The sequence below is a fragment of the Streptococcus sp. Marseille-P7375 genome (assembly GCF_902460365.1).
Classification (GTDB): Bacteria; Bacillota; Bacilli; order Lactobacillales; family Streptococcaceae; genus Streptococcus; species Streptococcus cristatus_I.
The window spans coordinates 229058-286728 of the sequence record NZ_CABPTR010000002.1; the positions used below are offsets into that span (position 1 = coordinate 229058).

General features: G+C 43.6%; 50 protein-coding genes and 1 tRNA gene (2 of these 51 running past the window's edge). 5 read left to right on the plus strand and 46 right to left on the minus strand.

Annotation, left to right across the window (positions count from 1 at the left end):
* The 17 genes from FZ954_RS06585 to rsgA form a co-directional block, all read right to left on the minus strand.
* Positions 1-3383, minus strand: the 5' portion of a protein-coding gene (locus FZ954_RS06585; RefSeq protein WP_148877805.1) for a phosphoribosylformylglycinamidine synthase. Its footprint begins 343 nt before the window's first position; only the first 3383 of its 3726 coding nucleotides appear in the window; its start codon is at positions 3381-3383; its stop codon lies off the left edge, out of view.
* Positions 3384-3447: 64 nt separating this feature from the next.
* Positions 3448-4155: a phosphoribosylaminoimidazolesuccinocarboxamide synthase gene (gene purC, locus FZ954_RS06590; RefSeq protein WP_148877806.1), complete on the minus strand. Its 708-nt coding sequence runs from the start codon at positions 4153-4155 to the stop codon at positions 3448-3450.
* A gap of 184 nt (positions 4156-4339) precedes the next feature.
* Positions 4340-5686, minus strand: coding sequence for a type I glutamate--ammonia ligase (glnA, locus tag FZ954_RS06595; protein WP_005591666.1), 1347 nt, complete (start codon positions 5684-5686; stop codon positions 4340-4342).
* A gap of 30 nt (positions 5687-5716) precedes the next feature.
* Positions 5717-6082 (minus strand): MerR family transcriptional regulator, encoded by a 366-nt coding sequence (locus FZ954_RS06600; protein WP_005591665.1) that lies wholly within the window; start codon positions 6080-6082, stop codon positions 5717-5719.
* Between the two features lie 76 nt (positions 6083-6158).
* On the minus strand, positions 6159-6683 hold the full coding sequence (locus tag FZ954_RS06605) for an aromatic acid exporter family protein (protein WP_148877807.1): 525 nt from the start codon (positions 6681-6683) through the stop codon (positions 6159-6161).
* Positions 6684-7113: 430 nt separating this feature from the next.
* Positions 7114-8313, minus strand: coding sequence for a phosphoglycerate kinase (locus tag FZ954_RS06610; RefSeq protein WP_125371180.1), 1200 nt, complete (start codon positions 8311-8313; stop codon positions 7114-7116).
* A gap of 245 nt (positions 8314-8558) precedes the next feature.
* Positions 8559-9569, minus strand: a complete 1011-nt coding sequence (gene gap, locus FZ954_RS06615) for a type I glyceraldehyde-3-phosphate dehydrogenase (RefSeq protein ID WP_000260673.1) — start codon at positions 9567-9569, stop codon at positions 8559-8561.
* A gap of 238 nt (positions 9570-9807) precedes the next feature.
* Positions 9808-11886: an elongation factor G gene (gene fusA / locus FZ954_RS06620; protein WP_048764138.1), complete on the minus strand. Its 2079-nt coding sequence runs from the start codon at positions 11884-11886 to the stop codon at positions 9808-9810.
* 278 nt (positions 11887-12164) lie between these two features.
* Positions 12165-12635 (minus strand): 30S ribosomal protein S7, encoded by a 471-nt coding sequence (gene rpsG / locus FZ954_RS06625; protein ID WP_005591659.1) that lies wholly within the window; start codon positions 12633-12635, stop codon positions 12165-12167.
* 19 nt (positions 12636-12654) lie between these two features.
* Positions 12655-13068 (minus strand): 30S ribosomal protein S12, encoded by a 414-nt coding sequence (gene rpsL / locus FZ954_RS06630; protein ID WP_005591658.1) that lies wholly within the window; start codon positions 13066-13068, stop codon positions 12655-12657.
* A gap of 333 nt (positions 13069-13401) precedes the next feature.
* Positions 13402-13947 (minus strand): hypothetical protein, encoded by a 546-nt coding sequence (locus FZ954_RS06640; RefSeq protein WP_148877808.1) that lies wholly within the window; start codon positions 13945-13947, stop codon positions 13402-13404.
* Between the two features lie 15 nt (positions 13948-13962).
* Entirely contained in the window at positions 13963-14778 is an 816-nt protein-coding gene (gene purR / locus FZ954_RS06645; protein WP_148877809.1) for a pur operon repressor, read from the minus strand.
* Between the two features lie 201 nt (positions 14779-14979).
* Positions 14980-15924 (minus strand): 3'-5' exoribonuclease YhaM family protein, encoded by a 945-nt coding sequence (locus FZ954_RS06650; protein ID WP_148877810.1) that lies wholly within the window; start codon positions 15922-15924, stop codon positions 14980-14982.
* The gene (locus tag FZ954_RS06655) at positions 15914-17170 is read right to left on the minus strand and encodes a DNA recombination protein RmuC (RefSeq protein ID WP_148877811.1); all 1257 of its coding nucleotides are present in this window, start codon (positions 17168-17170) and stop codon (positions 15914-15916) included. The genes FZ954_RS06650 and FZ954_RS06655 overlap by 11 nt, the downstream gene beginning before the upstream one ends.
* A gap of 1 nt (position 17171) precedes the next feature.
* Positions 17172-17804 carry a thiamine diphosphokinase gene (locus tag FZ954_RS06660; protein ID WP_148877812.1) on the minus strand — a complete coding sequence of 211 codons (633 nt, stop codon included), beginning with the start codon at positions 17802-17804 and terminating at the stop codon, positions 17172-17174.
* The gene (gene rpe, locus FZ954_RS06665; protein WP_148877813.1) at positions 17797-18456 is read right to left on the minus strand and encodes a ribulose-phosphate 3-epimerase; all 660 of its coding nucleotides are present in this window, start codon (positions 18454-18456) and stop codon (positions 17797-17799) included. Before rpe ends, FZ954_RS06660 begins: the two co-directional genes overlap by 8 nt.
* Positions 18457-18470: 14 nt before the next feature.
* On the minus strand, positions 18471-19349 hold the full coding sequence (rsgA, locus tag FZ954_RS06670; RefSeq protein ID WP_148877814.1) for a ribosome small subunit-dependent GTPase A: 879 nt from the start codon (positions 19347-19349) through the stop codon (positions 18471-18473).
* Between the two features lie 99 nt (positions 19350-19448).
* On the opposite strand from rsgA, the gene FZ954_RS06675 reads away from it, so the two are divergent.
* A tRNA-Leu gene (locus FZ954_RS06675) sits at positions 19449-19531 on the plus strand.
* A gap of 118 nt (positions 19532-19649) precedes the next feature.
* Here the strand turns inward: FZ954_RS06675 and rsmA are convergent.
* The 6 genes from rsmA to FZ954_RS06705 are packed head-to-tail and all read right to left on the minus strand — an operon-like array spanning position 19650 to position 24516.
* Positions 19650-20522, minus strand: a complete 873-nt coding sequence (gene rsmA, locus FZ954_RS06680; RefSeq protein WP_148877815.1) for a 16S rRNA (adenine(1518)-N(6)/adenine(1519)-N(6))-dimethyltransferase RsmA — start codon at positions 20520-20522, stop codon at positions 19650-19652.
* Positions 20519-20854 (minus strand): hypothetical protein, encoded by a 336-nt coding sequence (locus FZ954_RS06685; protein WP_148877816.1) that lies wholly within the window; start codon positions 20852-20854, stop codon positions 20519-20521. The genes rsmA and FZ954_RS06685 overlap by 4 nt, the downstream gene beginning before the upstream one ends.
* An 11-nt stretch (positions 20855-20865) precedes the next feature.
* Positions 20866-22281 (minus strand): SseB family protein, encoded by a 1416-nt coding sequence (locus FZ954_RS06690; protein ID WP_148877817.1) that lies wholly within the window; start codon positions 22279-22281, stop codon positions 20866-20868.
* 36 nt (positions 22282-22317) lie between these two features.
* The gene (locus tag FZ954_RS06695) at positions 22318-23172 is read right to left on the minus strand and encodes an SDR family NAD(P)-dependent oxidoreductase (protein ID WP_148877818.1); all 855 of its coding nucleotides are present in this window, start codon (positions 23170-23172) and stop codon (positions 22318-22320) included.
* 11 nt (positions 23173-23183) lie between these two features.
* On the minus strand, positions 23184-23780 hold the full coding sequence (gene rnmV / locus FZ954_RS06700) for a ribonuclease M5 (RefSeq protein ID WP_148877819.1): 597 nt from the start codon (positions 23778-23780) through the stop codon (positions 23184-23186).
* Positions 23746-24516 carry a TatD family hydrolase gene (locus tag FZ954_RS06705; RefSeq protein ID WP_148877820.1) on the minus strand — a complete coding sequence of 257 codons (771 nt, stop codon included), beginning with the start codon at positions 24514-24516 and terminating at the stop codon, positions 23746-23748. The genes rnmV and FZ954_RS06705 overlap by 35 nt, the downstream gene beginning before the upstream one ends.
* A 234-nt stretch (positions 24517-24750) precedes the next feature.
* On the opposite strand from FZ954_RS06705, the gene FZ954_RS06710 reads away from it, so the two are divergent.
* From FZ954_RS06710 to FZ954_RS06720, 3 genes are read left to right on the plus strand one after another with little or no spacing between them, the layout of a single operon-like run.
* Positions 24751-25227 carry a DUF2975 domain-containing protein gene (locus FZ954_RS06710; RefSeq protein ID WP_148877821.1) on the plus strand — a complete coding sequence of 159 codons (477 nt, stop codon included), beginning with the start codon at positions 24751-24753 and terminating at the stop codon, positions 25225-25227.
* 8 nt (positions 25228-25235) lie between these two features.
* Positions 25236-25454 (plus strand): helix-turn-helix transcriptional regulator, encoded by a 219-nt coding sequence (locus tag FZ954_RS06715; RefSeq protein WP_005591644.1) that lies wholly within the window; start codon positions 25236-25238, stop codon positions 25452-25454.
* Between the two features lie 2 nt (positions 25455-25456).
* Entirely contained in the window at positions 25457-26875 is a 1419-nt protein-coding gene (locus tag FZ954_RS06720; RefSeq protein WP_148877822.1) for a DUF4153 domain-containing protein, read from the plus strand.
* Positions 26876-27297: 422 nt separating this feature from the next.
* On the opposite strand, the gene rpmH is transcribed toward FZ954_RS06720, so the two are convergent.
* The 21 genes from rpmH to FZ954_RS06835 all read right to left on the minus strand — a co-directional run bounded on the left by rpmH (position 27298) and on the right by FZ954_RS06835 (position 53009).
* Positions 27298-27432 (minus strand): 50S ribosomal protein L34, encoded by a 135-nt coding sequence (gene rpmH / locus FZ954_RS06730; RefSeq protein ID WP_000831905.1) that lies wholly within the window; start codon positions 27430-27432, stop codon positions 27298-27300.
* Between the two features lie 139 nt (positions 27433-27571).
* Positions 27572-28204 carry a ribonuclease P gene (locus tag FZ954_RS06735; RefSeq protein ID WP_148877823.1) on the minus strand — a complete coding sequence of 211 codons (633 nt, stop codon included), beginning with the start codon at positions 28202-28204 and terminating at the stop codon, positions 27572-27574.
* A 51-nt stretch (positions 28205-28255) separates the two neighbouring features.
* Positions 28256-29266, minus strand: a complete 1011-nt coding sequence (gene jag, locus FZ954_RS06740; RefSeq protein WP_148877824.1) for an RNA-binding cell elongation regulator Jag/EloR — start codon at positions 29264-29266, stop codon at positions 28256-28258.
* Between the two features lie 18 nt (positions 29267-29284).
* Positions 29285-30100 (minus strand): YidC/Oxa1 family membrane protein insertase, encoded by an 816-nt coding sequence (locus tag FZ954_RS06745; protein ID WP_148877825.1) that lies wholly within the window; start codon positions 30098-30100, stop codon positions 29285-29287.
* Positions 30084-30443 (minus strand): ribonuclease P protein component, encoded by a 360-nt coding sequence (gene rnpA, locus FZ954_RS06750; protein WP_148877826.1) that lies wholly within the window; start codon positions 30441-30443, stop codon positions 30084-30086. The genes FZ954_RS06745 and rnpA overlap by 17 nt, the downstream gene beginning before the upstream one ends.
* A gap of 329 nt (positions 30444-30772) precedes the next feature.
* Positions 30773-31414: a DUF6287 domain-containing protein gene (locus FZ954_RS06760; protein ID WP_148877827.1), complete on the minus strand. Its 642-nt coding sequence runs from the start codon at positions 31412-31414 to the stop codon at positions 30773-30775.
* A 97-nt stretch (positions 31415-31511) separates the two neighbouring features.
* The gene (gene gltX / locus FZ954_RS06765) at positions 31512-32969 is read right to left on the minus strand and encodes a glutamate--tRNA ligase (RefSeq protein WP_148877828.1); all 1458 of its coding nucleotides are present in this window, start codon (positions 32967-32969) and stop codon (positions 31512-31514) included.
* A gap of 110 nt (positions 32970-33079) precedes the next feature.
* Positions 33080-33859, minus strand: a complete 780-nt coding sequence (locus FZ954_RS06770) for an alpha/beta hydrolase family protein (RefSeq protein WP_148877829.1) — start codon at positions 33857-33859, stop codon at positions 33080-33082.
* Positions 33860-34019: 160 nt separating this feature from the next.
* The gene (locus FZ954_RS06775; protein WP_148877830.1) at positions 34020-35687 is read right to left on the minus strand and encodes a ribonuclease J; all 1668 of its coding nucleotides are present in this window, start codon (positions 35685-35687) and stop codon (positions 34020-34022) included.
* 397 nt (positions 35688-36084) lie between these two features.
* The gene (locus FZ954_RS06780) at positions 36085-37467 is read right to left on the minus strand and encodes a glycoside hydrolase family 1 protein (RefSeq protein WP_148877831.1); all 1383 of its coding nucleotides are present in this window, start codon (positions 37465-37467) and stop codon (positions 36085-36087) included.
* Positions 37468-37642: 175 nt separating this feature from the next.
* A complete protein-coding gene (locus FZ954_RS06785) occupies positions 37643-38773 on the minus strand; it encodes an ABC transporter ATP-binding protein (protein WP_005591277.1) in 1131 nt (376 codons plus the stop codon).
* A gap of 156 nt (positions 38774-38929) precedes the next feature.
* Positions 38930-40213 (minus strand): response regulator transcription factor, encoded by a 1284-nt coding sequence (locus FZ954_RS06790; RefSeq protein WP_148877832.1) that lies wholly within the window; start codon positions 40211-40213, stop codon positions 38930-38932.
* 7 nt (positions 40214-40220) lie between these two features.
* Positions 40221-41864, minus strand: coding sequence for a sensor histidine kinase (locus tag FZ954_RS06795; protein ID WP_148877833.1), 1644 nt, complete (start codon positions 41862-41864; stop codon positions 40221-40223).
* Positions 41861-42481: a DUF624 domain-containing protein gene (locus FZ954_RS06800; protein WP_005592124.1), complete on the minus strand. Its 621-nt coding sequence runs from the start codon at positions 42479-42481 to the stop codon at positions 41861-41863. The genes FZ954_RS06795 and FZ954_RS06800 overlap by 4 nt, the downstream gene beginning before the upstream one ends.
* 135 nt (positions 42482-42616) lie before the next feature.
* Complete coding sequence (locus FZ954_RS06805) at positions 42617-44098, minus strand: ABC transporter substrate-binding protein (RefSeq protein ID WP_005591629.1); 1482 nt, start codon at positions 44096-44098, stop codon at positions 42617-42619.
* An 84-nt stretch (positions 44099-44182) separates the two neighbouring features.
* Positions 44183-45115 carry a carbohydrate ABC transporter permease gene (locus FZ954_RS06810; RefSeq protein WP_005591628.1) on the minus strand — a complete coding sequence of 311 codons (933 nt, stop codon included), beginning with the start codon at positions 45113-45115 and terminating at the stop codon, positions 44183-44185.
* 12 nt (positions 45116-45127) lie between these two features.
* Positions 45128-46048 (minus strand): sugar ABC transporter permease, encoded by a 921-nt coding sequence (locus tag FZ954_RS06815; RefSeq protein ID WP_045500458.1) that lies wholly within the window; start codon positions 46046-46048, stop codon positions 45128-45130.
* 167 nt (positions 46049-46215) lie between these two features.
* Positions 46216-48099, minus strand: a complete 1884-nt coding sequence (locus tag FZ954_RS06820; RefSeq protein ID WP_148877834.1) for a family 20 glycosylhydrolase — start codon at positions 48097-48099, stop codon at positions 46216-46218.
* Positions 48084-48962, minus strand: coding sequence for an ROK family protein (locus FZ954_RS06825; protein ID WP_148877835.1), 879 nt, complete (start codon positions 48960-48962; stop codon positions 48084-48086). The genes FZ954_RS06820 and FZ954_RS06825 overlap by 16 nt, the downstream gene beginning before the upstream one ends.
* Positions 48963-49056: 94 nt before the next feature.
* Entirely contained in the window at positions 49057-51696 is a 2640-nt protein-coding gene (locus tag FZ954_RS06830) for an alpha-mannosidase (RefSeq protein WP_148877836.1), read from the minus strand.
* Positions 51697-51719: 23 nt separating this feature from the next.
* Positions 51720-53009 (minus strand): glycoside hydrolase family 125 protein, encoded by a 1290-nt coding sequence (locus FZ954_RS06835; RefSeq protein WP_148877837.1) that lies wholly within the window; start codon positions 53007-53009, stop codon positions 51720-51722.
* Positions 53010-53178: 169 nt separating this feature from the next.
* On the opposite strand from FZ954_RS06835, the gene FZ954_RS06840 reads away from it, so the two are divergent.
* Positions 53179-55278, plus strand: a complete 2100-nt coding sequence (locus FZ954_RS06840) for a GH92 family glycosyl hydrolase (protein ID WP_148877838.1) — start codon at positions 53179-53181, stop codon at positions 55276-55278.
* Positions 55279-55474: 196 nt separating this feature from the next.
* Here FZ954_RS06840 and FZ954_RS06855 read toward each other — a convergent pair whose 3' ends face one another.
* Together FZ954_RS06855 and FZ954_RS06860 are read right to left on the minus strand one after the other, a co-directional pair.
* Complete coding sequence (locus tag FZ954_RS06855) at positions 55475-57178, minus strand: alpha-L-fucosidase (RefSeq protein ID WP_148877839.1); 1704 nt, start codon at positions 57176-57178, stop codon at positions 55475-55477.
* Positions 57179-57416: 238 nt separating this feature from the next.
* Positions 57417-57671: the final stretch of an alcohol dehydrogenase catalytic domain-containing protein gene (locus FZ954_RS06860; protein ID WP_148877840.1), read on the minus strand. It continues 783 nt past the right edge of the window; only the last 255 of its 1038 coding nucleotides appear in the window; the start codon falls outside the window, past its right edge; it ends in the stop codon at positions 57417-57419.

Genomic DNA, 57671 nt, shown 5'->3' on the forward strand with positions numbered 1-57671 from the left:
TTTGTATTAGCAATTCGAGTTTCTACCATCTTAGCCACGTGCTGGTTAGCATCATTGTAGAAGAGGGTTGGGCTAGTACTGCTGGCATCCTCAAAGTTCCCGTATGGAAGAAGACCTGATTTGACGAGGGCTTGGAATCCATTACAGATACCGATAATCAAGCCACCACGAGCGATAAAGCTATCAATGGCTGCACGCACTTTTTCATTGAGCAGGATATTGACGATAAACTTAGCTGATCCATCTGGCTCATCCGCAGCCGAGAAGCCACCTGCAAAGAAGAGGATATTAGCCTTGCCGATGTTGTCAACCATAGTTTCAACTGACTTGACAATAGCTTCTTCATTCAAGGTCACGAATGGCACCAAATTAACCTCTGCACCTTCTTTTTCGAAAGCCTTAGCTGAGTCATATTCTGAGTTGGTTCCTAGGAAGACTGGGATGTAAACCACAGGTTTTTCAACTCTTTCTTTGGCTTTGATGACTGCCTTAGAAGCGACAGCTGGCACTTCGTCCAATTCTTTCGCTTGGGCAAATTCAGTAGGATAGACTTCTTCCAATGTCCCTTGGAAAGCATTATCGAGTTTGTCTCCATCTAGCTTCACACCGTTGACAAGGAGAGCAAAGTCTGCGCTCGTTTGACCGATTTTTTCTACTCCAGATATTTCTTCAGGAGATGTGAAGATAAATCCGCCCAATTGAGCTGTCAAAGAACTTTCAAGTTCAGACAAGATAACCTCTGCACCAATATGGTTCCCAAAAGTAGCAAGAGCCAAGCTTTCAACGACACCACCGTATTTAACAGCTGAAGCCGCCGTCACCTTGTAAGCCTTTTGAATGGCTTCAAATTGAGCAAAATTTTTCTTAATCAAGTCAAAATCAATCTCTGCAGATAGGGCTTGACCTGGAATATAATAGATGTTTTCACCTGCAACTTTGAACTCAGGAGAAAGCACCTTCCGGCTATCTGCCGTCGTCACCCCAAAGGCAACCAAGGTTGGTGGTACGGTTAATTCTTCAAAGGTACCAGACATAGAGTCCTTACCACCGATAGATGGCAAGCCAAGTTGGATTTGTGCTTCGATAGAGCCTAGGAGAGCTGCTACCGGCTGACCAAAACGCTCTGCCTGTTTGTCCATACGCTCGAAATACTCTTGGTAAGAGAAACGAGCCTTGGACCAGTTGGCACCAGCAGCTACCAAACGAGCAGTCGCTTCGATAACCGCATAAGCAGCTCCATGATATGGAGACCATTCTGCTACATATGGATGGAATCCTTGAGCCATAACAGATGCAGTATGAGTCACACCATGCTGAACTGGCAATTTTTGCACAGATGCCTCAGTTGGCGTGAGTTGGTAGCGACCACCAAGTGGGTGATTGACCGTTGAACGACCGACCGAGCAGTCAAAGATAGTTTGTAAACCTTTTTGACTCGCATGGTTCAAATCAGATAGAACCGCAAGGGTATCAGCTTCAAGTGTTTCAGCAGATGTTTGACGTTCTTCTGGGAGTTTGACATCCTTGTCCACAACCTTGGCATCAACGACTACGCGCACACCATTGGTATCAAGGAAGCGGCGTTCCAAGTCGACAATTGTTTCACCATTCCAGTGCATGACAAGATTTGGTTTTTCAGTGACTGTCGCAACCACAACAGCATCAATATTTTCTTTGTTACATTCCGCAACGAAGGCATCTACGTCTTCAGGACGCACCACAACTGCCATCCGTTCTTGTGATTCAGAGATGGCAATTTCTGTCCCGTTCAAACCTTGGTATTTAAGAGGCACTTTGTTGAGGTCAATTTCAAGACCGTCTGCCAATTCACCGATGGCCACACAGACACCACCTGCACCAAAGTCGTTGGACTTCTTAATAAGACGAGTGACATCGCCATTACGGAAAAGACGTTGAATCTTGCGTTCTTCGATGGCATTCCCTTTTTGAACCTCAGCTCCAGCAGTCTCTACAGACTCAACTGTTTGAACCTTAGAAGATCCTGTCGCACCACCGACACCGTCACGTCCAGTCTTCCCACCAAGGAGGATAATGACATCGCCCGCTTCCGGTTTTTCACGAACAACATTACCCTTGGGAGCCGCTCCGATAACAGCACCTAGCTCCATGCGTTTAGCTACAAAGCCTGGGTGGAGATACTCACGAACGTATGTCGTCGCAAGACCAATCTGGTTCCCATAAGAAGAGTAACCGTGAGCCGCTGTTTTAGAAATGACTTGTTGTGGCAATTTCCCAGCACGTGTCTCAGAGATCGGTGCCGTAATATCACCAGCGCCTGAGATACGCATAGCTTGGTAAACGTAGGAGCGACCTGATAATGGGTCACGAATGGCACCACCGATACAGGTAGCCGCTCCACCAAATGGTTCAATTTCCGTTGGGTGGTTGTGGGTTTCGTTTTTGAACATGAGGAGCCAAGGTTCCTTGACACCATCAACGTCCACTTCGATTTCGACCGAACAGGCATTGATTTCATCAGACACTTCCATATCGTCCAAACGTCCATTAGCACGCTCATAACGACCGAAAATAGTCGCCATATCCATCAAGGTTTGTGGTTTCTCCGAACGCCCCAACTCCTCACGCATGGCAATATACTTGTCATAGGTCGCCTGCAATTGCTTTTGGAATTTTGAAGCTGAGAAGTCGATATTTTTCAACTCGGTCTCAAAAGTCGTGTGACGGCAGTGGTCAGACCAGTAAGTGTCCAAAACCTTGAGCTCTGTTTCCGTCGGCACGCGTCCGATTGACTTAAAATAGTCTTGGATAAAGAGCAAATCATCCACTTCCATGGCCATCCCTTGCTCGGCCTTGTAGCGGGCAAAATCTTCTGCCGTATAACTTTCAAAGAAAGTCAATTTAGGAATGGTCTTGTCTGACTCTGAAAATTCCTGCTTGGCAATCCCTGTCGTGATGTCCTTGAAACGAGAATCAACTGGGTTGAGCAAATAGTTCTTGACCGCTTCTAACTCAGTCGCATCAATATCTTTATTAACCAAGTACAGTTGGGCTGTGTTGACTGTCACATCGCTCGAACTTCCCAGCAAAAGCAAAGCTTCTTGCGAAGATGCTGCACGTTGGTCAAACTGCCCTGGCAGGCTTTCAATGGCAAAGAAAGCATAGTTGGCAAGATCCGCTTGCACAGCTGCTTCGTCCAAGACATGGTCTGTCACCTGCTCAGAGAAGATGTGCTTCTCTGCAGGTGCAAACAAGTCCTCAGCCAAATCAAAGACATCATAAACCTGTACAATGCGAATACTTTTCAAAGTTGACAATCCCAAGTTGTGCTGGAGTTCTCTTACCAAACTCTCTGATTTGACCTGAAAATCAGCCTTTTTTTCAACAAAAATACGTTTATCCATCAATTCTTATTCCTTTATTCCAGCTCTTACAATGTTCCCAAATTCCCAAACGACCTTTAGGTTATTATTTCAATTCTTGCAACTTTTCCCAGACAACCTCGTAAACGTCTGTCAATTCACCCAGTCCTCTACGGAAAACGTCCTTGTCCATGTGGTTGCCATCCGCATCCCACAAACGGCAGTTATCTGGTGAAAATTCGTCTGCCAGGATAATATTGCCATCTTTGTCAAAACCGAACTCTAACTTAAAGTCAATCAATTTGAGACCAATCTCAGCAAACCATACCTTCAAAAGTTCATTGATACGACGAGTTTCTTCCTTCAAGTAAGCAATCTGCTGGTCATCCGCAATCTTTAGGAATTTCACATGCTCATCATTGATAAAAGGATCATCCAAATCATCATTTTTATAGTAAAATTCGACAATCGGAGTCTCAAATGCGATGCCTTCTTCCACACCAAAGCGTTTTGAAAAGGAACCAGCTGTGTAGTTGCGGAGCACAACTTCCAAAGGAATAATGTCAACTTTTTTATTGAGCTGATCTGTATCTGAGATTTTCTCGATAAAATGCGTTGCTACACCGGCAGCATTCAACTTTTCAAAGATAAAGGCTGAAATCTGATTATTCAAAACTCCCTTACCTGCAATTTGCTCCTTTTTGACACCGTTAAAAGCAGTCGCCTGATCCTTGTAGCGGGACAAAATCACCTGCTCATCTTCTGTCGCAAAAATATCCTTTGCTTTTCCCGAATATAACAACTTGTTTGACATTTTATTATTCGCCTTTCGTGCTTTTATGATTTAAGTGTATCACTTTTAAATATATTTTACAAGCATTTCCCGTACATTATAGACGCAAAAACATGAAAAAGGTTGGAAATACAACAGTTAAAAACTGAAAATATCTTGTTTCCATACAAAAACAGGACTTTTTCAAGCCCTGTTCTAGAATTCATTAATATAAGTCCAAATAATTATCAATTTCCCATTGGGAAACGAAGGTCGCATAGCTAGCCCATTCAATCCGCTTGGCTTCAACAAAGCTAGTGTAAATATGGTTACCCAAAGCTGCCTTGACGACCTCATCTTCAGTTAAAGCCTTAAGGGCATTATGGAGGGTAGATGGCAGGTCAGTAATACCGGCTTCCTTGCGCTCCTCAGCTGTCATCACATAGATATTTTCCTCGATTGGAGCTGGCGCTTCGATTTTATTTTCCACTCCATGAAGTCCCACTTCTAAGAGCACTGCCATAGCAATATAAGGATTGGCCATCGGGTCTACTGAACGCAACTCCAAGCGAGTTCCCATGCCGCGCGATGCCGGTACTCGAACCAAAGGTGAGCGATTTTGGCCAGCCCAAGCGATGTAAACTGGTGCTTCAAAGCCAGGCACCAAACGTTTGTAAGAGTTAACAGTTGGATTCATGATAGCTGTATAGTTATAGGCATGCTTAATCAAACCACCCAAGAAATAATAGGCTGTCTCAGACAACTGCATTCCTTTTGGATCTTCTGGGTCATAAAACGCATTATTTCCATCTTGGTCAAAGAGGGACATATTGCAGTGCATACCAGAACCAGCAATACCAAACTTTGGCTTAGCCATGAAAGTCGCATAGAGACCGTGCTTACGAGCAATGGTTTTCACCACCAATTTGAAAATCTGAATTTTATCACAAGCGCGAAGCACTTCATCATACTTAAAGTCAATCTCGTGCTGACCGACTGCCACCTCGTGGTGACTCGCTTCTACTTCAAAGCCCATCTTGGTCAGGACATTGACGATTTCCCGACGGGTATTGTCTGCCAAGTCTGTCGGCGCCAAGTCAAAATAGCCACCCTTGTCATTCACTTCCAGTGTCGGATCGCCATTTTCATCCAATTTGAAAAGGAAAAATTCTGGCTCAGGACCAAGATTGAAAGACTTGAAGCCCAGTGCTTCCATATGTTTGAGAGCTCGCTTAAGGTTACTACGAGGATCTCCTGCAAAGGGAACATGTTCTGTCGTATAAACATCACAGATCAAGCCTGCTACACTGCCATTTTCATCTCCCCAAGGAAAAACTGTCCAAGTATCCAAATCAGGATAAAGATACATATCAGATTCATTAATCCGAACAAATCCCTCGATAGACGAACCGTCAAACATAGCCTTATTTGATAAGACCTTCTCAAGCTGCTCATCCGTTGCTGGAATTTCAACGTTTTTCATGGTTCCCAAAATATCAGAGAACATTAGACGGATGAAAGTGACGTTTTTTTCTTTTACTTCGCGACGAATATCAGCTGCTGTAATGGGCATGGGTAACTCCTTATAGTTTTAAAAAATAGTTTATGGCCGACGCATGTGACCAAAGGTTGGCAGAGAAGAGCCAAAACGACCTTGCTGTAAAATATCATTGTGGAGAGCCCGACGGACTTCCTTTTCACTAATCGTTTTGTGGGATTTAGCTTCACGTTCAGCATATTTCTTTTTGATAGCAGCGATATTATAGCCTTCAGAAATATAATCCTTAATTTCCAAAAGCCGGTCCATATCGTTCAGGGAATACATCCGGCGATTGCCCTCATTCCGAAGGGGAGTGATGAGGTTTTGCTCCTCATAATATCGAATCTGACGGGCAGATAAGTCCGTCAACTTCATAACGCTACCTATGGGAAAGACTGCCATATTTCGGCGAAACTCTTTTTCCTTCATTTTTTTCCTCTCTATGCACTATTATAACTAATTTTTTTTGTATGTCAACAATCAATGTGAGATTTTCTCACACATTTTAATTTATAGACTTAAAGAAATTCTTAATTCTATCCACATCCGAATTTACAACTATTGCGACAAAGACCCCCATAAAGGTTTCAAAAACTCTAGCAAAAACGTATAAAATAGTATCTTCCGGACTAATGGAAAGAGTGATAATCAGCATGGCTGAAACACCACCAATCACCCCAGCCTTATTGTTCATAGCAACATTGGTCATGATCGTCAGCATCGTACAGATTGGCACAAACACCAAAGTCACCCAAAATTGGCCGTTCAATAAATTTCCCAGTAGGTAGAATATCAAAGCATAAAAGCCCCCGACACTATTTCCTAAAATACGGGAAGTTCCGAAATGAACACTTTTATCAAAATCTTCTCGCAGGCTAAACACCGCTGTCAAAGCCCCAATTTGGAGCCCCTTCCAGCCAAACATGCCAAAAATGAGTAGGACAACAAAAACCGCTATCCCTGTTTTCATCGTCCTCATACCCAAGCGAAATTTTGATTTATCAAATTTGTACTTACTAAAATAGCTCATGCCTTTTCCTTTTTAAAAGTAGACTATCTTTATTCTAACATATTTTCTAACAAAAAGGCTCTGTCCATCCAGTTTATTGTTTGTATCCTACAAGATGCATAGCCAGCTTCTACTGTATTTCTAACTACATTTCCCATTATTGATTACTCGCTAGGAAAATAGAAGTCAAAAGCCCATTTCCTCAGAAACCTACGAGGACAAAAGAAAAAGAGTTGGTTACCCAACTCTTTCCGTTTCAAAGATTATTTTTCAGTCAAAGCTGCAAGCCCTGGAAGAACTTTACCTTCAAGGAGTTCCATTGAGGCTCCACCACCGCGTCACAAATACCTCCACTAACACAAAAAGGTGACATAGCCACCTTTTTGTTAACGTTTCAGTTTTGTTCCTTTTTCTACAAAATCAGGATTTTGTAGAGACTAACGGGCTGAAATTATTTTTCTGTAAGTGCAGCCAAACCTGGCAATACTTTACCTTCAAGAAGCTCCATAGAAGCGCCTCCGCCCGTACTAATCCATGAGAACTTGTCTGCACGACCAAGGTTGATGGCTGCGGCAGCTGAGTCACCACCACCGATGATTGATTTCACGCCTGGTTGTTTCACGATAGCGTCCATGACACCGATTGTACCAGCTTGGAAGTCTGGGTTTTCAAACACACCCATAGGTCCGTTCCATACAACTGTTTTCGCACCAGTCAAAGCTTCGTCAAACTTAGCGATAGATTTAGGACCGATATCCAAACCAAGGAAGCCTGGATCTACTGCTTCACCTTCAGTGTCTTTCACTTCAGTGTAGTCAGCAAAAGCATTTGCTTCTTTAGAGTCAACTGGTAAGATCAATTTGCCATTTGCTTTTTCAAGAAGAGCTTTGGCAACATCCAATTTATCTTCTTCTACAAGTGAGTTACCGATTTCGATACCTTGCGCTTTGTAGAATGTGTAAGTCATACCACCACCGATAAGGACTTTATCAGCTTTTTCAAGCAAGTTTTCGATTACACCGATCTTGTCTGAAACTTTTGAACCACCAAGGATCGCCACGAATGGACGTTCTGGAGCTTCAACTGCTTCTTGGATGTAGGCAATTTCGTTTTCAAGAAGGAAGCCAGCAACAGCTTTTTCAACATTTGCTGAGATACCAACGTTAGATGCGTGTGCACGGTGAGCTGTACCGAATGCATCGTTTACGAAGATACCATCTCCAAGAGATGCCCAGTATTTACCAAGTTCTGGATCGTTTTTAGACTCTTTCTTGCCGTCAACATCTTCAAAACGAGTGTTTTCAACCAAGAGAACTTGTCCATCTTCAAGAGCGTTAACAGCTGCTTCCAATTCAGCACCACGTGTAACGCCTGGGATAAATTTAACTTCTTGTCCCAATTTAGCAGCCAAGTCAGCAGCTACAGGAGCAAGTGATTTACCTTCTTTGTCTGCTTCTTCTTTTACACGTCCAAGGTGAGAGAAGAGGATTGCACGTCCACCTTGTTCAAGGATGTACTTGATAGTTGGAAGTGCTGCAGTGATACGGTTGTCGTTAGTAATCACGCCATCTTTTACAGGAACGTTGAAATCAACACGAACGAGAACTTTTTTCCCTTTCAATTCAACGTCTTTAACAGTCAATTTTGCCATTAGATATGACTCCTTCTTTTTTTATACGTGTTAATTATATCACAAAATCTACAAAAGTGATAGCAAAAATTCATGGCTTTTCCTTTTCTCCAATCAAAGATAGATGAAAGACTACACGATTCTCATTTTTCTGATAAATGCTAATGATGTTGCATGAGCAGGGTGATTTCCAATAGCCACTCCTTCAAGCTGTTCTGTAAAACAAAAAAAGAGATCCATTCGGATCTCTTCTTCATACAATTGAATTATTTAGCGATTTTTGCAAAGTATTCAAGAGTACGAACAAGTTGTGAAGTGTAAGACATTTCGTTGTCATACCATGAAACAACTTTAACCAATTGTTTACCATCAACGTCAAGAACTTTAGTTTGAGTTGCGTCAAACAATGAACCGAATGACATACCTACGATATCAGAAGATACGATTGGATCTTCAGTGTAACCGTATGATTCGTTAGAAGCTGCTTTCATAGCTGCGTTTACTTCATCAACAGTAACGTTCTTATCAAGAACTGCTACCAATTCAGTTACAGAACCTGTTGGAACAGGAACACGTTGAGCAGCTCCGTCCAATTTACCGTTCAATTCAGGGATAACCAAACCGATTGCTTTAGCAGCACCAGTTGAGTTAGGAACGATGTTAGCTGCAGCAGCACGAGCACGGCGAAGGTCACCTTTACGGTGTGGTCCATCAAGAACCATTTGGTCACCAGTGTAACCGTGGATAGTAGTCATCAAACCTTCAACGATACCGAAGTTGTCATGAAGAGCTTTAGCCATTGGAGCCAAACAGTTTGTAGTACATGAAGCACCTGAGATAACTGTTTCAGTACCATCAAGAATATCATGGTTAGTGTTAAATACAACTGTTTTAACATCTGATCCACCAGGAGCAGTGATAACAACTTTCTTAGCACCACCAGCGTGCAAGTGTTTTTCAGCAGCTGCTTTAGTAGCAAAGAAACCAGTTGCTTCAAGAACGATTTCTACACCGTCGTTAGCCCAGTCGATTTGTTCTGGATCACGTTCAGCAGAAACTTTAACGAATTTACCGTTAACTTCGAATCCACCTTCTTTAACTTCAACAGTACCATCGAAACGACCTTGAGTTGTGTCGTATTTCAACAGGTGTGCAAGCATCACTGGATCTGTAAGGTCGTTGATGCGAGTAACTTCAACACCTTCTACGTTTTGGATACGGCGGAAAGCAAGACGACCGATACGTCCGAAACCGTTAATACCAACTTTAACTACCATTAGTGATTTCCTCCTTATGAAAATCATGAAAATTTTATTGTGAAAAGAGTAACTTGAATCACCAAAAATCACCTTTCAACATATCTATTATATACCTTATTGAGTAAAATTGCAACTGATTTCATTATTATTAACAAGTAACAAATTTTCTTTCATGTATTTTCGATATTTTTCATAAATTTCATATTTTGATCCATAAAGAAAAAACGCCCGCTAGAAGCGAGCGTCATGTAGTGAATTATTCACCACGGTGTTTCTTAATGATTTCTTCTTGTACTGACTTAGGTACATCTTCGTAGTGGTCAAATACCATCATGAAAGTACCACGTCCTTGTGTTGCAGAACGAAGAACAGTCGCATAACCAAACATTTCAGCAAGCGGAACATAGGCACGAACGATTTGGCTGTTACCATGTGCTTCCATACCGTCAACACGTCCACGACGAGCTGTTACGTGACCCATAACATCACCAAGGTTTTCTTCAGGAACAGTGATGGTTACAAGCATCATTGGCTCAAGGATAGCTGGTTGTGCAGTCTTAGCAGCTTCTTTCAAAGCAAGTGAAGCCGCAACCTTGAAGGCTGTTTCAGATGAGTCGACATCGTGGTATGAACCATCGTAAAGTTTAGCTTTCACGTCAACGATTGGGTAGCCAGCAAGGACACCATTTGCCATTGACTCAATCAAACCTTTTTCAACCGCTGGGATGAATTCACGAGGAACCACACCACCGACGATAGCATTTTCAAACTCGAAGCCTTTTCCTTCCTCGTTTGGAGTAAATTCAATCCATACATCACCGAATTGACCTTTACCACCAGACTGGCGTTTGAAGAATCCACGTGCTTGAGTAGAAGCGCGGAATGTTTCACGGTAAGATACTTGAGGAGCACCTACGTTTGCTTCAACCTTGAACTCGCGACGCATACGGTCAACAAGGACATCCAAGTGAAGCTCACCCATACCAGAGATAACTGTTTCACCAGTTTCAACGTTTGTTTCAACGCGGAATGTTGGATCTTCTTCAGCCAATTTTTGAAGGGCAATACCCATCTTGTCTTGGTCTGCTTTAGATTTTGGCTCAACCATCAATTGGATAACTGGTTCTGGAACGTTGATTGACTCGAGGATGATTTTAGCTTTTTCATCTGTCAATGAGTCACCAGTTGTCGTATCTTTCAAACCAACGGCAGCAGCGATATCACCTGAGTAAACAGTATCAATTTCTTGACGGCTGTTAGCGTGCATTTGAAGGATACGTCCGATACGTTCACGTTTACCTTTAGAAGTATTCAATACGTAAGAACCTGATTGAAGTACACCTGAGTAAACACGGAAGAATGTCAAACGACCTACGAATGGGTCAGTCATGATCTTGAAGGCAAGAGCTGCGAATGGCTCTTCGTCAGATGCTGGACGAGTTTCTTCTTCGTCTGTATCTGGGTTGATACCTTTGATCGCTGGGATGTCAAGCGGGCTTGGAAGGTAATCGATAACCGCATCAAGCATCAATTGAACACCTTTGTTCTTGAAGGCAGAACCACACAATACTGGGAAGAATTCAACGTTGATAGTTGCCTTACGGATACCAGCTTTCAATTCTTCGTTAGTGATTTCTTCACCTTCAAGGTATTTCATCATCAATTCTTCATCAGTTTCAGCAACTGCTTCCACCAATTTTTCACGGTATTCTTGTGCTTGTTCAAGGTATTCAGCTGGAATATCTTCTTCAAGGATATCTGTACCAAGGTCGTTGGTGTAGATTTCAGCTTTCATCTTGATCAAGTCAATGATACCACGGAAATCATCTTCAGCACCGATTGGCAATTGAATCGGATGAGCATTTGCTTGAAGACGGTCGTGAAGTGTGCTTACTGAGTAAAGGAAGTCAGCACCGATTTTGTCCATTTTGTTGGCAAATACGATACGTGGAACTCCGTACTCAGTTGCTTGGCGCCAAACTGTTTCAGTTTGAGGCTCAACACCTGATTGTGAGTCAAGAACGGTAACCGCACCATCCAATACACGAAGAGAGCGTTGTACTTCGATTGTGAAGTCCACGTGTCCTGGTGTGTCGATAATGTTTACGCGGTGGTTGTTCCATTGAGCGGTTGTCGCAGCAGATGTGATAGTGATACCACGTTCTTGCTCTTGCTCCATCCAGTCCATTTGTGACGCACCTTCGTGAGTTTCACCGATTTTGTGGATTTTACCAGTATAGTAAAGGATACGCTCAGTTGTAGTTGTCTTACCAGCATCGACGTGAGCCATGATACCGATATTACGAGTTTTTTCAAGTGAAAATTCGCGTGCCATGAGGTTAGTTTCTCCTATTTTTTTATTTTACAATCTATTATAACATTATTTAGAAAAAACGGATAGGCAGGACCTACCCGTTCTCAATGTTTATCTTGTTTTTTGTTGGTTTCAACTTACAAGATGATCAGTTGAATTATAGCTAAGAATAATATTTTTAGCTAATTTGAACCCGAGCGAGGCCCTGCGCAAAAAAGACAAACTGCTTTGTGTTCTTCAAACACTGCATCAGTTTCCTATTTGTGCCTTGTGCCTTTAGCGCTCTTGGTATCATGATCTTACCAACGGAAGTGTGCGAAGGCACGGTTAGCTTCAGCCATACGGTGAGTATCTTCGCGTTTCTTAACTGCTGCACCAGTGTTGTTAGCAGCATCCATGATTTCTTTTGCAAGACGATCTTGCATAGTGTGTTCACCACGACCACGTGAAATTGTTACCAACCAACGAAGTCCAAGTGTAGTACGACGTTCTGGACGAACTTCAACCGGTACTTGGTAGTTTGAACCACCGACACGGCGTGCACGTACTTCAAGAACAGGCATGATGTTTTCCATCGCTGTTTCAAATACTTCAAGTGCATCATTTCCAGTAGCTTCTTTGATTTGCTCAAAAGCTCCGTAAACGATAGAAGCTGCTGTACCACGCTTACCATCAAGCATAACGCGGTTGATAAGACGAGTAACTAATTGTGAATTGTAAAGCGGATCTGGCAATACTTCGCGCTTAGGCGCACGGTTTTTACGACTCATTTATCTTTATCCCCTTTCTTTATGCTTTTGGACGCTTAGTACCGTATTTAGAACGGCCTTGCTTACGGTCAGTAACACCTGCTGTATCAAGTGCACCACGAACGATATGGTAACGTACCCCTGGAAGGTCTTTTACACGTCCACCACGAAGAAGCACCACGCTGTGCTCTTGCAAGTTGTGTCCGATACCTGGGATGTAAGCTGTAACTTCGATCAAGTTGCTCAAACGTACACGGGCAAATTTACGAAGGGCTGAGTTAGGCTTCTTAGGTGTCATAGTTCCGACACGAGTTGCAACACCACGTTTTTGTGGTGAAGATACGTTTGTTTGAACTTTTTTGTGGCTGTTGTAACCAACGTTCAAAGCTGGTGATTTAGATTTTTCTACTTTTGATTTACGCGGTTTGCGAACCAATTGGTTAATTGTAGGCATCTACATTCTCCTGTATTTTTTTAATTTTGGTGATGATACACTTGGTGACAGCTACCATCTGTGTGTACTTTTGCAACATTTGTCAGCACGTCTCTGTACACTTTTGAGAGACCAAAAGTAAAAAGTACCGTTTATCATTGTAACACAGAAGCATATCCTCGTCAATAGGTTTTCTTAATTTTTTACTTATTCTGATAATCTTTAATAAGCGTTTAAAATAAAAATATTTTACTATTAACAAACTAAAAAAACTCTCAATCATGCTTCATATTGCATGATTGAGAGTTCTTATTATTTTTAGCATGATTCTTCTACTCGTAATCACTGTGTCGCTTAAGCTCCTGCGGGAGTTGAAGACGAGCTGGGAGTAGGCTCCGAGCTTGTAGAAGGGGCTGGATTCTGATTTTCCTGTGGTTGTGATGGTGTCTCACTTACAACTGCGGGAGCTACATAGGCTGGTGAAGGCGTTGGAACAGGCTGCTGGGCTGAATCAGGTTCAGAGGATTCCTCAGGTGTTTTCATTGCATCTTTTACGGCTTGAATTCGACCTTGGAACTTAGCTTTAGTTTCCTCATCTTTTACCTTATCAACCGCTGCTTGTGCTTGAGCTGAACTTTCATCGGTACGCTCTTCTTCTAATTTTTTAACAGCAGCTTCAGCATCCTGAATCGTATTATCCTCTGAAGATGCTTGATTTGTAGAACTAGCGTCGCTAGAACTTGAACGTCTACTGTAACTAACGTTTTTAGTTGAGCCAGTATTCTTCTGAGCTGGTTTTAAAAATAAAAGACCAGAAATCAAGATAGCCGCTAAGATCAATATAATTCCAGAACGAACAAAAACAGAAATTCCCTCTAATTTATCAAAAATATTTCTCATAATTCTTTCCTAAAGTTAATCAAATATATTCCCAATCTCAACATCAATCGTATTTGATTTAACGTCGATATTGGTCACCTTTAACAGCGATTTGTATTCCAGATGATCGCGATTGGCTTGCGCATTGTCCGCAAAGACCGCTACTCCCGCCAACTCCGAATCAAACTCAGACAGAAGGCTAATCATCCCATTAACCGTTCCGCCTCCCTTGAGAAAGTCATCAACAATCAGTACCCGACTTCCAGCTTTTAGGCTACGTTTTGAGAGGAACATTTTCTCAATTCGATCTCCGCTAGAGCCAGAGACATAGTTGACACTGACCGTAGATCCCTCAGTAATTTTCAAATCGCGACGGACAATGACAAAGGGAACATTCAAGACATTAGCGACAGCATTGGCCAAGGGAACACCCTTGGTCGCCACTGTCATAACGGCATCAATCTTTTGGTCTTTGAAAGCTTTGGCAATAATGCGACCGATATTATTGAGGATAGACGGCGTACTGAGCAAATCAGACAAATAGATATAGCCGCCAGGCAGGATTCGATTGCTTTCAGACAGTTGATCGCGGAGATCTTGAACGATGACTTTTGCATCTTCTTCTGAAATGGAAGGAGTGAAGACCACACCTCCTCCAGCACCCGTGATTGTCTCAATCGTACCAATTTCGATTTCTTCAAAGGCACGTTTGATAATCACGATGTCTTCTGAAATAGAAGACTTGGCAGACTCATATTTTTCTGCAAATGTATTTAAACTTGTTAATTGGTAAGGATGGTTAATCAAGTAATTGGAAATAACCACCATGCGCTCACTTCTTCTTAATTTCATTTTTTCACCAATTCGATTCCATCAAAATCAGCCACAAACCAGTCTGAGAATTAGACTCTTCTCGCATAGAGCAGTAATTCAATTCTTTCTATTTCAAAGTTTGGAGTGATTTCTATAAATATTTATTTTATTTTTTTCATTATATCATACTATATCAAAAAAACGAACATTATACTAAATATAATGCCCATTTTTCGTATTTCACTTATCAATTTTTGGTTTATAGAAGGAACGATTTTCCAATGCGAATATTTTATTGGTCATTTCTCCTGGAGCAACGAGAGACAGAGCCGTGGTCATCATCATCATTTCGGCATCCAGATTGTCAATCATGTGTAGGATTTCTGCTTCCATAATCTTTGGACGAACGGGACTGCCGTATTCAAGGAGACCGTGGTGACTGAGGAGGACATGGCGTAAAACGATGACATCTTCCTTGGTATCATCAATTTTCAGCTCCGCCAAGGTTTTGGTCAATTCTTCGTCAATCAGCGCAATATGGCCAATCAGATTGCCTCGCACGGTGTATTCCGTATTTTCTGGACCGCTCAACTCAATGACTTTGGCCAAGTCGTGCAACATAATCCCCGCAAAAAGAAGGCTTTTATTGAGCTGAGGATAGATGTCACCAATCGCATCCGCTAGCTTGACCATAGTAGCTGTGTGAAAAGCGAGTCCTGATTCAAAAGCATGGTGATTGGTTTTCGCTGCTGGGTAAGAATAGAATTCCTTATCGTATTTGCTGTAAAGTGAGCGCACAACCCTCTGCCAGACTTGATTTTCAATTTTGAAAATCATCTGAGCCAAGTATTCTCTCAGTTCTTTTTGATCAACGGGTGGTTTTTCTTTGAAATCAGCAGGATTATTGGGCTCACCAGCCTTTGGCAGACGTAGAGTTAGCTGATTAACCTGAGGGGTGTTATTGTAGACCTCGCGGCGTCCTTGCATGTGAACGACTTTCCCCGCTGTAAATTCTGCCACATTATGGGGCTGGGCATCCCACAATTTCCCCTCAATCACTCCAGTGTCATCTTGGAAAGTGAAGGCGAGGTAATTCTTCCCAGCTCTGGTCTGTCGGACTTCGGCTGACCTAATCAGATAAAAGCCTTCAAACATCTCATCTTTTTTCATTTGATTAATTTTCATAGTCTTCCCTTTCATCTGGAATATCGAGCAAGTGTAAATGACGGTCTTGGTCAGACAATTCAATATGCCGCAGCGTTCTTTCAATAGCATTGGTTCGGCGAGTCAGTAGCTCATCAATACTACTAGAAGCGTTCTTGAGGTGCTTCTGAGCCTTGGCTAGAATACCGCCAAATTTGTTGAATTCTAGCTTGACACTGCCCAGAACCTTGCTGATGTCATCTGCGCTACGCTGGATATTCAGGGTTTTAAAGCCAACCGAGAGAGAGTTGAGCAGGGCTGACAAGGTAGATGGACCCGCCACGACAATCTGCTCATCTCGCCGCAAACCGTCGAAAAACTCTGGATTGCGAACCACTTCGGAATAGAGACCTTCCGTTGGCAAAAACATAATCCCAAAATTAGTCGTAGCTGGCGGAGCTAGATATTTACTGTTGATGTCCTTGGCAAAACGCTTGACACTAGCCAACAGCGACTTGCGATAAAGTTCAATTTCTTCCTTGTTGCCAGACTCGTAAGCCTCTTCCAAGCGGTAATAATCCGCCAGAGGAAACTTGGAATCGATGGGCAGGTAGACATAGTCCTGCTCTGTCTGCCCAGGCAATTTGATGGCATACTCCACGCGCTCACTAGAACCTGCCACTGTGGCAAATTCCCGCTCATATTGGCTGGGCGTCATGATGTCTTCGATAATTTGTCCCAATTGGAGCTCGCCCATAATGCCGCGGGTCTTGGTATTGGAAAGAACCTTATTGAGACTGCCCACATCCCGAGCCACTGTCTGCATCTCTCCTAAACCACGATTGACAGATTCTAGCTGCTTGGACACCGTTTCAAAGGAGGTTTGCAGGCGACTCTGCAGAGTCTTCTCCAATTTTTCCTCAACGGTCTGGCGCATCTGCTCCAGTCGCAGATCATTGGACTCCTGAATCTGACGCATCCGCTCATCGGTTTTGTCTCGATTTTTGCTGAAACTCTCCGCCATTTCGGTTCGCAAGTCCGTCAAATGGAGGTGCAAATCTGTTCGAACTTCTGCCAGCCGATCTCCCAGAACAAGTTCCAACTCTTTTTGCCGAAGAGCTTCCTGCTGTCTTTCTTGCTCAAAGCGGTAGTCCAGCTGGTCGGACAGATGGTCTTCCTGCTCTTCTAACAAGACTTTGATTGCCTGCTCCTGCTGCCCCTGTCTCTGCCAGAAGAAATAGAGAAAGACCAGATTGATGATAAGCAGGATGATGATGATATATTCCATATCAACTCCTATCTTTACTGTAAATAACAACCGTATAACCCTTGTCAAAGGATAAAAGTACAGGCCTATCTATAAATTCGTTAGAAGCATAGACTTTTTTAAAGAAAAAATTCCTTTCATTCAAAGGATATTTAGCTCCTTCAATGGTCAGAGCCACATCCTCTGTCGGCATAAAGGCTAGATAATCCATGCCTTCCACCGGCTTAATTTCATGACGACCAGAACGTATATAGCGGATGCAATTCTGGGAATCAACTAAGGTCAGTCGCTCCATATAGGGGGCGATTTTGTCATTGCTGGGTAAAAAAATGTTGGCCAGAGCATGGTCTAGACGACCACCAAAAGCGCCGAAAATCGTCAGATAAGCATCTGGATAGCGCTCAAGGCAAGCCAGAACTGCCAATTCCAAGTCCGTATCATCCTTTTCAGGCTGAGCCTGAATGACTTCCTTGGCGCTAGCTTTTATGCGCAGCAATTCTTCATCGGAAACAGAGTCAAAATCACCAACCGCTAAGTCCAGAGGCAATCCCTGCTTTAGCAAATAAAAGGCGCCACGATCAACTCCGACAAAGATATCAAAATCCCGATTAAGCTCAGTCAAATCACCGCCAGCAAACAGAGCAATTCTAGGCATCTAGCGCATCCCTCAAGGTCTGAACTTGATGGCTGACATCACCTTTGAAGACATAGCTACCGGCCACAAAAATATTGGCGCCAGCTTCTCTAGCCATCTGAATCGTCTTATCGTCAATCCCACCGTCAACTTCAATATCAAAGTTCAGCTGATTGGCCTCTCGCAGAGCGACCAGTTCACGAATCTTACTCATGGTTTCTGGCAGAAAAGCCTGACCACCAAAGCCTGGGTTGACTGTCATAACTAGGACCTGATCCACTAAATTCAAGACATTTTTTATCGCTTCAACCGGTGTTCCAGGATTGATAACCACACTAGGCTTGACACCTGCCGCCCGAATCTTCTGTAAAGCTCCATGAATATGTGGCGTCGCTTCGACATGGATGCTGATAATATCCGCACCCGCCCGAGCAAATTCCTCAATATGGTGCTCAGGATTGGATACCATGAGATGGCAATCAAAAACCATCTTGCTGTGGGGACGCATACTGGCTACAACACCAGCGCCAAAGCTAATATTGGGCACAAAATGGCCATCCATGACATCCAGATGGGCATATTCTGCCCCGCTGGCTTCTAGCTTCTTCAATTCCGTCTCAAAATTAGCATAATCCGCACTCAGAACAGAGGGAGCAATTTTAAATGTTTTCATGATAGTTCCTTTCTCTATTTAGGAAGTTTTTTAGCCGTCTTTTTATAAGTTTCACGACGATTCTCAATTTCACTAAGAAATTGCAGGTAGTTTTCGAAACGGAAAGCAGCAATTTGCTTGGCTTCTACGGCTGGTTTGACGGCACAAGCCGGTTCATGTGTATGGGTACAAGTACGGAACTTGCAGTCCCGGCTGATTTCGGCAATTTCTGGAAAGGCAGCGTTCAGGTCTTCTGCCTTGTCCACCTCATAGTCTAGAGAAGAAAAGCCCGGAGTGTCCGCAATCTTTCCGCCATTTAGATTATAAAAGCTGACCGCCCGTGTCGTATGGCGACCCCGCCCCAGACTTTCAGAAATTTCTCCTGTTTCTAATTGCAAGTCTGGTGCAATTTTATTGAGCAGGGTGGATTTCCCAACACCAGTCTGACCCATAAAAACAGTGACTTTCCCTGTCAGAAGTGGCAATAAATCCTCGACAGACCGGACCACCTGATAGCCAATCCGCTGATAGGCCTGAACATAAGTATCCAAGCTGGCTTCATCCTCCAACAGATCCAACTTACTCAGATAGATGAGGGGGTGGATGCCCTTGTGCTCCAAAAGCACCAGAAAACGATCCAAGAGATTGGCATTGAAGTCAGGCTCCTTGGCACTCATGATGACAACTGCCTGATCAATGTTGACAATGGGTGGCCGCACCAAACTATTTTTACGCTCGGCGATTTTTAAAATGTAGCCTTCGGAATCCTTGTCCGCTGAAAACTCAACATGGTCGCCAACATAAGGCGTTTGCCCTTTTTTTCGGAAATTCCCACGTGCTCTGGTCTGATACACCTGCCCATCTGACTCTACATAATAAAAGCCAGCCAAGGCTTTGATAATTATTCCTTGCAAGACTGCTCCTTTAAAGTTAATACAATTATTATATCAAAAAAACATATATTTGGCTTTTACTATTGGCATTTTCAAAAAATATGTTATAATAAAAAGCAAGCGGAGGTGGTGGAACGGCAGACACGCATGCTTCAGGCGCATGTGCCCGTACGGGTGTGAGGGTTCAAATCCCTTCCTCCGCATCGAACAAGAACTCTTGTCCAAGTTGACAAGAGTTTTTCTTTTGAAAAAATTATAAAAACATTTTGCAATTTATTTTAGAAAAACCAGCCTTTTTCAAAAAGGGCTGGTTTTCAAATCTTATAATCCTTGTTCCTTCAAGGCATCCGCCAGACGGGCAAAATCTGCCAAAGTCAAGGCTTCCCCCCGAACACTTGGAGACAATTCAGCTTGCTCTAAAGCAGCTGTTAGCTTAGCCTTGGTCTCCTCAGACTTTCCAAAATGACTGGTCAGATTATTCCAGAGCGTCTTGCGACGATGGACAAAGCTAGCCTTAGAAACCTTAAAAAAGAATTTCTCGTCCTTTACTGCAACGGCAGGTTGGTCTCTGCGTACCATCTTGAGAATGGCCGAATCCACATTTGGCGCTGGCACAAAGACTGTCCGCGGCACGATAAAGGCAACCTTGGCCGTCATATAATACTGCACCGCAATCGACAAACTGCCGTAAGCCTTGGTGTTCGGCTGAGCCGAAATCCGATCCGCCACTTCCCTCTGCATCATCACGACAAACTCACTAAAAGGAATCCCGCTCTCAATCAAATGCATGAGAATCGGTGTCGTGATGTAGTAGGGCAGATTCGCCACTACCTTGATAGGCAGGTCTGGATTCTTAAACTCTGCTATGTACTGAGCCAGATCAACCTTGAGAATATCCTGATTGACCACGGTCACATTGTCAAAATCACGCAGAGTATCTGCCAAAATCGGCACCAAGCGCTCATCAATCTCAAAAGCCATGACCTCGGCGGCACTTTCGGCTAAAAACTCCGTCAAAGCCCCAATACCGGGACCAATTTCGATAACATTGACCTTTTTGTCAATCTCGGCTGTATCCACAATCTTCTGGAGGATGTTGGTATCCGTCAGGAAATTCTGACCGAACGATTTTTTAAAGGTGAAACCGTGACGCTCCAGAATGGCACGGGTCACACTATAATCTGCAATTCTCATTTTCTCTCTTTTCTTTTTAAATAATTTTCAGGTGTAGAATGGTAAATCAGCTCAAATCGGCTATCACCATTTGCCTCTTCAATCATTGTCTTTAACAAGGCATCTACTTGAAGCGTCTCTTTTGTTTTTGTAAAGTAGGCCCCCTGTTCCCCATTGATATTACGAAGCTCCCATGCAACATCATTTCCTTGAACAAGAGGGAGATAACTATCTTCTTCAAGAAAAGCAAAGAAAGCTCCTACCGTCATTTCTTCAGTCACTTGATATTCTGTCTTATGTAGAACGGTGTCATCTCCTGCACTAACAGCGACTCTATCAACTATGATCTTCATATTTACCTCTTCTACTGCTTTGGAGCATCATTTAGCTCGGCACTTATTTTTTCCATTTCTTTGAAAGACTCTTGGCTTATGTAACATCCCGCTTTTAGATACTGTGTTCCATTGACAATGTAGTCAAACATAGCAATCATATTTCCTGCCGGCTCAATCATACCGTCCCATTCTTCATCAAAAACCATCCGCAGACGTTTCCAGTCTGTAAAGAGAGAGATAGCTTGTCGGCCATCTTTTCCTTCTCGAACTGGTAAATCTAGACTAGCCCCTCTTTCTAACATTACTTCCTTGGCTTCATCGCTCGCTTCAGGGAAATTCTCACCTCTTCGCACGGGAATGAGGAATTTAGCCTTAGGCACCGCCTTTGATAGGAAGCCATAATAAAGCCTGTCTACCAGCTGTTTGTCTTCTGTATCTGGCTTACCTAGCTGTCCAAGTAAGAGTAGCCATCTCACTACATCAGGATTCATGACAGGCACCTGAATCTCAGGTAGATTTGAAAAATCAGGTTTTTCTACCAAGCTTTGAGCCTTGATGCACACATCATCTGAATTCATGATAATTCCTAGAGCACCATTAAGGTAAAAAGCGGAACCCAAGAAGTTTTTAATAGCTTCCTTGTCCTCTGTATTTTCAATCCGTCTCACTTCGGTATTTGGCTGACTGTCAAATGTTTCTTTGTAATGATGGTACCAACGAGAAGTTGAGAGGTGAATCAAGGGATCAGTACACAGATAGCCATCATCTCCTCGGTCATATGTCTTCGAAAACATATAGGGCTCTCCTGTTAATTGAGAATAAATCACATAGACCTCATCTGCTTCAAGCAACTTATCTCTTACAACCTCCTCAAGGTGGGCAATTTTAGCCAGATTTTTTTGATATTCTTCTTCACTCCCATTTTGCCGATTTTCTCTACAATCCCATAAGAACAAACGCAAAATTTCAACACTATCTTCTAAACTAGCTCGCAGATAGTCTTCATTACTCATATCCCCATTCTGCATTTCCACAAAAGATGTATAAAGGGCATCTGTATAACTAGATAAAAGCTGGCGCTCATCTATCTTGGACGTATAGAGAACACTCCCCTTTTTAAGTCGACCTGCGACCTCAGATGCAGTTACAACAATATGGGCAAGGGGCTCATCTGTCAAGAAGTTAGAATCTTCTTTTCCATTGCTTAATTTTTCAACCGTCAGCTCGCCAAAAGACTCAAAGCTTTCACCAGGATTACATACTTGCAGACGGTCGCCTAACTTTAAGTTTCCTTTCAATCTGCCCAAGATCAACAGCTGATCGGACTTCCCAAGTGCAAAGAAGTCAAACACTCCCAAGCAAGCACTTGTCTCGATTTTCTCTTTTACAACTTCTGTTGCAGATTCTATTTTTTCTTTTTTCTTCCCAAAATTAAACCAAGCCAATGCTACTTCTCCTTATGGACTTTATTTTTTAATTCTTTATGCGTTATCCTTTACGCAGGTCATTTGCCCTAGCAAGGTGTAGAGTTTTTCTTGCTCCTCTTCTTCGTAAGCAGATCTATTTGCTTTTACTTCCCTGCATTTCTCGTCATACAAAAAGCCCTCATAGCCATCTTCTGTAGATAAGGCTATATAGACTTTCGCCATTTCTCCAGGACTAATCGAAAATCTCGACTTAATTTTATACAGATTTTTCATAAAAGCGCTGAGGTGATCATAGCGGCGCATATCAACTTTGACATTGGTCACACGGATTGCGTGAACCTTGATACCTTCCCAATGCTTCCGCATATAAAGCGACAACATCAACAAGGCCAGCTTATTCTGATAATAGGTCTTAGCAGGACTGTAATGTTTTTGACCAGATAAATTTTCAAAATCAAGCTTCATGAAAGGATAAAGCACTAGCCCTTGGGAAGAAATATTAATAATCCGACCACTCTCAGACTTTTCCAACAAATCTTTCAACAGGATAGAAAGCAAGAAGGGAGCAACCACATTGGTCGCAAATTGTTTTTCCAATCCGTCTTTGGTAAGAATAGCCTTCCTGACCGATAAGTCAAAATCGGCCGCATTGTTAATTAAAACATCTAAAGTCTGTTCTTTTTGGATATACTGTTCTACTGCTTTCCTGATGCTCTTCATCTCAGATAAATCAACCAAGATGTAATCTACATGCGGATTCCCTGTTTGTTGACGGATTTTCTCACAGGCTTGCTCAGCAGCTTCTTTTCGCCGGCAAAATAGGGTCACTGACCAGCCCTTTTCAGCTAACTGCTTAGCAGCCTGATAGCCAATACCACTATTGCCGCCCGTAATAATTACTTTTTTCATTTCTGACTCCGTTAGACTGAATATTTGAGCATGGCCTCTGCCACTTCCGCCAAGGTCACGCCAAACAATTCCAAGCGCTTGAGCAGCTGTTTCCCATTAGAATAGCCGATGCGGAGTTGCTCACCTAGATACTCTCGGCGCTGACGGCTATCTCTTCCCATGAGCAACCCTAGGCGCATAAGGTCATTCTTTGTTACATCAAAATCACTGCTTGACTCAAAATGGCTGGTTACCCCAGCGAGGGCTGTCTTTAAGTCTTCAAAACTCGCATGCTCAATGCCTAGTGAACGTCCTTTTGTCTTAGACTTGGGAGCTGCTTCGTCACGCTTGAGAAAGGCATGTTGGACAGTGGGAATTTCCGTCATAATCAGACGGCGAATCCGCTCGCCGTTGAAATCAGGGTCTGTAAAGACAATGACTCCATGCAAGTCCTGCAGGCGGCGAATCCGCTCGATATCTGCATCGCTAATAGCAGAACCTCTCGTTTCATAAGTCTCAACATCAAAATAGCGCTTGAGATTGGCTGTATCATCACGCCCTTCCACAACGACCACTTGGGGGATTTTTATCTTTTCAATCAAGCCCAAACACCTTCTTTGCATTTTCATAGGTCGCTTGCGCTACTTCTTCGACCGTCAGCCCACGCAGCTCCGCAATTTTTTCCACAACATAGCGGGTATAGGCTGTTTTGTTTTCTCGGCCACGCATAGGAACAGGCGCTAGGTAAGGTGCATCCGTCTCGACGAGGATTTTGTCCAAAGGCAGGTTCTGCGCAGCTTCTTGAACATCCGTCGCTTTTTTAAAGGTGACGACCCCAGAAAAGGAAATCATCATCCCTAGCTCGATAAAGCGCTCTGCCATTTCCAAAGAACCCGAATAAGAGTGCATGATACCGCCCCGAGGGCCTACACCCTCACTCTTGATAATCTCATAGGTGTCTTCTAAAGCGTCGCGCGTGTGGACGACAAAGGGCAGATCTAACTCTTTGGAGAGCTGGATTTGGCGTCGAAACACCCGTTCCTGAACATCCTTGGGCGCTGTCATCCAGTGATAATCCAGACCAATCTCGCCCAGAGCCACCACTTTTGGATGAGCAAGCTTGTCCAGCAGATAGGCTTCCACCGCCTCATCATAAGTCCCAGCCTCAGTCGGATGCCAGCCAATCGTAGCATAAATCTGCTCATAACTGTCGGCCAACTCCAAGGCGCGCTCAATAGTAGGCCGGTCAAAACCGACAACATTCATATTGCTAACACCCATTTCTGCAGCCAACCGAATCTCTTCTGCCTCTCGACCAGCAAATTCTTCCACATTTAAATGCGTGTGTGTATCAAAAATTTTCATGCTTTACTTCCTTGTATTTCCTGCCTTTCATTATACCAAAAAAGTCAGATAAAGGGACAAGAGCTTTACTTTCTCTCCACCTACTTCAGCGGGTATTTGTTATTTTTTCAGCGCCTATCAAAAATACTTTTACTGTTTTTTGATAATTTTTTATTATTTTTCGATATTTTGTTATTGATTATCAATATATTTTGTGATATAGTAAATAAAAATAGAAATTATTTGGAGGAATCCATGTCAAAGACAAGACAAAAAACAGCTGAAGATATAAGCATTGTGCTTACAAAAATCAGCCTCAGCATTTTATTCATTGCTTCCATTGTCCTGATAGCCATCGGACCTTGGGTAGTCAGCCTAGTCATTGAATTTCCCTCTCCTTTCTTTCAGGGAGAAAGTCGCTATTGGATATTGTTGCTTCTAGGCTATGTCTTGGGCTGCCTGGCTCTGACCTGCATCGTGCATCTCTATCAGCTCCTCAGCCGCATCGGGAAAAATCAGGTCTTTATCAGACAGAATGTACAGTATATGCGCTATCTGGGCTGGGAAGTTGGAATGGTCGCCCTCATTTCTTTCTTTATGGGCTTGACAGTCTATATGCCTATGCTCCTCGTAGCCGTTTCTTGCTGCATTTTAACCTTGATTATTCGGGTTATCCGCAATGCTTTTGGCAAGGCAATTGAGCTGCAAGAAGAAGTAGACTACACGATTTAGGAGGGACTATGATTCAGATAAATTTAGACCTTGTCATGGCTCAAAAACGGATTAGTGCTGGACGCTTAGCAGAATTGATTGACCTCACCCCTGCCAACTTGTCCATCTTGAAAAATAACCGAGCCAAGGCAATACGCTTTTCAACACTTAATGCCCTTTGTCGGGAATTGGACTGCCAACCCGGCGATATTCTTGAATATATCACAGATGAAACCGAGGAGGAATAAACATGGAAACACCATCACAGGAACAGATGACGGGGCAACCCTACCTTCCTTTTGAAAAAGACCAAGAACGAAAAATCATCTTCTCAGTTTTAAACATAAAGGAACTGAAGAATTTTAGAATCAGCTCTCTCATTCTCTATTTTTTAGCCTACTTTTATACAGTTGCCATTGACGGCAACAAGACCATTTACTTTTTTCCTATTGCGATTGGTTTGATGAGCCTGACCGAGTGGTTAGTAAGAAAAATGCCGAAAAGCTTGCCTCAAATCGAAAAGGATGTCTCTACTGGGCTCGAGTCCAAGCTTTTCCTGATTCTCAGTCTGACTCAGGCACTGGCACTCAGTATCTGGGGATTTCACCCACAATTAGAAATTTTTCAGACTTTGGCTCTCCACATCTCCTTTTCTTTTTATATCCTGTCACGGACGGGGTGGCTCAATCAAGGCCGCTTGGGAATCATGGTTTGGTACGATAGCATTCAGGCCTTTGTGATTCTACCTTTTAGAAACTTTTTCGCTGGTCTTCAAGTCTTTGCTCTGAGTGATAAGACTTCAGATGCAACCACTGAAGACGGCGATTCTTCTAAAAAAGCAGTCCAAAGTACGATGATCGCAAGTAGCCTTCTTATTGCTGGTACGCTTGTCTTCTTCGTTTGGTCACAACTCAGCCAAGTCTCTGATCGATTTGCTCTTTTCTTTAGCGATACAGCTGATGCCTTGCATCTTTTCTTTGACTTGATCTTTTCAAATCTTGATACAGACGCCATCGCTCTTCGCCTCTTCTTGGCCCTACCTATCGGCCTCTATCTCTACAGTCTGATTGTTGGCAGCTTACTGAATCAAAAAAATATCAAAGTTACCTACCAAAGTTTTCAAAATAAAATTCAGCCACTGCGAATGTTTCCTGCTTTTACAGCCTATATCATCATCGGCAGTCTCTGCCTGACCTACGCTCTCTTTTTCCTCGTTGGTTTAGGAGAATTAAGCGAACTCCTTAGTGCTGGCACTAGCCTCCAAACTATTTCTCCACAAAATGCCTCAACTGTTGCTGTTGCTGGCTTCTGGCAACTCGTTCGTGTATCACTTCTAAATTTCGCTGTCTTAGCCGCCTTTTATTTGCTGGCCCAAAAACCTCTCTGGGACCAGAAAGGCACTCGTCTAGCCAGCACTGTCCTCTTTATTTTCGCATTTTTACTGGCCTTGCTTGCTGGCTGGAAACTCTTTGGCATCTATATCTATCTTTATGGTCCAACACCATTGCGCCTGATCTCCGCTTGGTTTATCCTCGTTCTACTGGTCTGGTGTATTCTAACCCTGATTCGTTTTTACAAGCCCATCCAAGCGATTCGAATCGGTATCTTCTACGCCCTTATTAGTTTCACGCTACTTTGCTATCTCTATCCCCTGCTCTTAGCCGCTTGATAGAGAGCATACTTACATGCAAATATAATCATCAAAAAGAGGCTGGGACAAAAGTCCTAGCCTCTCAATTGTCTTTGGATTGTCGAGCAAGACGCAGTGGTTGAGTGGGCTCTACTACGCTGATTTCATCAGCTTTTACAGCCCTACTCAACTGTGCGGAGGTGGGACGACGAAATCGAATTCTAACCAATTACCGATTTCTGTCCCACTCTCTTTTCTTTTATTCAAACTAGATAAGATACACCTAGAAACCACCTAGACTAGCCCGTTTACCTTCCATTTCATGTAAAGTTCCTATTCTGCATGGACTCCTTCATAGCAATACTAGCCACCCTTAAACCATAGAAGCCTATTTTATCAAGAACAATAGAAAAACCAGCGGTCTCGAGTCTCCACTGGTTTCTTTATGGTAATCGTTTGGATTATGCAGCCAAAACTTTGCGTCCTTTACGACGACGAGCTGCCAATACGCGACGACCGTTTTTAGTTGACATACGGTTACGGAATCCGTGTTTGCGCGCACGACGAAGTTTACTTGGTTGATAAGTACGTTTCACGATGAATACCTCCTCATAGATTTTGTATTCGTTTAGCCGGCTATAAAGTGATCAGTTACTAAACATACTTTACTATTCTATCGGATTCTCTCCTGTTTGTCAATAGTATTGAAAGAATTGTTTCTTTTTGGAAGCGAAATCATTCAAATCGTGTCGCTTCATAGAAGGGAATCAAGGCTGTCATAGCCTGCTCAAGCTCCGACAGAACTTGCTGCTTACTTGTGGCCTCAGAAAGATTGACATCATATTTGATCAAAACCTTGCGGACTAATCCTCTAGCCACCTGCTGGCTTAGATACTGCCTATTTTCCTCCGTAGCTTCGAAGCGTTGACTCACGCCATCTATCTGGGCAAAATAGTAAGCTGGCGGTTGAATGGGCAGATTCAGTACCCGATTTTGCTTGCTGAGACTGTGCTCGTCTTTCTTGCGCTCCATGAAGCTCACCTCTAGCGAGACCCCAAAATCTTCTGCAGTTCCATACAAGCGCAGAGCGAACATCGGCTCTGTGATTTCCCCATAGCCTCTTAGATAATTCCAAAAATGTGGGCGTAAAATCTGAGCCTGATTCAGCCAATTGCTGGTCCGCTCCAGACTCAGCTTAGGATAGAGTGCCTGAAAGTCTCGGACCAAGTTCGCAAACTCCTGCCGAGCAGCCTGACCTCTAGCTTTCAAATCCAACATTGTCTCTCGCAGTTCCCCTGCCTTGTCTGGTGAAATGTATTTACTTCCTTGAACAGTCAAAAACGACTCAATAGCTGGAAAAAGTGACATAGAATTTTCTCCTTTCTGTATCTAAAAACCAGCTGAGCAGCTGGTTAAGATTTATTCCGAATCAATATCTACAACAACGTAGCGGTTAGGCTCATCGCCTTCTGAATAACTAGTCACACCATCAATTCTTGAGATGATCCGGTGGATGATTTTACGCTCACTATTAGACATAGGATCCGTATGCTGGCTGCGACGGTCTTCTAGAGCACGCTGAGCCAATTTTTGCGCATAGCTTTGCAAAACTTCTGCACGATGCTCCACATAGTCATTCACGTTGATAGAAATGTAAAAACTCTTGGAATATTGATTGTAAAGATAATTCTGAGCCAACAGCTGCAAGGCTTTCAAGACTTTACCGTGGTAACCAATCACGCGCCCTGGCTCATTCGTATTGATTTGCATATTGATTGTCCGGCGATTGTGGCTGCTAGAAAGAGTCGCTTCAACATCCATTTCATCCACAATCTTTTGCACATATGTGGTCACACTTGCGACAACTTCTTCAATATCACAATCATCCTCAACCTGGATACCCAAGTCAAAGAAGGATGACTCAGCTGTCTCTTGCTGACTAGGTGCCACTTCTGCTAAAGAGCTATCTTCCTCTGAGTCTTTCAAAGTTTGTACTTCATCAACCGCTTGACTGGTCTTTAAGAAATCAATTGCACCTGTTTCTTCCAGAATGGTACTGGCGTCTTTATCGTTTTTAAGAATTTCAGCCTTGATTTTTTCTGAAACAGCTTCACCTTCGCCTTCGGCCTTTTTGATAGCTGTCACCACTCGCCCTAAGTCGACTGTTGCTTCACTAACACTCTGTACCGGCTCGTTTTGTGCATTGATTTCCTCAGGAACTCCTTTTACCGCCTGTTGGTTGGCCTTGGCCACAGTCGTTTCAGCAATCGGCTCCACATCTACCTGCGCAGGTTTCTTGCCAAATAAACCGAGAAAACCTTTCTTTTCACGCGAAACAACGGTAATATGTGCTCTCATTCGTGGGATATCCAGCGTTTTTAATCCATTTTGAATCGCTTCTTCAACACTTGCTCCTGTAAAAATAACCATCTGCAAGAGTCCTCCTTTTTACTTTTTCTTTTTCTGTGCTTTTTGAAGGGCACGTTTTTTCTTCATTTCCAATTGGCGCTCCGCCTTTGCCTTCGCTTCACGTTCAGCAATAATCTTAAAAGGATTGCTCAAAAGCAAGGTCTGACCGACTTGATAGGCGTTAGAAACTGTCCAGTAAAGAGCGACCCCGCTGGCTGCATACACCGCAAAGAAGAAAATCAATACCGGCATCAGGTAGGTCATCACTGCCGTCCCACCATTTTTTTCTGGCAAGGCTTTATTGGATAGCCAAGTGCTAAAGAAAGTAAAGAGAGCAGCGAGAATAGGTAGGATAAAGGTCGGATCTGTTGTTCCTAGATTGAGCCAGAGGAAGTGACCTGTTTTTAGAAATTCAACTCGTGTCAGAGCTTGGAAAAGTGCCACAAGCACTGGCATTTGGATAAAGAGCGGAAGGAATGCAGCATAGGGATTGACTCCCATTTCTTTATAAAGCTTGCTGGTTTCTTCTGCTAAAGCAGTCTTACTATCCATATCCTTGCCCGGATATTTTTCCTGAAGTTTCTTGATATGAGGCTGAACTTCCTGCATCTTTCTAGATGAGGTCGTCTGAAATTGAAAGACTGGCAACAAGACTGTCCGAATAATCAACGTAAAGAGAATAATCCCGATCCCTGTACTTCCATTAAAGGACAAGAATTGAATCATCTCCGCAAAGAAATAAACTAATTTCTCCCAAAAATCACTTGAATTAGCGGTCACTTCGCTGGTGCCACAAGCTGTCAAAATAAGCAGCGAAGCCGCTAAAAGAAATCCTATCTTATTCTTCTTTTTCACAAACAAATCCTTCCTGATAAATTTTTGCAACTTTTAAGACATGCAATAAATTTTGTTCCACTTGATGGTAGTCTAGAGTTTCAACTCCCTTGCGAGCAATAACAACAAAGTCATCCTTGGTCAAATCTGCCCGATGCTGAATCAAGACATGACGAATCTTTCTTTTGATACTATTGCGGACAACTGCATTGCCCAGCTTTTTACTGACTGAAATCCCCACTCGAAAATGGCGCTGATCTTTTTCTAATTTATAAACGACAAACTTTCGATTGGCAAAATTCTGCCCATCTTTAAAAATCGCCTTGAAATCTTTTTCGTTCTTGACGCGATAGTTTTTTCTCAAAACTCAACTCCATCCACCAAAATTAACTCTATTATACCATATTTTCCCAAAAAGCCAATAAGGGCTAGGTGCGAGACGAGATCCCTTTTTGGAATAGTTTCACCGAATGAAAGAAGCAGTTTGGAGAGAAGAGGCCGGCAGTACAGCTCCAAAAAAGAGTCTGGGACAAAAGTCCTAGTCTCTCAATTGTATTTGGATTGTCGAGCAAGACGCAGTGGTTGAGTGGACTCTATTACGCTGATTCCATCAGCTTTTATAGCCCTACTCAACTGTGCGGAGGTGGGACGACGAAATCGAATTCTAACGAATTACCGATTTCTGTCCCACTCTCATTTTACACGGTAAAAAACGTCTGGGTGCTCTGAGATGCCTTGGGCAATGATGAAGCGATCTCGACTGCTATCAGTCGGATCCTGTCCGCTAACAGTCTCTCCTGCTGGCAGCTTTTTCCCTGCTGGAATAATAGACAAGGCAGCACCTGTAAGATTATTCCAACGAATATTTGTACGATAAATTCCATTTTCATCCAGACCAGCGTAAACTAGCTCCAACTTGGCAACATCTGATACAAGTCCCTTGGCATCAAATGTATAAGTGACGCCATTGGCATCTTTCCAGGTACCAGCCATGCTAGAAAAATCCCCAGAAGCAATGGCCTGCATATCTAAACCAGAGGTAGCCGCAGGTTCTTTATTTCCCTTGCTTTCTGGCTTAGCAGAAGACTCCTTAGTTGCTGGCTCCGAAGGCTCCTGACTGCTAGAGATAGAAGTGTCCGAACTACTTGTTTCAGTAGACAGCTCTGTCGAACTTTTGCTCGTCTCAGACTTTTTGGAAGAAGCTGAGCTGGTCGAGGTCGAGCTAACTTTGGAACTACTAGAAGGCGAAGTCAGCTGGTCTTTCTTTTGACCGCAGGCCACTAACACAGACGATGCCACCAGAGTTCCAGCCAAGAGAATCATCCATTTTTTCATCTTTAGCACCTCGCAATATTTTCCTGTTCTTGTAACATTATTGTAACATAAATACAGCTTTTTAGAAAGCAAAAACCAGCTCAAAAGCTGGTCCATATTATTGAATTTTTTTTAACATATTGTCGATATGCTGGATAGATTTTTCGCGGCCTAATAGATAAATGGTATCTGGCAACTCTGGACCGTGCATTTCACCAGAAACAGCGATACGGATTGGCATGAAGAGGTTCTTGCCCTTGATACCTGTTTCTTTTTGGACTGCTTTGATTTGTGGGAAGATGTTTTCTGTCACAAATTCTTCATCTGTCATTGCTTCCAGTTTTGCTTTGAAAGCTTCCAAAACGACTGGAACTGTTTCGCCGGCCATCACTTCTTTCTCTGCTTCCGTCAATTCTGGGAAATCTGAGAAGAAAAGGTCTGTCAATGGCACAATCTCATCTACTGACTTCATTTGTGGTTTGTAGAGTTCTACCATTTTTTCAGCCTTGTCGGTCAAGCGTCCTGCTTCCTCCAAGAATGGTTTTGCCATTTCAAAGATTGTCTCAAAATCCGCATTCTTGATGTACTCATTGCTCATCCAGTCCATCTTTTTCTGGTCAAAGGCAGCTGGAGACTTGCTGAGGCGATTTTCATCAAAGAGCTCAATCAATTCTTGACGAGAGAAGATTTCGTCTTCCCCACCAGGATTCCAACCGAGAAGAGCGATAAAGTTAAAGACTGCTTCTGGCAGGTAGCCTTTCTTGCGGTAATCCTCGATAAACTGAAGGGTGTTAGTGTCGCGTTTAGACAACTTTTTACCCGTTTCAGAGTTGATAATCAGGGTCATGTGACCGAACTCTGGCGCTTCCCAACCAAGCGCTTCATAAACCATAAGCTGTTTTGGAGTGTTGGCAATGTGGTCGTCTCCACGGATAACATGAGAGATTTGCATATCGTGGTCATCGATGACAACGGCAAAGTTGTAAGTTGGGTAACCGTCTTTCTTTTGGATCACCCAGTCACCACCGATATTGCCACCTTCAAACTCAATGTCGCCCTTGACCATGTCCGTCCACTTGTAGATGCCAGCTTCATTGACAGCCAGACGAACCGTTGGAATGATACCTGCTGCTTCACGCTCTGCGATGTAAGCTGCTTTCTCCTCTTCGCTCATGCCAAGGTATTCGTTGATGTAGCGTGGTGTTTCACCAGCTGCTTCTTGGCGCTCGCGTTCGGCAGCCAATTCTTCTTCTGTAACGTAAGATTTGTAGGCTTTTCCTTCCGCTAGCAATTGGTCGATGTATTTCTGATACAATTCCAAACGTTCTGATTGGCGGTAGTTTTCATGAGTTTCTGGACTTTCATCCCAGTCCATGCCCAACCAACGAAGGTTTTCAAGCTGTGAACGCTCCCCATCTTCGACATGGCGCTTGCGGTCAGTATCTTCGATACGGATGATAAAAGTTCCGCCATGATGGCGAGCATAAAGGTAGTTAAAGAGCGCCGTACGCGCATTTCCGATGTGTAAAAGCCCAGTTGGACTTGGTGCATAACGCACTCGAATATCTTTTGTCAATTTTCGATCTCCTATTTGGGAATAGCCGGGATATTTCGCCCTGCTTTCGTATTCAAACGTTATTATTATATCACATTCTCGACCCAGAATCTGCTGAATCGTATGATTTTTTAAGACAGTCTTTCTTCGAGAACAAAGTCAATCGGCAGCCAAGCTAAGACCCGCTCCAATTGCTTTTCCCAGTAGTACCATTCGTGCTTACCAGGACTGTGGCTGTAGCTAATATCCAGTCCTAGCTTTTTCAAATTTTCCACGGCATGGTTATTGGCCGCATAGAGGAAATCCTCCTCGCCGCACCAAACCCAAAACTTAGTTTTTTCATCCGACTGCTTGGCCAAGGTTTCCAGTGAATAAGGGCTGCTGGTCCAGTCTTCCAAATCACCAAAAATACCACGCCAGTATGCCGGCTTGGCTAGGTCAGTATCATCTGGATGCCGATCGTGAAAGCTGAGTGCCCCAGACAAACTAGCTGCATAAGAAAAACGATTAGTCTTAAGCGCCAGCATAAAAGAGCCATAGCCACCCATGGACAAGCCAGCAATAAAGTTTTTCTCCCGCTTGTCAGACATATTGGGGAAAAAGCGCTTGAGTACCCGTGGCAGCTCCTCAGCGATAGCTTCATAGTAATGATAGCCATACTGGGTATCAGTGTACCAGCCATTGTTGGTATTTGGCATCACAACAATCAAGTTAGTCGAGCGAACGAGGCGCTCAATATTTGAGCGTTTGAGCCAACTATTGTGGTTGCCACTCATACCATGAAGCAGATACAAGACAGGAATATCTGTATCATCTGGTTCGTCCACGCGCGACGCATCTGGATAAAGGACATTGACTCCCCACTCCATCTCCAAGGCTTCTGAATAATATTCTATCAGCATCACTGCCATCTTTTTTCTCCTCTTGTGAAAACTACTGTTCTTGGCTAGGCGTCACCGTTAGCCACACTCTGAAATCAAATCCTGTTCTGCAATCGCCGAAAGATAAGAAAAAGCCGATATTCGACTTTCTCTCTGCAAAATACTGGGAAAGCTCTTTCCTCGAATAATTCTAGCGAACTTCCATGACAACCGGAAGAATAGCCGGCCGGCGTTTGGTTTGCTCAAAGAGGAACTTGGCCAAACTATCACGGACTGTTCCCTTAAGCTCGCCCCAGTCAAAGTTATCCTGAGCCAGATAGTCTTCCACTGTCTTATTGATCAGGTCAGTGCTCTCCCGCAGGATGTCACGACTCTTCTTGACATAGACAAATCCTCGAGTATGAACCTTGGCTTTAGAAATGATTTTCTTCTCCTTACGATTGACCGTGAGCGCCACGATGAAGATACCGTCTTCAGAGAGAACCTTACGGTCACGCAGGACGATATTGCCCACATCACCGATGGCATTTCCATCAATCATGACATCGCCTGCTGACACTGCTCCAGATGGCACAAAGTCGCCATTTTCATAGGACATGACGCTACCACGCTTCGGTATCAAGATATTTTCTGGTAAAATCCCGACTTCCATGGCTGCCTTAGCATGGGCATCCAGCCCACGGTATTCTCCCTGAATCGGGAAGAGGTACTTGGGTTGCAATAAATTAAGCATGAGCTGCAAATCACGCGCATTGGCATGGCCAGATACACGCAAGTTTTGAGTAATCAGCTTAACCACGCCACCAGCTTGGTAAATCATGTTTTCCACACGCGCTACGACTGCTTCCTTGGCAATAGATGGCGTTGTAACGATATAAACCAAGTCCCCATCTTTGATTTCTACATAACGGTGACGACCGATGGACATCTTGCGCAGGCCGTTAATGGGCTCGCCCATCCGACCCGTCTCCAGGATAATCAGCTCGTGGTCCTCAAACTTAGACATTTCCTTAGGCTTGATCAAAAGGCGTTCATCCGCCAAGGATAATTTCTTGAGGCGGATAGCCGTACGGACGATATTTTCAATATCAAAGCCTGTCAAAACGACACGACGACCTGTTTCTGCCGCAGCTTCAAAAACCTGTTGGATCCGAGACAGGTTGCTGGCAACAGCTGCTACGATGACACGCCCATCCCAATCAGAAATCGTGTCCGTAATCTCACGGCCAACCTCGCTCTCACTAGCCACTTGCACAGTGCTGTCAGCGTTGGCTGAATCACTCAGCAAAGCTAAAACGCCCTCACGGCCGATCTCAGCCAAACGACCGAAATCTGTCGCATAAGACTCGCTGGCAGATTGGTCAAACTTGAAATCTCCTGTATAAACAATATTGCCTTCACGCGTCTTAACAACAATTCCCAAGCTCTCTGGAATCGAGTGGGTCGTCCGGAAGAAAGAGACAACCGTTTCGCCAAATTCAATTTCTGTATTTTCATCGATAACATGAAAATCATTGAATTTCTTAACAGCGTCATTGTTTTTAACAAAGAGCTTAGCTAGCTCAATCGTCAATTCTGAACCAAAGACTGGTACCTTAGCTTCTGCCAAAAGATAGGGCAGTGCACCGATGGCATCCGCATGACCGTGAGTCAGAAAGACACCCGCAATTCGGTCTTTATTTTCAAACAAATAATCCATGTTGGGAATGACTACATCTACTCCCAACTGCTCATTTTCTGGGTACTTGAGCCCAGCATCCAATACAAAAATGGAATCATCCACTTCGGCGACGTAGAGATTTTTCCCATTCTCGCGAACGCCGCCCAAAGTAATCAGCTTAATCGTGCTCTTACTCATTTTTACTCCTATTCGATTTTAGAATCTCATTTATCAAAGATTCCTTGATTTTATTACTAACGGTCCTTGGCAAGCCAAGTCGAATTACAGTTTTGCAAACAAAGTTTGCACATCTTAGTCATTATAGCATTTTTTCACGCTTTTTTCAAAATAAAGGAAACCCATAGAGCAAGCTAGAAATCTCAGAATAGTTAGCGGAGAAAGGCATCCTCCCAGTTTCATTTTAGAAAACAGCTTTTGGTAGCTAGATCTACTCACAAGATAAAAAATAATAGAACCTAGTCTGAGACTAAATTCTATTATCCGAGCAGGATACCCTAAGCTGATCTCCTGAAATCGATCAGAAGATTAGTTGGAAAACTGCCCTGTCTTATATAGGCTAAATTGAAAAACAGACTCATTCAAAGCCATTGTTTTGGCTTAATTCTTTAAACCAGTGCCCTGATTTTTTGATCGTCCGTTCTTGGGTTTCTAGATTGAGCTCGATCAATCCGTAGCGGTTCTTATAGCTATTGAGCCAAGACCAACAATCGATAAAGGTCCACATGAGGTAACCTGTACAGTTGGCCCCGTCTTGGATGGCACGATGAAGCTGGCGCAGATGGCCTTTAACAAAGTCTATCCGGTAATCGTCTTGGATCATGCCATTTTCACGGAATTTCTCTTCACCCTCGACTCCCATGCCATTTTCCGTCAGCATCCACTCAATATTGCCATAGTCTTCCTTGATGTTTTGTGCAATATCGTAGATCCCTTGTTCATAGATTTCCCAGCCACGATGAGGATTAATCTTGCGGCCAAGCATAACATAAGGCTCATAGAAATGATCTGGCAGAAGCGGTGACTCTGGATGCTTCAAATACTTAGGCGCTGCAACCCGCAGAGGCTGATAGTAATTGACACCCAAAAAGTCGACCGTATTTTCCCGAATCGCTTGCAACTGCTCCTCAGTCGTAGCTGGTAAAAGATCATGCTCACGCAGAAGATCGACCAGCTCTGCTGGATAATGCCCCAAAACTGATGGATCCAAGAAAGACTTGGCTTGGAAGAGCTCAGCAATGCGAGCGGCCTTCAAGTCCGCCGGATGCTGGCTGCGTGGATAAGCAGGTGTCAGGTTTAGGATAATGCCGATTTTGTAGTCTGCTCCAACCTCATGACAGGCTTTCACTGCTAAAGAACTAGCTAGCTGGGTATGATAAGCCACCTTAACCGCAGCCCGAGCGTCCACTTTATTAGGATAATGTCCATCGTAGAAATAGCCAAACTCAACTGGTACGATAGGCTCGTTAAAAGTCACCCACTGATCCACCAAGTCACCGTAGCTTTCAAAGCAGAAACGGGCATAGTCTACATAAGCATCGACTGTATCTAAGCTCTCCCAGCCTTCTTGCGCTTCCTGCAAGGCAAAGGGCAGGTCAAAATGATACAGATTGACAATCAAGCGAATGCCCTTGGCCTTGATTCTTTCAAAGACCTTGCGGTAGAAGTCAACACCAACCTGATTAACCGGACCACGACCATCTGGAAAAATCCGTGACCATTGGATAGAGGTCCGAAAGGCCGTGTGGCCTGTTTCGACTAAAAGGTCGATATCTTGCTCCCAATTTTCATAAAAAGTAGATGCCTTGGCAGGGCCAATTTCGTTATAGAAACGATGGGCTTCTTGGCTAAACCAGTAGTCCCAAAGGTTGTCTCCCTTTCCATCTCCTGAAATCCGCCCCTCCGTTTGCGGACCCGATGTAGAAGATCCCCAGACGAAACCTTTTGGAAATTGAATCATATTTTATTTACCTCTCGATTTATCTTTACACCTCATTATATAAAGACCTTCTGAAAAAAGAAAGCAACAGTCTATTCAATTTTCTCCACTGATTAAAGGCATTTTTGATTGCGAAGACTAAAAGTTCATTCAAAAAACGCAGACAAATCTGTCTACGTTTCATCATTTTCACTAATTAATAAACTGTTTTCTCTGTTTCGAAATCAAAGAAATGCGCCTTGTTTAGATCAAAGCCAAGGTCAATTCCAGCACCTGTTTCTGAATAGTCACGAGCATCTACCCGCGCGATAAACTCGCTGTCACCAACTTGACAGTAAAGGTGAGACTCAGACCCCAAAAGCTCAGAGACAGAGATGGTCGCATGAACCACAGAATCTGGGAAGGTCTCTAAGAAGGCAGGTTCTGTATTGATGTCTTCTGGACGAATACCGAAGATCAATTTCTTGCCGTCATAACCCTTCTCACGCAGAACTTTCAGCGTTCCTTCTGGCACTGTCAAACGCAAGCCATCGGCAACGATTTCATTCCCCTCAAGTGTCACAGTGATAAAGTTCATCGCTGGGCTGCCAATGAAGCCTGCCACAAACTTGTTGACTGGATTTCTGTAAACTTCCTGTGGACTACCGATTTGTTCCACTCGACCAATGGTTCCAGTTCCAGCAGGGTTCTTGGTTGCTGACATGATAACAATCCGGTCTGCAAGTGTCATCGCTTCTGTCTGGTCGTGGGTAACGTAAATGGTTGTTGCTCCGATACGGCGGTGGATTTTGGCAATCTCAGCACGCATGGAAACACGCAGCTTCGCATCCAAGTTTGACAAAGGTTCGTCCATTAGGAAAACCTTTGCATCACGCACGATAGCCCGACCCATGGCAACACGCTGACGTTGACCACCTGACAAGTCCGCTGGTTTGCGATCCAAGAATTCTTTCAAACCAAGGATTTCAGCTGCTTCTTGCACCCGCTTGTCGATATCTTCCTTGCTGTACTTGCGCAATTTAAGCCCGAAAGCCATGTTGTCATAGACTGTCATGTGTGGATAGAGGGCATAGTTCTGGAAGACCATAGCAATATCGCGGTCTTTCGGTGCCACATCATTGACCACTTTGCCGTCAATCGATGCTGTTCCTTCTGTGATATCCTCAAGACCCGCAATCATACGCAGCGTTGTGGATTTACCGCATCCTGACGGACCAACGAAAACGATAAATTCCTTGTCCTTAATGTCCAAATTAAAGTCTTCAACAGAATAGTGCTCACTATTTGGATACTTCTTATAAATATTTTTCAGATTTAATTCAACCATAAGCTTCTCCTAACTCCTTTACCATATTGTAAGTTCTTTCTGCTTGATTATATCACGAATAGCAGGCCCTCACACTGACTCTTCTATATCTTTTTTTCTACTTTTTTTAGCATTCGATAAAAAAGAAATGGAGAGGTGGTCGCTTCATTGATTTCATCAGTCGACTTGCTTCCGATAGGCCTTAGGAGATTTGCCACATAACTTTCGAAAGACTTTATAGAAATAACCAACATTGCTATATCCAACTGCATAACAAACATCTTCTATACTGTCATTTTTTGCGAGCAGGAGCTGCTGGGCTGCCTTGATGCGCTGCTTATTTAGCAACTCTGCAAAAGTAGAATTCGTCTCACGCTTGATCAGCTGGCCCAAATAAACTGGATTGATATAGAGTTCCTTGCTGATATCTTTTAGGGATAAATCTTTTTGATAATCACGACCAATCACTTCCAAGACGTTAGCAACATTCTCATTCATTCGATACTGGGCGAACAAATCTGAGAGCTGAGCCTTCAGATAATCCAACAAATCTTCAAAGGTATTCGTGCTTTCAATCTTTTTGATAATGCTTGTCATATCGTCTGGTTTCAAATGCTGAAACAGATGGTAAACATCCATGATAAACTGAATAAATAACTGTTTAGTAATTGAAACTTCAGGCGTATTTTGCAGCACGATCTCTTTAAGCAAGTCCAATTCGTCCAAAATCTGACCAATATTTCCTTGGATAATCACGCGATACATGGGCTCATAGTAGCTAAAGAGCGGATTGGTTTCTTGCAAGCTAACCGTTCCATAAAAAAGAGTTTTTTCTAGATTGAGCTTGAAAGCCTGCAGGCCTTGTTTATAAGGAACTGTGAATTCTTCCAGATAAAGTGCTTCTTCCTTTTGCGGTGATAAAAACAAATAGCCTGTCTGCCCCAAAATACTATAAGGAACCGAAACTAGTCCTTTTTCTTGAGTAGCTGCTCCCAGCCAGACATTATCGAAGGATTTGAGAGAAGTAGCTATCTCATCTTCGCTTGTCTCTTCTTTAAAAATCAGCTCTAGTTGATTATTGGAAGAACGGTCAAATTCCTTTTTCAATTTTTCTAGGATTGCTGCCAGTTCGACCTTATCGACTGGCTTTACCAGATAATCTGCCACCTGCAAATTGAGGGCCGTTTTGACATATTCAAATTCTTGATAGCCTGAAAGGATGATAAAAGCTGCATTGGGCAGGGAAGTCTTCATCTGCTCAATCATCTGCAAGCCATTCATCCCTGGCATATTGACATCGGTGATGACCAAATCAACAGGATTATCCTTAATATAGGCGAGGGCCGTCTCTGCATCATTTGCCGTAGCTACGACCTGCATCTTCCACTTTTCAAAAGGAATCAGCACTTTCAAGCCTTCTGTGATCATGTATTCATCATCGACTAGTAATACTCTGTACATCGTTTTTCTATTCATCCTTAATTTCTATAATGTAGGTTACTCCCTGATCCGTTTGAGATTTCAGTTGGATACTGTAGCGGTCACCAAAAAAGAGCAAGAAGCGTTCATGAATATTCCGAATACCAATGGATGTCCGCTGCTCTCGATTCTGGGCATCCATAAGCTCTCGGCTAGCTAGTATCTCTTGAATCTCAGCTAGACGTTCAGCTGGGATGCCTCGACCGTTGTCTTGGATCATCAGCCTTACAGCGCCGTCTATTTTTTGAGCCTTGACACTGATGACATTGTCCTGCCTGCGATAGTCGATACCATGAGCAAAGTAATTTTCAATCAGTGGCTGAATACTGAACTTGGGAATCATCATTCCTTCTAAGCCTTCTTCAATTTTGAAACCATAGGCCACTGATTTAGGATGCCGAACCATGCAAAGATAGCTATATTTCCGGCAGAATTCCAATTCATTTTTCAAACTACTTCTGGATTCATCTGAGATATTATTTCTCAGCAAACTGCTAAATTCGTAGATAATATCTGCCAATTCTTCCTGATGCTGCATGACCGCATACATCCTGATAAATTCCAAGGTGTTGTACATAAAATGAGGATTGATTTGCGCCTGCAGAGCCCTCATGTTGGCATCTTTTTGACTGATCTCCAAGCGATAGATATCCCGAATACTCTTGTCCAGACTGTCCAACATGGTATTGGTCGTTGTCGCAATCAGAAGCAACTCCTGCTCCTTAGTCTCTGTCGCAATACGCTTCTGATTATCACCATCTGTGATGAGATGAAGCGTATCCACAATGTCAACAACCTGCCTTTGGTAATTGAGAAAAATTCTCTGCAAAGCAGCATATAAAACTCCAACTAAAATCAAACCAGAAAAAATGATCAACCCAGTGCTGAAAACCGTCTTCTCTATCACATAATGAGCAGGCACTGCTGTCTGGACAGTGTAATTGTAGATAGTTTCTTTTTTGATCCAATCATCTTGGCCAATTCCTTTTGTATCACCAAAATGCAGAATTTCTTTTTTGTAAGGCGAAATCACACTGAGAGCGAGTGGAACATCGCCCCGCGTATTATCGACAACCTTGTTGAAGACTTCCCCATCAATCCGAATGTAAATCGTTCCGATGACTTGATCGACTGCCTTATCATAAATCGCAATTGGAAAGGCATCGTGCGCAGGTCTAAATTCCTCAGCAGGAAGCTGTTTGCCACCTCTCGCTTGCCTTGTGGAAACAAAAACAGTTTTGTAATCATTTAAAGCAATGTCAATGCCTGTAACAAATTCATTTTCAACATAAATATCATTGATATTTTGATGGAGGGATACTTGAACATAAGTAGGTACATCTGCCGATAAGCGCCAGCTAGCGTACTCAGAAGGGCTCATGATAAAGTAGTTATAAACCCCGTCCAATTTTGCTCGATTTTCAACCAAACTTTGAGCTAGTTGATTCGCTCGGCGGTTATAATAATCCACTTCGTCAGCCAATCGAGTCACTGCTTGTTGCGCAATCTGCTCAGTTTCCTTATAACGACTGTGCCAATCAGAATAAGACAAAATGAGACCCAAACATCCCACAATAGCCACCATAATGACAGCATAAACTTTTAGTAACGAATGGAGCCAAAATTTCTTCATGGTTTTTCTGTTATCAACTTAGACTGAATGGTTTGGTAAATTGGGTCTAAAACATCACTAACAAAAAAGTGCCAAAGCCCAATAAAAGCAAAGAAGAGTAAGGCCGGCATGAAGTAGCTGGCAATCAATAGCAAGATTGTTCCTAATAAGAGTTTCAACATGGCTGAAATATTGAGAAAAACGCCAATCAAAGATAATTTCAAGCTATTTTTATAAGAAAACTCAAAAAAGACCTGCAATTTCAGATAGACTGCGTATACTGCTGGTGCCAAAAGCAAAAAGAGCAGATTTGCTATCGTCAATAAAAGGTAGAAAATAGTTTGGTGAGGAAGCTGGATAAGGAGATAAATTCCATAAGATAAAAGAGCCTGCACTACAAGCAAAGTGAAAAATACTTTGTTTGTAGCAAGGAAATTTTCTTTAAACAGATCCCATGCTTCTTTCCAGTGATATTTTTTATAGTCATAGCGATATTGCTGAAACAAAGTCATGAGCACACACCCCGCTGGAGCAAGTCCAAAAACAAGACCTCCGCACAGAGCCAATACCCAAAAGATTGCGGATGCAAGCATAGCCATATAAACTCGTTGAAAAATCCACTCAACTAATTTTCCCATCGTTCTTCCTTTCTGCTGGTCAAATTTCCATACATTGTAAAATTATAACACATTTTAACCGTTTACAAAAATTCCTATTACTCCAAAAAAGAAAAATCCTCCCCAAAACGAGACGAGGAGGATTCATCATGTTGCTTATTTCTTAGAAGCAAGGAATTCGTCGTATTGTTTTTGCATTTCTTTCAATACTTTATCGTATGCTCCTTCAGATTTCAGTTTGTCCATCATCTTAGGAATTTCAACATCAGGATCAACTGTACCAGTGTTGATAGCAGTGTCGTATTCTTTCATTGTGTTCGTAATGCTAGATACTTCTGCTTTAACTGGGTCTACATTGAAGTTAAATCCAAGAGCAGGTGACTCTTGTGCTTCTGCAAGAATCTTCTTAGAATCTTCGATTTGTTGATCTGTTACGTTTTCATTGATGTAAAGAATCCAGTTGTTACCTGTGTTCCAGCCAGACATATGGGTATTGCCATTATAGGCTTTCAAAGTACGAACGCGGTTTTCTTTACCTTCAACTTTTTCCCAGTTTTCGCCTTCCGGACCATATACAAGACCGTTCAGCAATTCAGGATTTGTGTTAAGCAAAGTCAACAATTCCATTGATTTTTCTTTGTTCTTAGAGTTGTTTGAGATAACGAAGTTCGCTACTTGAGTAGTTTGGCTCTTCTTGTAGTTCTTAGTCAGTTGGCTGATTTCGATCTTACGATTAGCTACACGAGAAAGCAAGCTGTTACCATAGTCAGCAGGTCCTACTGTTTCTTCGCGAACGAACCAAGAATCTTCAGACAATTGATAAGCTGTATCGCTAGTTGCTACATCTTTTGGGATATAGCCTGCTTGATAGTACTTATGGATGGTTCTGAGGCTATCCAAGAAGCGAGGAACTTCATAACGGTTTACAATCTTAGTTGTATCGCCTTCCAAGTCAATAACGAAAGGAAGTCCGTTAGTTACAGGATAATCAAAGTTATCAGATGGGATGAAGTTCTTACCGATAGCGAAAGGAACAACTTTTGGATCTTTTTCTTTAGCAGCTTTCAAAACTGGTTCCAAATCTTGGTAAGAATGGATATTTGAAATATCGCTGATACCATATTTTTCAAGAAGTGGGCCATTGAAGGCAAAGTTTTGTGAAGAAGTTACATTGGCATTAACTGGAACAGCATAGATTTTACCGTTGACAGTGTTTCCTTTGATGTAAGCTGGGTCTAAAGAATCGTAAAGTTTTTTACCTTCTTTTTTGTAGAGCTCAGTCAAGTCAGCATAAGCACCTTTTTGGGCATTGATGACATAGTTTTGAGCGAAGGCGATATCGTAGTTTTCACCTGATGAAGTGATAACGTTCATTTTTTGTTCGTAGTCACCCCAACCGATGTATTCGATATCCAACTTAGCATCGATTTCTTTGCCGATAATCTTATTAGCATTTTCGAGCAATTTGTCCAAATTGTCTGGTTTGTCACCGATTTGGTACATTTTGATAACCGTCTTACCATCATCCGTTTTAGATGACTTTTGGTTGTTACCAGTAAGACTACCGCAGCCTGCTAGGAGGCCTGAGAAAGCCAAGAAGCTAGCAGAAGCTAGAGCATATTTTTTCCAATTTTTCATAGAAAAATCTCCTTTTAATTTTTTATATACAAATTTAATGATGTGAGTTTTTAGTAGCAAAAACTCTGAGACTAAAGAGGCAGCTTATTCTTTGACGCCTCCGATAGTCAATCCCTTAACAAAGTAACGTTGGAAGAATGGATAGACGCAAGCGATTGGCAAGGTTGCAATTACGACCATGGCCATACGACCAGACTCTTTAGGTAGAGATCCTGTCAAGCCTGCAAGCTGAGCACTCGCTCCCGCACTCTTAGACAAGTAGTCCATATTTTGCTGAATCTTCATCAGCAAATATTGAAGAGGAACTAAGTTGTCACTGCGAATGTAGAGCAGCGCGTTAAACCAATCGTTCCAATAAGCAAGGGCAGTGAAGAGTGTGATTGTAGCGATACCTGGAAGAGATAGTGGCAAGCAAATTTGGAAGAAAATCCGAGTCTCGCTGGCACCATCAATCTTAGCGGATTCAATAATCGCTTCTGGGATCGTTCTCTTGAAGAAAGTTCTCATCAAAATGATATTGAAAGGACTAAGCAGTAGCGGCAAAATCAAAGCCCACACTGTATCCCCTAAACCAAGCAAGTTGGTCATAACGATGTAAGTTGGAATCATCCCTGCTTGAAAGAGCATACTTGCCATTGCAAACAAGGTAAAGAAGCGTTTGAATTTAAAGCTGCGACGTGAGATGGCATAGGCATAAGTTGTTGTGAAGAAAACATTCAAACTAGTACCTACTATCGTAATCACTACTGTCACAAAGAGTGACTGTAAAAGCTGATCTTTCAAGCCAAATAAGAATTCATAGCCCGCTAGACTAAACTGTGACGGCCAAAAAGCAAAACCATTATGAACCAAACTGCTTTCATCTGTCAGCGAGATGATGATGACAAAGAAGAAAGGCAGAACACAGGAAAGCGAGAAGATGGCAATCAAGATGTTAAAGAAAAAATCGGCTTTTTTGCTAAAGGAGTGAATTCCCACATTATCGACTTTTTCTTTTTGAATTTTTGGGGATTTCATAAGTTCCTCCTTCTAAAAGAGAGCAGATTCTTTATCAATTCTGCGGACAATCAGGTTGCTGACGATCACGAGGATACAGCCCACAACTGATTGATAGAGACCCGCAGCTGAAGCCATCCCGATATCACCTGTACCGGTCAATCCACGATAGACATAGGTATCCAAGACGTTGGTTACGCTAAAGAGTGATCCTGAATTATGCGGAACAGTATAGAACAAGCCGAAGTCCGCGCGGAAGATGTTTCCGACTGCTAGAATGGTCAATACTGTGATAAGAGAAGCCAAAGATGGCAAGGTGATATTCCGGATGCGCTGCCATTTTGTAGCACCGTCTACCGTTGCCGCCTCATAGTAAGTCGGATCAATACCCATGATACTTGCATAGTACAAAATACTACTGTAGCCTAAGCCCTTCCAGATACCAATGAAAAGGATGAAGGCCGGCCAGAAGGAGACCACTGTATAAAAGTTGATATTCGGATTGTGCAATAAATTGTTCAGCAAGCCCTTGCCAGGGTTCAAGAAAGCATCTACGAAGAAACTAATGATAACCCAAGAAAGGAAATACGGAAACAACATGGTTGTCTGATAAATCTTTACCATCTTTTTCGAACGAAGTTCGCTAAAGATAATGGCAATTCCGACAGAGAAAATCAATCCTAAAATGATGAAACCACCATTATAAAGAATGGTATTTCGTGTAATCGTATAGGCATCCTTGGAATTAAATAAGAACTTGAAGTTATTGAAGCCCACCCATTCACTGCTCATAAGGCTATGGATGAATCCTTCACCACTTAGTTTAAAATTCTTAAATGCAACGACGTTTCCTAAAACCGGTATATAGAAGAACAAAACAAACCAAACAACTCCTGGTAAGACCATGAGCAAGAAAATAAAGTTTTCTTTCAGTGTTTTGATAACCTTATTCATTCAAATCTCCCTTTCTATTGTTTTGATATCGTTTTCATGTTTCTATTATATGCTTTTTTCTATTCTCATTTAAACTCCTAATTATAGAAAAAACTATACAAATTATTTATCTAATATACAGATAAAAAGTAGAACAGAGGCATGAAAACTATGATCAAACAAAATAATTACGTTGTGCAAATCGTTGACGCTGTAGCGATAGTATGCCACTGGTTGGCTGTTGTGGCTGCAAAGTCCTTGTCTCCATAAAAGTCATTGAAAGGCAAGATTTCTTGCTCTAATTCTTCTACAGAATCAAGCTGACCAGTCGTGTATTGCTGCAGGCGTTCCTGCGCCCGTTTGATGCGCTTGAGCAAACCTCCAAAGCGGATATCAATGGTATCCAGTCCGAAAATTTTATTTTCTAGCTGCCATTGACGACTGAATTGCTCGGCAAAGTCTTCTACTTTTTGATAGAGCAATGGCAAATCATTTTCAGCTAATTCTGCCAAGCGAGCCTTGTCTCCTGCACGATAGGATTCTTGAATGCCAGATGTGACGGCAATCTTCAAGGCCAAGAGCGCATTCAACTTAGCCTGAGTCTCAAAGAGATAATTATATTCACTAGCTTTGTGGCTGACTTCTTGCAAGGACTGAGCAGCAGCTTCAAAATGCTGGCCGTCCTCTTCAGGTCGGATATGGCGTTCCAGCAAAGGACAGAGAATATCTTGATAAAGAATGTAGCGATTTGGATTGATACCGCTGAGGTTTTCTGGTAAGCCTGGCAATAGATTGGCCAAGTCTACCTTCATAAAATCATCAAAGGCAAGGCCTGTGCTAACTAAGAAATGCTCGGCTAATTTTTCTAAATCATTTCGATAGGCCAGTTCTGCCCAAATCTGTAGGGCAGGCAGGATTGAGAATTGAGAGGTTTCTCCTCCATTATCCCCCCAACCAGTCACAATCACTTCCTTGACATGATTCTTCCGGCAAGCCTTATTGGCTTCGAGAGCTACCAAGCGACTGAAATGATTGTGCGGTGTAAAGCCAATCCACTTCCAAGCACCGCCAGCAAAGGCAATGTCTTGACTGATTTTATGATGATTTTGGAAGTTACGGTTGTATTTTTCCTCGCTATCTTGATAGTAATCCCAGTAAACCAAGGTCACACGGTCTTTGAGCCGCTCTAGATAAACTCGAGTTTCCTCTGGGATTTCCACATCACGGTCATACTGGCCATCTGCTGACATGAGCTTGAAGAACATATCGCTCCACATCTGACAGTGGAAACCGTACTTATCAGCGATATCCAGCACGCGCTCAAGGTGTTGGCACATGAGGAGGCTACGGTTTTGGAAACCATGCTGAATCAAGTAGCGTCCGAGCCCAACCAAGTGGGCTTCGTCCATCCCGATATTTATCTTACGTGTGCGAAGCTGGGACATAGTCTTAAACATGCCTTCGATAAGGTCGTAGACCTTTTCTTCCCCGATCAGTAAGATATCCTCCACATCTCGAAGTTCCTGCACTTCCTTGACACCCCATTTGACAAAAGCTGACAAGTGGGCCAAGGTCTGAATACATGGTACGAAGGCCATATCGAAATCTGCGGCATAAGCCTCAATCTCTTGCAATTCTGCAACAGTGTACCGCCCTCTGAAATAGCCAAAATAGGGCTGGTCTTCTATCTCATAGGTATCTTCCATGTAAAGTTCAAAAGTGGAATACCCCATCAAGGCCAAGACTTCAATCATTTTCTTAGCCGAAGTCAGATTCAAGACGGCGTTGCGAGAGCAGTCGGCCATATAGGCCAAGTCCTCATAGGCCGCTCTTTCCTCAATCTCCACCTCATCCTGTCCTGCTTTGAGAGCGGCAGATAAGAGGGCTAAAGCACGATAAAGCTGATGAGGCTTATGATAGCTGAGTTGATAACGTCCCTGATGGCCTTCCACCTTGATTGAGACGGCTGAGTTAGGAACAAGACTGACTTCAATCTCGCCCAAGTTCAAATATTTTTCTAAGCGAGCAAGAGCCTTTTCTTGCTTGCTTGATAATCCTAAGAATGTGGCCATTGGCCTTCCTCCTGTAACCAGTTTACTAAAGCGCCATAAAGATTGGCTTCCCCCTTATAGGTACACGCTAAAATTTCTGGCACCACCGAATACTCTTCATAGCGATCGACATAATAAGCAATCGCTGAGCGGACACCTTGGATGAAGTCTGGATTTTGGCTGATGGAACCGCCCAGACTAATCACATCCGGATCGATGAGATACTGGATATTAAGCAAACCCTGTGCAAGATTGCGGTTCATCCGCTCGATGGCTTCTTGACAAAGAGCATTTCCTGCCGCAGCCTCTTGGTAAATCTTGCGACCATCCCAGTCTGCCTGCCCTGATTTTTCAACAACGTAAGCTACCATGTTGCCAGTTGAGGCCAGTTGCGACCAGTTGTTGAGTTTTTCAGCAGGTGCTAGGGTTGTCATATAGCCAAACTCCCCACCCAAACTGTGGCGACCACGATGAAGCTTGCCATTGATAATCATAGCTCCGCCAATCCCAGTGCCAATAACCACACAGGCTGCATTTTCTAGCTCTGGATGAGCAAGAAGTTCACTCAAACCAACACAGTTGGCATCATTTTCTAAGTGAACCGGCAGACCATAAGAAGCCAGCTTATCATACCAAGAAAAACCGTGAATATAAGGAACAGCGCTAATCCCACCAATGACTCCTGTCTCTCGGTCAACTGCCCCAGGCACACTCATAGCAACGCCTTGATAATCCCGCTTGGAAAGACAAGAATCCAGCCAAGCCAGCAAGGCATCTAAATTGTCTGGCGTAGCAATGTCTTTCTTTTCCAGTATCTCTCCTTCTTTGGACATAGCCGCAAACTTGATACCTGTACCGCCTATGTCAATTGTTGCAATAAGCATTTTTTCTCCTTTCTCTGTTTTATAGAACTTGAAAGGCTATAGGGCAAGGAACTAAATTTTCAAGTATTTAGTCCATTGCCCTAGCCTCCTCTTTTTAATCGTTTTTCAGGAGCTCTGTGCGAATTTCCTGTGGCCCTAAGATTCCTTCCTTTTCTGGAAGCACTTCTTCCAAAAGGTTGACTAGAGTTTGGGAACCAGTTGTCACTTCTTGCTCCTCTTGGGTCATATTGTAGTAGCGAAGTACGATTCCTGACTCGTCTTCCGCTACTTTAAGGGCTGTCGGGCAGATTTCTGCTAGGTTCAAAGCAGGGTGATCCAAGGCTTGTCCAGCCGTTGCAATACTTCCTTCTTGTTTGGAAATTTGTAGAGCTGTCAACGGTGTTTGGAAGGCTTTGGCCCGACGATAAGCAGCAAATCGCTCTTGTGGTTGGTGGCATTCCACCGTGTACTCGACTTGGAAGTCACGCAAGCACTGCGCTTCTGGTGTAGGGAAGTAGCCCCAGTCGCCCAGCTCACCAGTTGCCCGCAGAATCGTTACTGCAATCGTGTCATCACCTAAAATCTCGTATTCATTTAGACCTTTATTAGCAACTGTGACTGCTTTTTGATCATCATAAAGACTGACGAAGGCTTGTTGGTGCTGCGGATTTTCTGGATTTTCCCATGACGCAGCCGGTTGGTTGTTGCGGCGAACTACTTCGTAAATGCTGTCTGAATCGTTGGTTTTACTGCAGTTGTGAGTCCTGAAGAGAACACGAATGCGGTGATCCTTAGCAGTATTGGTAAAGCGAGTCTTAAAGCGCAATTGTGGGCTGTCCGCAAAGACTGTCAACTCAGTTGTCAAGATCATAGTTGTCAATTCCGACGAACGGCCTGCTGAGCGCTTCATAAACTCAACAATGCCCTTTTGTTCTTGATCCAACAGTTCATCTGCACTTACTGGCAAGGTCAATTCATGGCTTAATTCCACCTTGGTATAGCGGGCATTGTTTTCCAGCACCTTTACGCCAGCTAGTTTTGCATAGATTGGCTCTGTATTTTTGGGTTGGAAGTAGATATATTCATTTCCAATATCGCCGCGATCTTCAAAGCGGAGGAAGTCTTCATAGGCTTCGTGGGTCGTCTTATCATAGACAGTCAAGTCTTCATCAAAGCTGATAGTCACAAATGGAGTGTCAATTACCCCATTGCGGTAGAGCCCTTCATGCTCTTCTTTTGCACCAGGAAGCAATTGGAAGGTTTTCCAAGCCAGAGGTGCCAGATGAATCGGTAACGTCACGCGCAACTGACGAGCGATATAAGCCTGACGGAAGCGGTCTTTTGGAAGATCATATTGGAAATGAGCTCCCAAATCTTCGATTTTGGCTTCAACATAACGACCATCCAAATCCTTCACAATCAAGTTTGGAATTGTCAATTCTGCCATTCTCCTATAGGCTTCTGTCGGATGTGCTTCCTTAAAATCACAGGTCGCAAAGGTCACATCCACAGAAACCGTATCTACTTTGTCATGGAGCCCAGTATTGATAACGGTGAAGAGCAGGTCACTCTCAGCTTGGCGGCTATCCAGCTTTTGCTTCCATTCTTCCAGCAGGTTGCCTTTGACAAATTCGCCCACTTGATTGACCTTGGCGAAGCGGATCTCCATTTCGCGGTGAACTTCGTCGACACTGCAGCCGCAAATGCTATCGTGCGGAGCATTTTGCAAAAGAGTCTTCCAAGCATAAGTCAGCTGGTCTTTGTGATTGTGACCGCCTGTGATAACAGTCAGCGGCTCAACCACCTGCTCTAACAAGTTACTGTTTTCTTGGAAGGCCTGCTTCAGATAAATGCGGGCTGAAGAGGTATTAGCCAAGGTGTACCAACCATCCGTTTCTTGGCTGGTCAATTCACCTTGAACTGTTGACAGTTCCTCAGGCAGGGCCGCTTCCACAGCTTGCATATAGTCATCAAAAGAACTGTGCACAAAGTTGATTTCTGGATAAAGCTCATTGGCTACTCGGATGGCTTGGCTGAGGTCACGCTGAACTGGCTGGTGGTCACAGCCGTTCATCATCAGCCATTGATTAGTAGAGGCATAGCTCTTCACATCAGCCAGTTTTTGCTCCCAGAAAACTTTCGCTTCTTCTGGATCTGTTGGGATTTCATTTCCATTGCTGTACCAGTTGGCAAAGAGGATGCCTAGGACTTTACTGCCATCAGCACCTTGCCAGTACATTTCAGAGTACTGAGAAGTGAACTGCTCGTCCTCTAAGACTTGGTTGTCAAATCCGATTGGCTTCACTCCTCGGCCGAAAGCTGCTACATGAATGCCTGATTGCTGCAGAAGCTGTGGCGCCTGCCCCATATTCCCAAAAGTATCTGGGAAATAACCAATCTGAGTGGACTTGCCCCATTTCTTGCACTCCTGCTGACCAATCAAGGTATTGCGGACATTGGCTTCGCTTGAAATCAAATAATCATCCTGCAAGATATAGAAAGGTCCAATTTTCAGTTTGCCTTCGTCAATGTAGCGCTGCAGTTTGTCGCGATTTTCTGGGCTGATTTCCAGATAATCATCCAAGACAATGGTTTGCCCGTCTAGGTGGAAGCTCTTGAATTCTGGATCATTTTCAAACAAATCAAAGAGATTGTCAAAAAGCTCGACCAGCTGCATACGGTGGGATTCAAAGGGGAGATACCATTCGCGATCCCAGTGGCTATGAGAAATGATATGTACAGTAATATTTTCCATTTTTGTTCCTCTACTTGTTAATTCTATACCTCAATTTTTAAATCATAGTAATCTAATACTAGTTCGCAGAACATCATGTTGGCCCAGCTGAACCATTCGCGAGAATACTTAGTCGGGTCGTCTACATGGAAGCTTTCGTGCATGACACCTGTGCCGCCATCGCAGGCCACGAGCAAGTCCAAAATCCGACGTTTTTCTTCCTTATCGTGCGTGGTCAATCCTTGAATGGCCAAGGCAATTGGCCAGATATAGCGGTAGAAGGTGTGCGAGCTACCAAGTCCTGCAGCATATTTACCCTCGTAATAGTAAGGATTTTCTGGGCTCAGGATAGTGTGGCGTGTCGCTTGGTAGACTTCGTCGTCAATTGAGCAAAATCCTAGATAAGGCGCTGCTAAAAGACTTGGTACATTCGGATCGTCCATGATGCTGGCATTCCCCAAACCGTCTACCTCAAAAGCGTAAATCTTTTCACCCTTGGCATTTTGGGTGTAGGCGTAGTTTTCAATTCCTTCCTTGATTTCCTTTTGCAGACGCTGCGCATGCGGAACGATCTCCTCAGCACCCTCCAAGTTCAATTTTTCAAAGATTTCTGCCACATAGCCCAAGACAACCGTTGCAAACATATTAGACGGTACCAGATAGCTGTAAATACAAGCATCATCACTCGGACGAAAGGCTGACCAAGTCATGCCTGTCACTGCAAAGTCAGGACCTTTCCCATCATTAACCAAGGTATCTTCCTTGCGATCTGTATCACGGACAAAGCGATAAGAAGACTGGTTGTGGTCCTGCTCGATCGTCCAAACTCGTAGAATTTCTTTAACACCAGCAACAAAGGTAGCGTCTAAATGGCTCGTTTCTCCAGTCTCTTTCCACAAGAGATATGCCAGCTGCAGAGGATAGCAGAGAGAGTCCACTTCGTACTTGCGCTCCCAAATCCAACCAGACAAGTCTGTATGGTCTGTCTCATGGTGACCGTTCCAGTTGTCAGCGATATTAAAGGCATTGGCATAAGGATCTTTGAGAATCATCGTCATCTGACGTTTAACCAAGCCAGCAATTGTTTGACGAATTTTTGGATCTTGCTTAGCTACAAAGAGGTAGGGCTTGAGCTGAGCAGTCGAATCCCGTAGCCACATAGCTGGAATATCGCCTGTCAAGACAAAAGTAGATCCATCTTCTAAAATTTCGACCGTGTTGTCCAAGGTATCCGTATAGCAACGCTCAAAAACAGAGACCCAAGCTGGGTGATCCTGGGCTAACTGGGCAATAGACTCCAACCATTTCCCAACAATTTCTTTAGAATAAACCATATTCCTTCTCCTTTTTCATACTCGTTTACATTCTCTAGTATAGGCTAAACAGTTTTTAAAATATATACACAAACTAAAGGCCTTTCGATCATATATTTTTGCCTTGGTCACTGGTTCTCGATTCATGTTATAATCAAGACAAAGCAAGCTGGATCGAAGGAGATTTTCCATGAAAACAATACTAGAAACGATTGATACCCGCTATGGAACGGACAATTCTCATAGCTTTTCCCACGGCAATACCCTGCCCTATACAGGGGCACCATTCGGTATGAATTATTTCGTTCCTCAGAGCAGCCATACAGATGGTTCTTGGTTCTTTAAACCAGACCTACCTATTTTCCAAGGCATTCGTCTGACCCACCAGCCCAGTCCTTGGATTGGGGACTTCTCTTGGCTCCTGCTCACGCCTGTCACCGAAAAGATAAGCAAGCCCGATATCTATCACCGCCAGTCGTCCTATCGACCGGACGAGAGCATTTTTCAGCCACATTATTTGAAAGTTCACTCCAACCGTTATCAAGTCAGTACGGAACTGACTCCGACTACTTACGGAGCCTGCTTCCGCCTCACAAGCCGATTGACCCTGCCTATCAGCCTTATCCTACACAGTGAGGCTCAGACTTATTTTCGGATGCTGGATGCTTACACGCTTATAGGTAATTTAAAAGAAGAAACCAATCCAGCCAAGCGGCCTCTGACCATGCATGTCTGCCTGCGCTTTGACCAGCCCATTCAAGCCAGTCATGCCCTTGGAGAGGACTTGGTGCTAGACTTTGAGCAGGGACAACTGCAATTCGCCCTAGCAACGTCCTTTATCTCGGAAGAGCAAGCCGTGACGAATCTGCCCCAAGCTGACTTTGATAGGGTGAAAGAGCAGACCAAGCAAGCCTGGGAAAGTTACCTCCACCGATTTGATGTTGTGGAGCAGGGGAAGGCCGACCGTCGCATGTTCGACCAGACTCTTTACCGCCTTTTCCTCTTTCCTCAGACCTTTTATGAAATCACTCCTGAAGGACAAGAAATTCATTGGGACTTTACCCATCAAACTGTCCAGTCTGGCAAATTCTTTACTAATATTGGATTTTGGGATGGTTTTCGTACCAATTTTCCGCTGCTAGCTCTTATCGTACCAGACACCTATCACGATTTTCTAGAAGGATTTCTGAATTTCTACAAAGAAACGGGCTATCTACCCAAGTGGCTGGCTCCTGATGAACGGGGCATGATGCCAGGAACCTTGATTGACGGTGTAATTGCGGACGCCGCTGCGAAAGATCTCATTCCCGACCTAGAAGAGGAATTGTTCCAAGCTATGCTAGACACAGCGGAGAAAGAAGATCCTTCCAAACGTTACGGCCGACACGGAGCTAGCGACTACCAAACCTTGGGCTACCTGCCAACAGATTATCATGAAAGCGTCAGCCACACGCTAGACTATAGCTACAGTGACTTTTGCATTGCCAGCCTAGCTAGCAAACTCCAAAAGGAGCAAGTAGCTCAGCGATATGCCCAGCAGGCACGCCATTATCAAAACCTTTTTGACTCAGAAACGGGCTATATGCGGGCCAAAGACCGACAAGGGCAATTTCGAGCTGACTTTTCTCCTTACAGTTGGGGCCGAGATTACGCCGAATGCTCTGCTATTCAAAATACGCTCAGCGTCTTTCATGATATCGAAGGCTTGAGAGAGCTCATGGGCGGTGAGGCAGCCTTTACCGATTATCTAACTAGGCTCTGTCAGGACCAGCCCTATTTTGATGTCACAGGCTACGGCTACGAAATTCATGAAATGAGCGAAATGGCGAATGCCCACTTTAGCCAGCTAGCCATTTCCAATCAGCCTAGTTTCCATATCCCTTATCTTTTCCGCTATAGTAGCAGGCCAGAATACACCAGTCTCCTAATCAAAAGCTTAAGAGAAGAGGCTTTTCAGGCTAGTTGGCAGGCTTTTCCTGGAGACGAAGACAATGGCAGTCTTTCTGCTTGGTATATCTGGAGCGCCTTGGGCCTCTACCCTACTTGCCCCGGCAAGCCTCACTATGACTTAGGTATCCCGCTCTTTAACCATCTGCGCCTCTTCCTACCACAAAGTCAAAAATGGTTTGATATTTACGCCCATGATAACTACCCCCATTTTCAGTTTGTGAGAAAGGCAGACTTAGACGGACGAAGCCAGCAACGAATTTCCCATGAGGACTTACTGGCTTCTGACAGGCTGGACTTCTACCTGTCTTGGCTGCCAAATTCATCTTCTACACGATCATAAAAACAGCAAAAGAGGCTGGGACAAAAGTCCTAGCCTCTCAATTGTCTTTGGATTATCGAGTAAGACGCAGTGGTTGAGCGGGCTCTACTACGCTGATTTCATCAGCTTTTACAGCCCTACTCAACTGTGCGGAGGTGGGACAACGAAATCGAATTCTAACGAATGGCCGATTTCTGTCCCACTCTCTTTTCTCATTCTAACTTCCCTTAACCTCAATCTTGAGTCTGCTTTGACGACCATCCTCTCGGCTAGCGCAAAGGTAAAAATTCAATTCTTGCTGACCTGTGAAAGACAAGGTTGATAAAGTCAACTCTTTGTCGCTCTCGCCCGAAGCAAAGCTCACATCCCAGATTTGGTCCTCATAAGCCGTTCCGTGCGTTCCTGTGCCAGGCTCCGTAACCAGTCGAATCTGCTCCGCCTGCTCCAGTCCATCTAAACGACGCAGACGAATCTGACTTGATTGCCCCCCAATTACTGTGTCCGCTGCTTGTGAAAGCACCAAACCAGAAGGCCGCTTCTCTTCCTCCATGATCGCTTGTGTCCTGTACACGCCCAGCTTACTCAACAGTGGCAAGGCTTGAAAATCTGTCAAAATCAAGCGCAAGTAACGAGCCTCGACCATTTCTCCCAAAAGCAGACGCTTATAGCCAATCGTCTGACCACGGGCAAAGACAGTCCAGCCATCCTCTTTCTTCACTTCCAGGATAAAGCCTGCGACCCGTTGCCCTTTGGCAATCGGTTCTCTGATTTCTAGCAGATTAAAAGTGCAGCTGCGACCGAGGTCAATCTCCAAGACATAGGAAGTCTCCTCCGCATTCGGAGCCCAGAAGCTATCTCTTTGGCCATCCGTCAGATTGCTTGCTGGATAGTCTGCCCTTTCACTGCTACTTGTGACTTCGGCCTCCGCAGCCAAGTCTTCATCATAGAGTCCAGAAATCACCTGATGAAATTCCTGCAGGCGCTGGACGTCAACTTCCGCCAACAAGCCCTCCTTGGTCGGAGGCACATTGAGCAGAAGCGGTGTCCCCCGCCCCACCGAAGCCAGATAAATATCCAGCAAATCCGCCAAGGACTTGGGTTGCTGACTATCATGATAAAACCAACCCGAACGCAGGGACACATCTGCTTCTCCGACAGAATAGTGAGTACCGTCTGGATCGCCATGGCAAAGATAGACAGGCGGTGTCTGCTCACTCAGCTTTTCTGGCCGAATCTTCTGCCACAAGGGATCGCCAGCTCGACCACTTTCATTGCCAATCCAACGCAATTCAGTCGCCTCGGTTGAAAAAATGACAGCGTCCTTTTGATAGCGACGAATGGTTTCAAACCAAGCGTCAAACTCATAGGAAAGCTTTTGAGCACCTTCTCCACGCGCCCCATCCATCCAGATTTCGACAAATTTCCCTTTATTGCCATAAAGTGGATTGCTCAAGATTTCTTCTAATTGCTGCTGATAATACTCATTGTAGGCCTTTTGAGTATCTATGTGATAGAGCGGGCTGTGGGCATCCCAAGGCGAAAGATAAAGCCCCAAATCCATATCATACTGACTGGCTGAGCGGGAAATCTCAGCCAAGAGGTCACCCTTGCCATCTCTCCACGGACTGGCAGCTACCGTATAGTCTGTATAGCGGCTCGGATAAAGAACAAAGCCATCATGATGCTTGACCACGACAATGACCCGTTTAAAACCTGTTTCTTTCAAAACCCTGATCCACTGGTCTGTATCTAGTTTAGTCGGATTGAAACGCTTGGGATCTTCTTGACCATTTCCCCATTCCTGCTCGTAAAAAGTATTGATGCCAAAATGGATAAAAGCGGCCAATTCATCTCGATGATAAGCCAGCTGAGCCGCTGAAGGCAAGGGGCCAAAATCCACAATCTCTTCCAATTTTTTCATAAGTCTCGCTATTCCTCATTTCTTCCTAGTCAATCTCTTCTCTAGCTCCACTATAGCAAAAAAAGAAGACGCTAGCAACGCCTCCTTTTCGACTTCCTAAAAAGCCACTCTTTCTTCTATAATTTGTGGAAGACTGAAAATCCTGACCTAATCCTTGCAAATCGTTTACTGATATCTCAGAATTCCAAATTCCTTTGAGTGCCTTTAATATCCCCTAGCATAATACTCTTGACAAACCTTAGTCAAAAACAATTAACGACTTAATAGTCTTCCGCTCATCCATATCTTTATAGGCTTGGTCAATCTCTTCCAGTTTATAGCTGGAAGTAAAGACGCGGCCTGGATTGATGTCGCCATCAAGGACTGCTTTCAGTAAGAGTTGCTTGTCATAGGTAGTGACAGAGGCCGCACCACCTGCCACTGTGATGTTTTGAGCAAAGGTGGAACCAAGGGCACGATTATTATAGTGGGGAACACCAACAAAGCCTAATCG

Coding starts and splice junctions, on each gene's coding strand:
- fusA (WP_048764138.1), bottom strand. CDS start 11,886: ATGGCACGCGAATTTTCACTTGAAAAAACTCGTAATATCGGTATCATG.
- FZ954_RS06760 (WP_148877827.1), bottom strand. CDS start 31,414: ATGAAAAAATGGATGATTCTCTTGGCTGGAACTCTGGTGGCATCGTCT.
- FZ954_RS06855 (WP_148877839.1), bottom strand. CDS start 57,178: ATGAAAAAATTGGAAGAGATTGTGGATTTTGGCCCCTTGCCTTCAGCG.
- gap (WP_000260673.1), bottom strand. CDS start 9,569: ATGGTAGTTAAAGTTGGTATTAACGGTTTCGGACGTATCGGTCGTCTT.
- FZ954_RS06720 (WP_148877822.1), top strand. CDS start 25,457: ATGGAAACACCATCACAGGAACAGATGACGGGGCAACCCTACCTTCCT.
- FZ954_RS06825 (WP_148877835.1), bottom strand. CDS start 48,962: ATGCTTATTGCAACAATTGACATAGGCGGTACAGGTATCAAGTTTGCG.
- FZ954_RS06605 (WP_148877807.1), bottom strand. CDS start 6,683: ATGAGCTATTTTAGTAAGTACAAATTTGATAAATCAAAATTTCGCTTG.
- FZ954_RS06610 (WP_125371180.1), bottom strand. CDS start 8,313: ATGGCAAAATTGACTGTTAAAGACGTTGAATTGAAAGGGAAAAAAGTT.
- rsmA (WP_148877815.1), bottom strand. CDS start 20,522: ATGAGAATTGCAGATTATAGTGTGACCCGTGCCATTCTGGAGCGTCAC.
- FZ954_RS06650 (WP_148877810.1), bottom strand. CDS start 15,924: ATGAAAATTAATCAAATGAAAAAAGATGAGATGTTTGAAGGCTTTTAT.
- FZ954_RS06695 (WP_148877818.1), bottom strand. CDS start 23,172: ATGAAAAAAGTAATTATTACGGGCGGCAATAGTGGTATTGGCTATCAG.
- FZ954_RS06820 (WP_148877834.1), bottom strand. CDS start 48,099: ATGGCCACATTCTTAGGATTATCAAGCAAGCAAGAAAAGGCTCTTGCT.
- FZ954_RS06795 (WP_148877833.1), bottom strand. CDS start 41,864: ATGAAGAAATTTTGGCTCCATTCGTTACTAAAAGTTTATGCTGTCATT.
- jag (WP_148877824.1), bottom strand. CDS start 29,266: ATGGTTATTTTTACAGGAGCAAGTGTTGAAGAAGCGATTCAAAATGGA.
- FZ954_RS06785 (WP_005591277.1), bottom strand. CDS start 38,773: ATGGTTGAATTAAATCTGAAAAATATTTATAAGAAGTATCCAAATAGT.
- FZ954_RS06600 (WP_005591665.1), bottom strand. CDS start 6,082: ATGAAGGAAAAAGAGTTTCGCCGAAATATGGCAGTCTTTCCCATAGGT.
- FZ954_RS06640 (WP_148877808.1), bottom strand. CDS start 13,947: ATGAGAAATATTTTTGATAAATTAGAGGGAATTTCTGTTTTTGTTCGT.
- FZ954_RS06830 (WP_148877836.1), bottom strand. CDS start 51,696: ATGGAAAATATTACTGTACATATCATTTCTCATAGCCACTGGGATCGC.
- glnA (WP_005591666.1), bottom strand. CDS start 5,686: ATGCCCATTACAGCAGCTGATATTCGTCGCGAAGTAAAAGAAAAAAAC.
- FZ954_RS06715 (WP_005591644.1), top strand. CDS start 25,236: ATGATTCAGATAAATTTAGACCTTGTCATGGCTCAAAAACGGATTAGT.
- FZ954_RS06790 (WP_148877832.1), bottom strand. CDS start 40,213: ATGTACAGAGTATTACTAGTCGATGATGAATACATGATCACAGAAGGC.
- rpsG (WP_005591659.1), bottom strand. CDS start 12,635: ATGAGTCGTAAAAACCGTGCGCCTAAGCGCGAAGTATTGCCAGATCCG.
- FZ954_RS06815 (WP_045500458.1), bottom strand. CDS start 46,048: ATGAATAAGGTTATCAAAACACTGAAAGAAAACTTTATTTTCTTGCTC.
- FZ954_RS06655 (WP_148877811.1), bottom strand. CDS start 17,170: ATGGAATATATCATCATCATCCTGCTTATCATCAATCTGGTCTTTCTC.
- FZ954_RS06710 (WP_148877821.1), top strand. CDS start 24,751: ATGTCAAAGACAAGACAAAAAACAGCTGAAGATATAAGCATTGTGCTT.
- FZ954_RS06780 (WP_148877831.1), bottom strand. CDS start 37,467: ATGATTCAATTTCCAAAAGGTTTCGTCTGGGGATCTTCTACATCGGGT.
- rnmV (WP_148877819.1), bottom strand. CDS start 23,780: ATGAAAATGCAAAGAAGGTGTTTGGGCTTGATTGAAAAGATAAAAATC.
- FZ954_RS06660 (WP_148877812.1), bottom strand. CDS start 17,804: ATGCCTAGAATTGCTCTGTTTGCTGGCGGTGATTTGACTGAGCTTAAT.
- FZ954_RS06735 (WP_148877823.1), bottom strand. CDS start 28,204: ATGTCACTTTTTCCAGCTATTGAGTCGTTTTTGACTGTTCAAGGAAGT.
- FZ954_RS06685 (WP_148877816.1), bottom strand. CDS start 20,854: ATGAAGATCATAGTTGATAGAGTCGCTGTTAGTGCAGGAGATGACACC.
- purC (WP_148877806.1), bottom strand. CDS start 4,155: ATGTCAAACAAGTTGTTATATTCGGGAAAAGCAAAGGATATTTTTGCG.
- rpsL (WP_005591658.1), bottom strand. CDS start 13,068: ATGCCTACAATTAACCAATTGGTTCGCAAACCGCGTAAATCAAAAGTA.
- rpe (WP_148877813.1), bottom strand. CDS start 18,456: ATGAAAACATTTAAAATTGCTCCCTCTGTTCTGAGTGCGGATTATGCT.
- FZ954_RS06800 (WP_005592124.1), bottom strand. CDS start 42,481: ATGGGAAAATTAGTTGAGTGGATTTTTCAACGAGTTTATATGGCTATG.
- FZ954_RS06810 (WP_005591628.1), bottom strand. CDS start 45,115: ATGAAATCCCCAAAAATTCAAAAAGAAAAAGTCGATAATGTGGGAATT.
- FZ954_RS06775 (WP_148877830.1), bottom strand. CDS start 35,687: ATGAGTAAGAGCACGATTAAGCTGATTACTTTGGGCGGCGTTCGCGAG.
- FZ954_RS06770 (WP_148877829.1), bottom strand. CDS start 33,859: ATGGCAGTGATGCTGATAGAATATTATTCAGAAGCCTTGGAGATGGAG.
- FZ954_RS06835 (WP_148877837.1), bottom strand. CDS start 53,009: ATGGTTTATTCTAAAGAAATTGTTGGGAAATGGTTGGAGTCTATTGCC.
- FZ954_RS06840 (WP_148877838.1), top strand. CDS start 53,179: ATGAAAACAATACTAGAAACGATTGATACCCGCTATGGAACGGACAAT.
- FZ954_RS06705 (WP_148877820.1), bottom strand. CDS start 24,516: ATGAAAATTTTTGATACACACACGCATTTAAATGTGGAAGAATTTGCT.
- FZ954_RS06805 (WP_005591629.1), bottom strand. CDS start 44,098: ATGAAAAATTGGAAAAAATATGCTCTAGCTTCTGCTAGCTTCTTGGCT.
- purR (WP_148877809.1), bottom strand. CDS start 14,778: ATGAAATTAAGAAGAAGTGAGCGCATGGTGGTTATTTCCAATTACTTG.